A 57,671-nucleotide genomic window follows, 5' to 3' on the forward strand; every position below is an offset into this window, starting at 1 on the left:
TATGTTTATAATGAATATAACCAGCTTGCCTTTGTTATTCCGCCTTTGGCTTCAATTGCTTCACTTGACGAAACCACACTTAATAATCTTTGCTATCAATATCGTTACGACGGCAGAAACCGTCTGGTGGAAAAGAAGCTTCCGGGAAAAGGCTGGGAATATATGGTGTATGATAAGGCTGATCGATTAATTCTGACTCAGGATGCCAATATGAGACCTTCAGGAGATTGGCTGCTAACAAGATATGACAAATTTTCACGCGTTATTTATACGGCAATAGCAGGTATCGGAAACACATACATCAGAAAAGATATTCAGGATGCAGCCGATTATCATGGCGGTGTTGGAACACCTCTTACGGAAGAAAGAAGCTCTATAGGTTTTAGTAAAAACGGTATTCAGATCTATTACGGAAATAATGCATATCCTACCGCCATCAATCATGTTCTGTCTGTCAATTATTATGACACCTATCCGGCAGGAACACCAGGTTTTACCCCAACACTTCCAGGCAATGCAGCAATCACGGATAATTTTACGCAAAACGTAAATACCAAAAGTTTACCTGTAGCTTCTTATGTAAAAAACATAGAAGACGATAACTGGACGAAGAACTACACCTGGTACGACAATAAAGGAAGAGCCATTGCAACCCATTCGATCAATCATTTGGGAGGTTACACGAAGACAGAATCCCAGCTTGACTTTTCGGGAACTCCGAAACAGGTTGTAACAAGGCATAAGAGGCTTGATACCGATGTTGAACGTTTGATTACAGAAAATTTCACGTATGATCATCAAAACAGGGTGTTAGAACACACGCATCAGGTTGACGGTAATGCTGTGGAATATTTAGCCCAAAACGAATACAATGAACTTTCACAGCTGAAAAGTAAGAAAGTTGGAGGTACAAGCGCAGGAAACGGACTTCAAACAGTAGATTATAAGTACAACATCCGAGGATGGATGACTGGGATTAATGATCCGAATGATTTAAGTGGAGGTGATTTGTTCGGATATAAAATAAAATATAACCAGGTCGAAGGTCAACAAATGCCGAATAATGATTTCTCGGGACTTTTGGTACAGCCAAAATATAACGGAAATATTGCAGAAGTAGACTGGCGAACCAATACGACTGTAGGCGATAATTTAAGAAGATATAGTTATGTTTATGATGGCTTAAACAGATTGAGAGCAGGATTTTATCAGCGTGATGATAATCCCACAGCAAAAGAATATTTTGAGAAGATTGATTATGATCTGAATGGAAATATTACCAATTTAAAAAGATCAGCCTCAAAAGACGGAAATGCTTTCGCTTCGACGATTGATAATCTTAGCTATGTGTATGAAAACAACAACCAAAGCAACAGATTAATCACCGTTACAGATAGTTCCCAAGACTACAGAGGCTATCCTGATACTTCAGGAATTGCAATTACATATGACCTGAACGGAAATATGAAAAAGCATGAAGACAGAGGGATCTTGCAGATCGATTATAACTTTTTGAATCTTCCGAATTATACCATGTTTAATGAAGGATTGTCCCTAAGATCGGGAGTTATTAGAAACAATCTCAATTATTTATACCGGGCGGATGGAGTAAAATTAAAAAAGACATACAAATATGCTCCTTATGATCCTTGGGGGACAGCAACACAGCTAGAAACCAAAACTACTGAATACCTAGATGGTTTTCAATATGAAGGGCAAGGTTTAAGCTTGGGAGGACCAAAAGGTGGAAGTGCAGGATTGATTACATCATTACAGTTTGTACCTACCTCAGAAGGCTACTATGATTTTGTGAAAAATAAGTATATTTACAACTATGCAGACCATTTGGGAAATACAAGATTGAGTTATTTTCACAATGGCAGCGGCGTAGAAGTTCTTGAAGAAAACAACTATTATCCTTTTGGATTGAAGCATGAAGGGTATAATGCACTGGCAGGAAACCCGGGTTACCAGTATAAGTATCAAGGACAAGAGTTACAGGAGACTGGTTTTTACTCGTTTAAATATCGAGAGTATATGCCCGATGTGGGAAGATTTATTCAGTTAGACCCATTATCAGAAAAGTTTCCATATAATAGCACTTATGCCATCCAAGAAAATAAAATGGGAATGGGCATTGAATTGGAAGGATTAGAATTGTTACCGCATCATTCTGGTTATTTTGCAATTAAAGGAAATCAAATGACCGTTAAACAAGCTCCTATCACACAAAGAGATTCCTTTGGAAGGCCATCTTTCAGAGCAGGAGATATTGGATTAACGACAAGTGGATACAATCCTAATGGTGCAAGAATTACAGATGGTACAACCGGGCTAAAGCTTAACTCTTATCGATACAACGGGGCAACTGGTTCTGATGCAAAAATGGAAAGCGTTAGAGGAGATGATCGACCGACTAATATTTGGACAAAAATATATGATAAAGGTATTGATAAGGTAACTAAAGGATTTAGTGGCATAAAAGAAGTAGTCAAAAATGTAAAAATGGGTTTGGATATTCCCGAAGCAATAAAAAGTACAAATGATTATGTAAATGCTGTAAAAGATATAAACTCTATTGAAAAGCAAGCTACAACGATGGATAAAGCGATTGATTTAGTAAATTCTAGTGGAATAAATATGAACACCCAAACCAGAAATGATGTAACTAATTTTGTTTTTGATGGAACCTTACCTCCAGGAACAGATACTCAGAATGGGCTTATCATTCAAAATGGAACATCAATATTAAATTCTAATAACATAAAGATTCGTCCAACACAAGAGCAAATTAAACAAACAGAAATAAATAATAGGTAAAAAATATTCAGCAACAATGAAGGTAATTAAATGTATATTAATACTGCTCATTTTTTTCAGCATCAGTTGTTGTGTAAATCAACAAAAGAAAGATGAAGAGCAAATAAAAGAAACTGTCGTAAAATATTGGAAATTTGTAAAAGAAAAAGATTTTGAATCATATCTAAAATTAATGGGAGATTTTGATAACGCAGGTTTTGATGCAGTTTATTCGTATGATTTAGCGTTTTTAAATAGAAACTATAGAAAATTAGAAACTAATCAAACTTTATCAAAAATAACAGTAAAAGATACGGTAGTAATGGGGAGTAATCAAAAATATGTTAAATATATTGTTTATAATCATAGTTCAAAACCACCATTAGAAATCACATTGTTTTTCTACAAACAGGCAGGATATGACAAAATATTTAATGTTCAAATTTTAGGAAATATGCCAGAATGGGAAAAGGAGTAATAATTGAATTACATTAAGTAAAATGAAACATATAAAAGTTTATTTAACAGTAAGTTTAATTTTAACATTTTTATCTTTTTTCTTAATAATTAGATGGGGTCATATTATATTTTGGATTTTATTTTATATAATAGTCACAGTTTTTATAATGCTTTTAATAAGACAATTGGAAATTTTAAATTATATAAAAAAATATCCTTTTAGAAATTATGACGAATCAGACACATACTTTTCAGATGATGGAATTTTTAAATTTGAAAACGATGGCTTTTATGTTAAAAATCTAAAAACACAAGATTTTATAAAATGGAAGGATATAAATTTTATAATTGCTTACAATGTTTTGCTTTTTGACACCAGTACTATGTTCTTAGAAATCCATACAAATGAAGGTGCTTTCAAATTTAACGAGGAAACGGCAGGATGGTACCAATTAATTAATAATATTAGATTAAACCTTTCCAGTATTAATAATCAGTGGAGAATGATATTATTCAACACTCCTAATAAGGAAGATAGAATTATCGTATATAATCGAAATGATACCACTCTACATTTATAATACTGAATGCAAAATGGCAACGCCCTCCCGCTCCCGCACGATTTTATCGTGTGGGAGATAAATAAAAACCCTCGCAACTTGCGAGGGCTTTGTGTTTTATATTTTTAAGTTTAGAAGCTATAATAAAAGCATCGATAGTAGCAAATATGCAAACATTCAACTCTTTTATTTTTTTTAAGTATCAATTCAAAATTCTACTCCGAAAGTTTAAAAACAAACTCATTTCGAGGATCTTTCTTATAAGCATCTTTTTGAGTAACAGGCGAGATACCGAAAAGAGGAGAATAGGTTTTTACTTTTACACCTCGCTCCCGCACGATTGCATCGTGTGGCAAATAAAAAAAATAGGCTGTCTCACTACCGAGACAGTCTTTTTTTATTCAACAAAATGCTAAAATCAAAAAACATTGTTTTTCCTCTTTTTTATATTTGGTCTTATAACTACTTTTGTTACAAAACCTTATAAAATTAAAAAAATGAAAACTCCAATTATGTTTAAGAATTTAAGTTCGTTTATGAATGTGCTTTTGTTGGCTGCTCTTTCTTTGGTTGCTATTCGCTGTACACCTCCGCCACCGGAACCTCCGATAAGTGATGCTTATAAAAGTAAACTGATTACAAAAGAAGAAGCACGTGTTCTTTTTGATGAATATTCCAGAACCAACAACATGATCCTTACCCAAGCCAGAAACGGGAATCCCGATTCGCGTTGGTATTGGTTTTCTCTGGAAGAGATGGAAAGCTACATTCAGTATGTAAAAGCAAATGCTGATAAACAGAACCTGAAAGATGTGGGAATACGAATTTATTTGGGTAAATATCCTGAAAATCATCCCCAAAACAGAATGGCAAAACCGGAATTTGCGGGGTATCAGACTGTTTTTTTAATGCCTACATCAAAAATGACTCAGGATTCTATTAGCAGTCGACAAAGAAGAGGTGTTATCACGGATGAGAATCAGGATGTAGAAAATATTCAGCCGATGAATATGACCAATCTTTCGCCACCACCGAATTCACTTACAAATACAATGAATTAAATAACAGTTATGACCTGGAATGTAGAAATAGGGAAGCAGATCTCAATGGTGATTTTGGTCATCATGATGATTTTAATTATCATAAAATACAGAAAGATAGAAAAAGTGAATTTCTTTTTCTTCGCCGGATATATTTTATTATCATTAACTGATTTCTTTTTCTATTACTACCATAAGCTAACGAGCTTGAGCACAGAAAGATTTTACACAATTTGTATCACGATCGTGTTTTTCCTTTATCTGTTATACTATATGAAGCTTCTTTCTGCTCAAGTGCTAAAAAAAATACAGTTTTTTATTCTCGTTTGCTTTGTTCTCAGTATTTTGGCAATGTCTTATGTAGATAAAAGCTTATTTGAGCATTTTTCGTTCAATATGCTGTATATAAATATTCTTTTATTAACATTTTCCATCCTATTATTTTTGTATCAGACCTTTAATTCAGACAAAATATTTGAAATTAAAAACTATCTGCCGTTCTGGATTTCGGTAGGTCTTCTGATTTTTTATATTGGTATTATCCCGATTTTCTATTTCAGGACTTCTGTTTCACAGGATATATATTTTTTTATTCTATTTTTATTAAACCTTATCAGCAATATAATTATTGCAATAGGACTCTTTTGGACAAAACAGGATAAAATTAAACAAGTCAGATTTTAAAGCATGGAAGAAAACAATATGGTCATTGTTTTTACGATAACATTGTTTATCATTGTTTTAACGATGATTTTCGTTTATGTGATTTTCATTCAGAAAAAAACGACATTGCTGATCAGGCAAAAAGAAAAAGACATGCGTTTTGAAAAGGAACTGGCTACTTCGCAAATCGAAATGAAAGAGCAGACGTTGAATTACATCGGTCAGGAATTACACGATGACTTAGGGCAAAAACTTTCTGTCGTTCGTTTAAGACAAAACCAACTGATCGCCAAAATGAAGGATTCAGAAAAGGAAGAGTTGATCGAATTAAACGAATTATTAGGCGAATGCATTCAGGATATTCGTGATCTGTCTAAAACTTTAATTACAGAGCAGGTTATTCATTTCGGATTAATTGAATCTTTAGAACGAGAAATAAATAAAATCCGCAAGCTGAGGTTGCTTAAAATAGAACTGATTACCCAAAAACATGATATCGATATTTCGCCAAAACACGGTCTCATTTTGTTCAGGATTATTCAGGAGAGCATTAACAATATTCTTAAACATTCCAGAGCTAAAAATGTTTCTATAGAACTAGAAGACGGTCAACAAATGCTAAGCATTAAGATTAATGACAACGGGAAAGGGTTTGACACCCAAACCGTGAAAGACGGATCCGGACTTAAAAATATGGAACTGAGAGCGAAAATCATACACGCAGAATTTTCCATCCGTTCCGAGATTGATAAAGGTACACAGACATCCATTATTTATTACAAAAATCAGCCATGAAAACAATCCCTATCGCAATAGTTGACGATCATACACTAATGTCAAAAGCATTGGAAAATATGATCGCCGAAAACCCACAATACAAAGTCGTGATGAATCATCCCAATGGTGAAGATTTTATCGAAGCATTAGAAAAGACGGCCGATTTGCCTGCTGTCGTTTTAATGGACATCAATATGCCTTTTAAAAACGGAATAGAAACCACAGAATGGCTTTCTGAAAATCATCCCGACATCAAAGTAATTGCATTGACAATGGAAGATGACGAAAAAGTTTTGATAAAAATGCTAAAAGCCGGTGCAAAAGGATATTTACTGAAAGATATGCAGCCATCAATATTATTTCAGGCAATCGATACGGTCTTTGAAAAAGGAAGTTTTTATACCGATTTTGTTGCCCAGAAACTTCTCAAAGTGAAGACAGAAGATTTAAAAAACCAGTCTCTTCTTTCTGAGCTTAAAGAACGGGAAATAGAATTTATAAAGTTTGCCTGCAGTGAACTTACCTATAAAGAAATTGCCGATAAAATGTTTCTCAGCCCAAAAACAATTGACGGCTACAGAGATTCGGTTTTTATTAAACTCGATATCAAAAACAGGGTTGGCTTGGTTCTTTTTGCCATGAAACACAACCTTTGCTGATTCAAATAAAAAAGAGTTTCATGGATTTGAAACTCTTTTTTATTATTTTCTGAACATTTCTGTGTGCGGAATATTGTCTTCCAGATATTTTTTTCCGGTATCTTGAAAACCAAAATAAGAATAAAATTTCAACAGATAATCCTGGGCAGAAATTCTTACTTCTGAAGTTTTAAATCTGTTTTCTATCGTTTCAACGGCATATTGAATTAATTGTTTGCCTAAATTTTTTCCTCTTCCTTTTTCCGAAGTTAAAACTCTTCCGATAGAAGTTTCATTATATTTAATTCCTTTATCAAAAATTCTGCAGTATGCTAAAATGCGATTGTCCTGTTCTGCCCAAAGGTGAATCGCTTTTTCATCGTAACCATCCAGATCGGGATAAGGGCAATCTTGTTCCACTACAAAAACATCAATTCTCGCTTTGATGATTTCGTGAAATTCAGGAACGGTTAATTCATCAAAACTTTTTATTTTCCAGATTATATTACTCATCAAAACTTACACTGTTATTTTCTAAAAACTCGTTGGTGGTCTGAATAAAATTTAAAATTTCTTCACATCCTTCTTTCTTTTCTGCTGAAGTTAAATAAGTTTCAGGAAGATCTTCCCAGGTTTTTAAAAGTTCATTTTTATAGGCTTCTACATTTTGAATGGCAACATTGGGTTTCAGTTTATCTGCTTTTGTGAAGACAATAGAAAAGGGAACACCGCTCTCGCCGCACCATTGGATAAATTCCAGATCGATCTTTTGCGGACTGTGACGAGAATCTATCAAAACAAAAAGATTCACAAGATTTCTTCTGTTGAGAATATAATTAGTAATTAGCTTTTCAAAATCCTTTCGCTGAACTTTAGAAACTTTTGCATATCCGTAACCCGGTAAATCGGTGAGATACCAGTTTTCATTTACTAAAAAATGATTGATAAGCTGCGTTTTTCCCGGTGTACCCGAAGTTTTTGCTAAATCTTTATGATTCATCATCGCATTGATCAGTGAAGATTTTCCTACGTTTGATCTTCCGATGAATGCATATTCCGGCATATTCGGTTCGGGGCATTCCTGCCATTTTCCGCTGCTTTTTACAAACGTTGCTGTTTTTATAACCATTTTATTGATTTTTATTTAGAAAAACAAACCATTAAGAATCTCTTAATGGTTTATCTATTATACTTTATCTTTTACCCAGTTGTAAAGAATTTCGTTGAATTCATCTGGCTTTTCCATCATTGCAGCATGTCCGCATTTATCGATCCAGAACAAATCTGAGTTTGGTATAAACTTGTGCATGTCTTCTGCAACTTCAGGTGGTGTTACATTATCCTGTTTTCCCCAGATCAGACAGGTTGGTCTTGAGATTTTAGGAAGATCATTCAGCATGTTGTGTTTGATGGCACTTCTTGCCAACATTACCGTTTTAATTCCTTTCATACGGTCATTTACAACACTGAAAACTTCATCTACTAAATCTTCGGTTGCTACTGAAGGATCATAAAAAACCTCTTCTGCTTTTTTTCTGATATAGGAACGGTCGTTTTTTCTCGGAAAACTGTCACCAAAAGCTCTTTCGTATAAACCGGAGCTTCCGGTAAGAACAAGATTCTGAACCAGATCAGGTCTTGCCAAAGTTAATATTAAACCAACATGACCACCCATAGAGTTTCCTACAATGGTAACCGGTTTGCCAATATTGGTTTCTATAAATTTAATTACATACTTCGCTATAGTGGTGAGATTGGTATTGAGTACGGGCAAATCGTAGATCGGCAATTGAGGCACATATACCTTAAAACCTTTTTCTGAAAAAAAATTCACCATTTTATCAAAATTACTCAATCCACCCATTAACCCGTGCAAAAGCACAAGCGGGTGGCCTTCTCCAGCTTCTATAAAGTTGTATTTCTTTTCTTTTTTTGTACTAAATCTCATAAGTGCCTGTATAAGCCTTGCAAAAATACAAATTAAACACCAAAAATATTTTGATATATCTAATTTAAACTAAAAATAATATAATAAAACCATTGTGGTGTAAAATTTTAAAAATCTTTTTGCTATGCGATGAATAAATAGATCTTCTTCTTATTTTATCTCAAAGATTTATGTCATTGATTATCAGTTGTAATCAAAACTTATTAACATTAAGTCAAAAAGTGGGAAAAAGTGGGAAGTTTTGGAAAAATATTTCTAATTTTGTCCCAAATGAGAAATTTCATTGGAACATATGAGTGCAAAATAGACGACAAGGGTCGCCTTAAAGTGCCTTCATCGCTGATTAAGCAGATGGAGGATTTTGAGGATAAAACCTTTGTGGTAAAGCGTTCTGTGTTTCAACCGTGTCTTGAAGTTTACCCGATGAAAGCATGGGATAAACTGATGGGTAAGATTAACAAACTAAACAGATTCATCAAGAAAAATGCTGATTTTATAAGAATGTTTACAGCCGGAGTGAAAACCGTGGAGCTGGATGGAGCAGGAAGACTGCAGATTTCAAAAGACCTTACCCATTTTGCCAACTTACATAAAGATATTGTGGTGACAAGTGCAGGAGAACTTTTTGAAATTTGGGATAAAGAAGCATACGAAAAAGTAATAGCAACCAACGAAAACGATTTTGCAAGTCTTGCAGAAGATGTAATGGGAGCTTTTGATGAAGAATAATTAAAATAAGCACAAATAGCATGTATCACAACCCCGTTTTATTGAAGCAAAGTGTGGATGATTTGGTGACGAATCCGGACGGAATCTATGTGGACTGCACATTTGGCGGCGGCGGACATTCACGTGAAATCGTAAGCAGACTTTCCGAAAACGGAAAGCTATTCGCATTTGATCAGGATTTGGATGCGCTCGAAAATAAACTGGATGATCCTAAGTTTACTTTAATCAATCAAAATTTCAGATTTCTTGAAAACTCTTTACTGATGTATGGCGTTTCTCAGGTTGACGGAATTTTAGCTGATCTTGGCGTTTCTTCTCATCAGTTCGATGAAGCAGATAGAGGTTTTTCTACAAGAAGCAATGCGCCGCTTGATATGAGAATGAATGTCATGCAAAGTCTTGATGCTAAAAAAGTCATCAATGAATATGACGAAGAAGCTTTAGCAGATATCTTTTATTATTACGGTGAATTGAGAGAAGCAAGAAAATTGGCTCGTGACATCGTTCACCACAGAAAAACCAAAACGATAGAAACAACAGAAGATTTAAAAAAACTCTTCAGTTATCTTCCGCCACATAAAGTAAATAAATTTTATGCACAGTTGTTTCAGGCAATAAGAATAGAAGTCAATCAGGAGCTGGAGGTTTTGAAAGAAATGCTGGTTCAGTCTTATAATATCTTAAAACCGGGAGGAAGATTGGTGGTCATTTCTTATCACTCTCTTGAAGATCGTCTGGTAAAAAGATTTTTGAAAAACGGAATGTTTGAAGGGGAACCCGAAAGAGACATTTACGGAAATTATAAAAAAGCATTTGAACTTGTAAAGAGCAAAGCAATTATTCCTGATAATAAGGAGATTGAAGAAAACTCAAGAGCGAGAAGCGCAAAAATGAGAACAGGAATAAAAGTGTGATAAAATCACAGCTTGTAAAATTCCCCTCCAAAGGAGGGGTGGCAAAAATTCGAAAGAATTTTTGACGGGGTGGTCAATAACAATATTTAAAAAATAAATCAGACAAAGTCTGTGGCAAAAAGAACAACATACAAACCTCAGAAGAAACTCACTTTTATAGATATTATAAAAGGGAACTTCCTTAACAGGGATGAGATCAAGTTGTATTACAAATACTTCCTGCTGTTGTTTGTTTTGATGATGGCCATGATTTACAGCAATCATTTAGTCAACAAAAAAATAAAAATTGTCAATGCCTTAAAAGAAGAAACGGAAGAATACAAATCAAGAAACGCTTACGCACAAAGTAAGCTGATCAAAGTAAAAATGGAATCTGAACTCGGAAAAGAAGTTGCCTCAGATTCACTCATGACTTTAGAGAGTCACCCGCACAAATTGTTAATAAAATTGGACAGTACCGATGCAAAAACAAAATGATTACGATAACAAAAGAAAGAAAACATTGCGATGGGGATACCTTTTCGCAACAGTTGCTTTATGCGTATTTGTGATGTTTTTGGCAAGAATTGTTATACTTCAGAATACCAATGTACAGGAGATCAAAGATGATTATATCAATAATAATTACCGTACAGCCACTCTGAAAGCAGCCCGTGGAAACTTATTCGCTTCAGACGGATCGATTTTGGCAACAACGGTGATGCGTTATGACATTTATCTTGATTTTAAAACGATAAAAGATACGGTTTACAGCAATAACATCGGTGCACTTACCGATTCTTTGAGCAAAATGTTCGGAAAATCAAGAGCAGATTTCAGAAAAAGATTTGATGAGCAGAAAAAGAATAAAAACCAATACTATTCTTTGGTAAAAGGACTTGATTTTGATCAGTACGACAGAATCAGAAAGTTCCCGATTTTTAAAAGAGGTAAAAATAAAGGCGGATTTATCGTTGACAGAAACTACAAACGTGAATTGGCAACCTCAGAAATCGGTTCCGGAACCATAGGAATCGACAATGGTGTCGCTAAAGCAGGACTTGAAGGGGCATTTTCAAAATATTTAACTGGAATTGACGGGAGCAGACTGGAGCAAAGAGTAAACTCTTCCCAATGGAAGCCGATCGACTATTGGAAAGTAAGCGAGCCGGTTGACGGACAGGATGTTTACACGACTTTAGATCTTAGAATTCAGGATATTGCACATTCGGCATTACAAAAGCAGCTGATCAATTTCGAAGCGAAGCATGGAACAGTGATCGTGATGGAGGTAGAAACCGGGAAAGTTCGTGCTATGGTTAATCTTAGAAGAGATGACGAAGGAAATTATGTTGATGCCTACAATTATGCAATAAAAGATAATATCGAGCCGGGATCAACATTCAAAGTTGTTTCACTTTTAGCCGCAATGGATGATGGTTTTATTGATGAAAATACAACAGTAGATGTAGGAAACGGAATTTGGGTGTATGCAAAACAGAGAATTACAGACGGTCACGGAGGCGGAACTTATGATATTTCTGATGTTTTAGCAAAATCAAGTAACGTTGGTACGGCTAAATTGATTACAAAATATTATGCCGACAAACCTGAAATTTTCTTAGATCATCTAAGAAGATGGAAATTATTCGATAAAATGGATATTGAACTTCCGGGAATTACTAAGCCGAAAGTTTTAACTCCAAAACATAAAAGATGGAACGCCGCAACTTTAGCATCAATCGGTTACGGATATTCTACCAATATTAATCTGCTTCAGTTAGCCACTTTTTATAATGGTGTTGCCAACAAAGGTAAAATGGTGAAGCCTCTTTTCATTGATAAGATCATGCAAAACGGGAAAGTTACTTTTGAAGCCCAGACTCAGGTCATGGTTAAAAAAATGGCTTCCGAAAAAGCTTTGAAAATGATGACCGATGCCTTAACGAAAGCAGTTGAAAAAGGAACCGGAAGAAGTATTTTCACACCCAATTTAAAAATGGCAGGAAAAACAGGGACCGCAAGATTTGAATATTGGTTGCCTGGTCCGATGAAATACAGATCTTCATTTGCAGGATTTTATCCGGCTGATAATCCGAAATATACTTGTTATGTAATGATCAGTGAGCCCAATACGGCGAAAGGATTCTACGGAGGAACGGTTTCAGCGCCGGTGTTTAAAGAAATTGCAGGTAAAACTTTCTTGAAAACACCTCAAAATATTGAGAAAGAAATGCTTGTTGACAAAAAGGTCAATCTTAATAAAATGGTTGAACCAAACGTAAAAGTTACTGTTAACAACAAGCAAATGCCAAGTGTTGTGGGATTAATCGGTAAAAACGTGATTCCACAATTAGAGAATTTAGGTTATCGGGTTGATTATAAAGGAGTGGGAAGAATTAAAGAACAGTTCCCTCTCGAAGGCACAACAATAAGTAAAAATCAGAGGATTTATTTATCTCTGCAGAATTAAAAAATAGTCCTGAAAGGACGGCTTAATAAAGAATAGGATGAAATCCTATTATAAAAAAAATAATAAAATATAAAGCATCAGAAAATGCAATTAAATGATTTATTAAACAGAATTCCGGTTTTAGAAAGTCATGGTGAAAACAACCGTGAGGTTTCTGCATTGGTTTTCGACAGCAGAAAAGTTTCAGAAAATTCATTGTATATCGCAGTGAAAGGAACAGTTGCAGACGGACATTCATTTATTGCATCATCGATTGAGAAAGGAGCAAAAACAATTGTTTGTGAAGATTTACCGGAGAATTTGGATGAAAACATTACCTACATCAAAGTAAAAGATTCATCAAAAGCTTTGGCACATCTGGCGTCCAATTTTTACGGAAATCCTTCTGAAAAACTAAAATTAATCGGCGTTACAGGAACAAATGGTAAGACTTCTGTTTCTACTTTACTGTTTGATGTTTTTAAAAATTTAGGCTATAATTCGGCGCTGCTTTCTACAGTAGAAATCAGAATCGGAGAAGAAATAATTCCTGCGACACATACTACGCCGGATGTGATTACGATTAATCAGATTTTGGCTAAAGCGGTTGAATCAGGATGTGAGTTTGCTTTCATGGAAGTAAGTTCACACGGAATTTCCCAAAACAGAATCGAAGGTTTACATTTCAAAATAGCTGGGTTTACCAATCTTACCCACGATCATTTAGATTATCATAAAACGTTTGATGATTATTTAAAAACAAAAAAAAGATTTTTTGATGAATTAAATGATGAAGCTGTTGCCATTACCAATGTTGATGACAAAAACGGAAACGTGATGCTTCAGAATACCAAAGCAAAGAAAAAATCTTATGCTTTGAAAACGATGGCAGATTACCACGGAAGGCTTTTGGAAGTTGATTTCAACGGAATGCTTTTAAACTTTAACGGGAAAGAATTCTGGACAACTTTAACGGGTAAATTCAATGTTTACAATTTGCTATTGGTGTTTGGAATTGCTGCTGAATTAGGTTTTGAAGAGGACGAAATTCTTCAGGCAATCAGCAGATTGAAAAGAGTTTCCGGAAGATTTGAAACCTTCAAATCCGATGGCGGAATTTTCTTCATCGTCGATTATGCCCACACTCCAGATGCGCTGGAAAATGTTTTAGACAGCATCAACGACATCAGAACGAAAAACGAAAGACTGATTACCGTTTTCGGTTGTGGTGGAGACAGAGATCACGCAAAAAGACCTGAAATGGGAAATATTGCTACAAAGAAATCAACTTTAGCAATTATCACTTCAGACAATCCTCGAACGGAAGATCCGGCTGCAATTATCAAGGAAATTGAAGCGGGCGTTGAACCTCAGAACTTCAGCAAATACACTTCGATTCCCGACAGAAGAGAAGCGATAAAAATGGCCATAAAGTTTGCCGAGCCCAAAGACATTGTTCTCGTAGCCGGAAAAGGCCATGAAAATTATCAAGAAATCAATGGTGTAAAACATCATTTTGACGATAAAGAAGTAATAAATGAGCTTTGGAAGCTTATGAGTAAATAAGTAAAAATGAAGGCATTAAAAATAACTTTAACTATTTTATTCTTTTTGGTTTTTGGAATAGTAATGCTTTTTATTTTCACAAATGATTTTGAGAGAAAAATTAAGATTTTGGATTGTGAGGGAGTTTATTATTCAAAAGTTTTAAAAAAACCAGATTTTTATTATTTAAATAATGCTGTGGTAGATGTGGGAAATTGTCTTTGTGAAAAATATATGACTAAAAAAGATACTGTCTACGAAAAAGAGATTTTGAAACTATTCTTAACGCATAGACCTATAATGACCCCAGATCATATAGCAAATGCTAAAGTGATTAAAGTTGATTCAATTTGTAAATATAGGAGCGATATATTTATCAAAATGTACGATATGTAACGAACCAAAACAAGAGCTAAAAATGTTATACTATTTATATGAATATCTAACGAGTCAAGGCATCCACATTCCGGGAATGGGAATGTTGAGGTATATTTCGTTCCGTGCAGGAATGGCGGTTTTGCTATCATTAACGATTGCTTTGGTTTACGGTAAAACAATCATCAATTATCTCAGAGGAAAGCAAATGGGCGAATTGGTGCGTGATTTAGGACTAGACGGACAAAAACAAAAAGAAGGAACTCCTACAATGGGGGGGCTTATCATTATTTTGGCGACCATTATTCCGGTTGTATTATTTACGAGAATTACCAATATTTACATTGTTCTTCTTATCGTTACGGTGATTTGGATGGGAGCCATTGGTTTCCTGGATGATTATTTAAAGAAGATTAAAAAAAATAAAGACGGACTTAGCGGAAAATTCAAAATTGTAGGTCAGGTTGGTTTAGGGCTAATTGTCGGAGTGACAATGTATTTCCATCCTGATATTACAGTTAAAAGAAAGTATGCTGATGCAAAAGTAGTCAACAGAAATAATGTTGAACAAAACTTTATGCCGACCGAAAAGATTACGGTTTCTACAGTTCCGTTTACTAAAAACAATGAGTTTGACTACAGTGGAATGTTGTTTTGGATGGATGATGCAGAAGCTCACGAATGGGCGTGGATTGTTTTCATTCCCATTGTAATCTTTATTGTGACAGCGGTTTCTAACGGAGCCAATATTACCGACGGAATCGATGGTTTAGCAGCAGGAACAAGTACAATTATTCTCTTGGCTCTTGCATTTTTCGCCTACGTTTCCGGAAACATCATTTTTGCTGATTATCTGAACATTATGTTCCTGCCAAATATGGGAGAAACCACCATTTTTGCGGTCGCCATGGTCGGTGCAGTCATTGGATTCTTTTGGTATAATACCTATCCGGCTCAGGTTTTTATGGGCGATACGGGAAGTTTAATGTTAGGTGGTGTGATTGCTGTTTTGGCCATTATTTTACGAAAAGAACTGATGATTCCTGTGCTTTGCGGAATTTTCTTGATTGAAAATGTTTCGGTAATGCTTCAGGTGGTTGTCTTTAAATACAGGAAAAGAAAATTCGGGTTGGAATATGCCCAAAATAATAGATTGTTTAAAATGTCTCCGCTTCATCATCATTATCAGAAAGAAGGATTTCACGAAAGTAAAATCGTTAACAGGATGATTATCATCGGAGTTATGTTAGCAATTGTGTGTCTCATTACATTGAAGATGAGATAAGAATTAGCAGATAGTTGTAAGCGAAAGCGATCAGCAAAAAGCAAAAAGCAAGTTTATGAAAATAGTTGTTTTAGGAGGTGGCGAAAGCGGTTGTGGTGCTGCTTATTTGGCTAAAAAGAAAGGTTTGGAAGTGTTTCTTTCAGACAAAGGAGCCATTAAAGATCACTACAAACAATTTTTGACGGAAAATGAGATTGAATTTGAAGAGGAAAATCACGATGAAGAAAGAATTCTCAATGCCGACTGGATTGTAAAAAGTCCCGGAATTCCGAAAAAAGCGGAGATGATTAACAAAATTCACGAGAAAGGAATCAGACTTTCTTCTGAAATTGAGTTTGCTTCAGAGTTTACCGATGCAAAAATCATCGCCATCACAGGAAGTAATGGGAAAACAACGACAACGTCTCTGATCTATTATATCCTGAAAAATGACGGATTGAAAGTTGGTTTAGGCGGAAACATCGGTTACAGTTTTGCAAAGCAGGTTGCTGATGAAAACCATGAATATTATGTTTTGGAGGTAAGTTCTTTCCAGTTGGATGATATTCAGAATTTCCGACCGTACATTTCTTTGTTGCTGAATTTGTCTAAAGATCATTTAGATCAGTACAACTACAACTACGAAGAGTATGCATTGGCAAAATTCAGAATCACTGAAAATCAGGAGAATGACAATTTTTTCATCTACAATAAAGATGACGAAATGAGTAAAAACATTCTTGAGAAACTTGAAATCAAAGCAAAGATGATTCCTTTTTCAACACACGAAAAATTATCTGAGGGAGGGTTTGTAGACGGAGAAAATATTGAAGTAAACCTTAAAGATAAATTCTCTATGAAAATTGACGAATTGTCTTTATTGGGAAATCATAATGTTGCAAACAGCCTGGCCGCTTCAATTGCCGGTAAAATATTGGAAATCAATAATGAAAGTATCAGAAACTCATTAATGACTTTTCAGGCAGTTGAGCACAGACTGGAATTTGTAACTGAAATTGATGGAGTAAAATTCATCAACGACAGTAAAGCAACGAATGTAAATGCAGCATATTACGCTTTAGAAAGCATGAAAAACCCAACGGTTTGGATTGTTGGAGGCGTAGATAAAGGAAATGATTATACCGAAGTAGAAGATTTGGTTAAAAGAAAAGTAAAAGCAATAGTTTGCTTAGGAATTGATAATCAGAAGATCATCGATTTCTTCAAAGATAAAAAAGAACTGATTTACAGCACCTCAAGTATGGAAGAAGCCGTAAAAACTTCAAAATCATTAGCCAAAAACGGAGATACGGTTTTATTGTCTCCTTGTTGTGCAAGTTTTGATCTTTTCAAAAGCTATGAAGACAGAGGTCGTCAGTTTAAAGAACAGGTATTAAAAGCCAATGGCAATTAGCCAAAAGCCAATAGCGGAAACTATGAACGAACAGAATTTAGAAGAAAGCAGATTCGAATTTCTAAAGGGCGATAAAGTGCTTTGGATGGTCATTCTTGTGATCTCCATTTTCTCTATTTTCCCGGTTTATTCTGCAAGTTCAAACCTTGAATATATTGTAAACAACGGAACCACTACCGGTCACGTGATGAAGCATATGTTTTTTGTGGTTTTAGGTTTGGCGATCATGAGAATTGTAGGAACAGTGAAGTATGAATATATGGGTAAACTCAGCAGTATCATGTTGGGTTTAATGATTATTCTGCTGATTGTCACGATGTTTACCGGACAAACGATTGACGGAGCGAGTGCTTCAAGATGGTTGAAAATTCCGGGAACACCGATTTCGTTTCAGCCTTCGTCTTTTGCTTTTTTAATGCTGATTATTTATCTGTGCAGATACTTAACTAAGAAAATAACAAGAGAAAGACTTCCAATAGAAAATGTCATGTACATTTTCGGTCCAATCTTACTGGTTTTCGTGTTGGTGGCAAAAGATAACGGTTCAACTGCTTTAATGATTTTAATGGTTTCAGTAATTGTCCTGATTATCGGGCAGCTTCACTGGAAATACATTGCAGGATTTATTTCTGCATCATTTGTTGCGATTGTTTTGTTTTTAATCATTGCTTTAAATACAAATTTAATCGGCGGAAACCGTGTGCATACATGGATGAGCCGTATTGAAACCTTTACGTCAAGCAAAGCAAAAACGGCTGATGTTGATGATGAAAGTGTAAAAGCGAAAAATTATCAGGTCATGCAGGCAAAAGCCGCCATCGTTCACGGAGGAATTACCGGAATGGGACCAGGAAAATCAGCTTTAAAACAAATGCTTCCGCAATCTGCATCCGATTTTATTTTTGCAGTAATTGTAGAAGAATACGGATTAATAGGTGCAGGATTTCTCATCAGTATGTATCTGATTATGATTGTCCGGATTGTCATGATTGCAAGTAAAATGCCCGCATTTTTCGGCTCGCTGCTCGTTCTCAGTCTCGGGGTGATGATATTCATACAATTGGCGGTAAATATTGCCGTTGCAGTGAATCTGATCCCGGTGACAGGACAACCGTTGCCGCTGATCAGCTATGGAGGAACATCGATGCTGGTGACCTACATCCAGCTTGGAATTATTTTAAACATCAGCTCAAGAATCCAGATCTACGATGAAGAAGGAATGGGCAAAAAACAAAGTATTGTTGAGATAAACGACATTGCATAAAGACCAAACAAAATGGAAATAAGAAAAATAACATTTATTGACAGCAAAAACTCAGAAAATCCTGTGGTTATTGAAAAAACAGAAGATATAACGAATTTTCTGGAAACATTCAGATTGGAAATGAATGACGTTATAGAGCTTAATGATGCAATGTACACGGTAAAATCTATATCAGAAAAAGATGAGGATGGTAAAAATGAAATTATTGTCGGCGTAGAATTTATTGATTTAATTGAAAATCAGCCAACAGCTTAAAATCGATAAGATGGACAAAAAAATAAAAGTACTATTAAGCGGAGGCGGAACAGGAGGACATATCTTCCCGGCTATTGCTATTGCAGACGAAATCAAGAAAAGATTTCCTGATGCAGAATTTTTGTTCATCGGAGCTAATGGCAAAATGGAAATGGAAAAAGTTCCGCAAGCTGGCTACAAAATCGAAGGATTAAACATTGCAGGTTTCGACAGAGGGAATTTGCTTAAAAACATAGGCTTACCATTCAAACTTATTTCGAGTTTGATGAAGGCTAAAAAAATTATAAAAAACTTTAAACCAGATTTTGCTGTTGGAACGGGTGGTTTTGCAAGCGGACCGGCTTTGTTTATGGCTGCAAAGATGGGAATTCCGACTTTTATTCAGGAGCAGAATTCCTTACCTGGAAAAACCAACACTGCAAACGGAAAGAAAGCAAAAGCAGTATTTGTGGCTTATCCGGATATGGAGAAATTCTTTCCCCATTCGAAAGTATTTTTCCTAGGAAATCCGATTCGTGAGAATATTGTTTCAGGAATGCAGGAAACTTCTTCCGCTAAAGAGAAATTGGGTTTAGATAAAAATCAACTTATCATTTTATCGGTTGGTGGATCTTTAGGTTCAAGAACGTTAAACAACGGTTGGAAAGACAACCTTGAAAACCTGAAAGAAAAAGGTTATCAATTAATCTGGCAAACCGGAAAATTGGATTACAAAGAATTGAGCAGCGAATCTCGAATTTCGAATCTCGAATCTCAAATCCAGTTAAAGGAATTCATCAAAGATATGGAAACAGCATATTCTGCAGCAGATGTTATTGTTTCAAGAGCGGGAGCCATTGCAATTTCAGAATTATCAGTGGCGCAAAAACCTGTTATCTTGGTGCCTTTCCCATTTGCGGCAGAAGATCATCAAACGAAAAATGCGATGAATCTGGTTGAAAAGAATGCGGCAAGAATGGTAAAAGATTCAGAAATGAAGGAAAAATTCTGGACAACTTTATCAGGAATCTGCGAAAATGAAAATGTAAGAAAAGAAATGTCTGAAAATCTGAAATATTTTGCCAAACCAAATGCGGCGAAAGGGATTGTAGATGAGATTTTTAAAATAATTAAGTAAGTGCAGGTTGTCATTCTGAATGTAGCATAGCGAAATGAAGAATCTAAATTGAGATTCCTCGTTCCTCGGAATGACAAAAATATGTTTAAGATAATAAATAGAGATAAAATATAATTGAGAGGATATTGAATTTCAAATCTCAAACTTCAAATCTCAAATAAATAAAATGAACAATTTAGAAACATATCAAAATTTTTACTTCGTCGGAATCGGAGGTATCGGAATGAGTGCTTTGGCGCGCTATTTCCATGCTTCGGGCAAGAAAGTTTCAGGCTACGATAAAACCAACACCAAATTGACGACGGCTTTGATGAGTGAAGGAATTGATATTGTTTTTGAAGATGTCATTGATGAAAAAATAACTTCGCTTCAGAAAGAAAAGACATTAATAATCTATACTCCAGCCATCAAAAAACTGGGGATTTTGGATTATTTTAATAACAATCAGTTTGAAGTTTTAAAAAGAGCAAAAGTTCTAGGATTAATTACAGAAAATACAGACTGCATTGCAGTTGCGGGAACTCACGGAAAAACAACGACTTCCACTTTGGTTTCGCACTTGTGTAAAGAAGCAGATTTTCCTTTCTCATGTTTTTTAGGTGGAATTTCTGAGAATTTCAAATCAAATTTCCTGTATAATGGTTCGCAATATTCTGTAGTTGAAGCTGATGAATACGACAGAAGTTTTTTAAACCTTTCTCCGGATTGGGCAGTAATCACTTCTACCGATGCCGATCATTTGGATATTTATGGAGATAAAAATACGATTGAAGAAGGTTTCAGACAGTTTGCAGCTTTAGTTCCTGAAGATAAACAGCTTTTTGTAAGAAAAGGAATCGAAATCGGGAGGGCTCATAAAACTTATGCAGTCAACGAAGAAGCAGATTATTATTCAGATAACCTTCGTATGGATTATGATAAAATCTATTTTGATTTTCACACTCCAACTGAAACGATAAAAGATTTTGTGTGGGAAATTCCGGGAATTCACAATGTAGAAAATGCAACGGTTGCGATTGCAATTTTGCACAATCTGGGAGTTGATTTTGAAACGTTAAAGAAAGCAATTGCCAATTTTAAAGGGATTAAAAGAAGATACACAAAGCATATTTATCCGAGCGGTAAAATTTATATTGACGATTATGCGCATCATCCAACAGAAATCAATGCTGTAGTTGGTTCGATAAAAACGTTTTATCCGGATAAAAAACTGTTGGTGGTTTTTCAGCCGCATTTGTTCAGCAGAACTAGAGATTTTGCCGATGGATTTGCAGAAAGCTTAAATAATTCTGAAGAATTGATTTTGCTCGATATTTATCCGGCACGAGAGCTTCAGGAGAATTTTGAAGGAATCACTTCAGACTGGCTTTTGGAAAAAGTGATTTTAGATAAAAAAGAAGTTTCATCACTGAATGAAGCTTTTAATAAAATAAAAGAAAAAGACTTTGATATTCTTCTCACAGTAGGAGCAGGAAATATAGATACGCTGTATGATCCTATTTGTGAGTGGCTTGGAAAAATTTAGCTAAATAAATTTAACGCAACGAACGCAATGAAAATTTACAAACACAATGTATATTTTTTGGTCGCAAGGGCGTTTCACTCAGCAAATGATAGCTGAAAATATTATTGTAAATAAAAACACAAATGACAGAAAATGAAATTTCAAATATGGTTTTTGATGCAGGAATGAAAGTGCATCGTAAACTTGGAATTGGACTCTATGAAAATGTTTATGAGCAATGCTTAATTTACGAATTGAAGAACTGTGGTTTGAAGGTTGAAAGCCAGAAAGACATTAGCATTAATTATGAAGGTTTAATAATTGAAAAGGCATTTAGAGTAGATTTATTGATTGAGAATAAAGTAATTATAGAAATAAAAGCTGTTCCGGAAGTTAATAAATATCATTTTTTTCAGCTTCTTAATTATTTAAGAGTTACAGAAATAAAATTGGGGATGATTTTGAATTTTCATTCCACCTTATTTAAAGACGGAGTAAAAAGAGCAGTAAATAAATTATAAAATAAAAACTTGTAAAAATATTTTCAGTTATCATTTGCTGAGTGAAACGCCCTTGCGAACAGAAAACAATAGATAATGATCTATAAATCCTTGCGAACATTGCGTTAAAAAATGAAAAAACAAAAATGAAAAATAAATACAGAATATTAAAAATTGCCATCACAGTAATCATTCTTGGTTTCCTGTTGAGTTTCTCTTTGAAGAAATTCAGCGGTCAGAAGATTACGGACAATAAAATTTCTGTAAAAATGAATGAAAAAACGCCGGTGTATTTTATTGATGAAAAAGACATCCGTGAGATTGTGAATAAAGAAAATCCTTCCCGAAAAGTAGGAGATCTGAATATTCCTGAACTGGAAAAGAAAATCAATGCGCTTCCGGCTGTAGACAGCGCAAATGTTTATTTAAATTTAAACGGAAAATTAAATTTAGACATCAAACAAAGAGTTCCGGTTTTCCGATTGAATAAGGATGGAAAAGATTTCTATGTAGACGAAAAAGGAACAGAATTTCCGATTTCCAGAACGTATTCTCATCCCTGTATGTTGGTGACGGGAGATGTCAAAAAGGATGAATATGAAAAGTTGGCTGAACTTGTTGAAAAAATCGACAAAGATGATTTCAGCAAAAAATATTTCATCGGAATTTCAAAATATAAAGACAATTACAGTCTTCTGACAAGTGAAGGAAATTACCGAGTTGAGATTGGAGATTTAGACAATATTGATTTTAAAGTAAAAGGTTTTAAAACTTTTGTTGAAAAATATCTTGTCTATCAGGATCCGCAGAAATACAAAATGATTTCGGTAAAATATCAGAATCAGATTGTAACAACGCTGAATCCGTATTTTAAGGAAAACGACAGTATTTTAAAGGCAAGTCATAAAGATTTGGTAAAAGCTCCGGTTGCAGCGGCTCCTGTTAAAAAAACAGAAGTAAATCCTAAACCTGAAGTGAAAAAAGCAAGTTCTGCTTCTTTAAAACCAAAAGAAAACACAAAACCAAAAGCAGTCGTCAAACCCAAGGAAACTAAGAAACCTGCAGCAAAACCAAAAAGCAAGGCAAAGGTTAAAATAGAATAAAGAAAGAGTCCCGAAGGGACGACTCACTGAAGAATAGGATAAAATCCTATCAAATAAAATAAGAATTAAATCAAATCGATATAAAACAATGGAAAATCAAGAGTATTCAGTAGGTCTGGACATTGGGACGACCAAGATCGTTGCCATTGTCGGAAGGAGGAATGCACATGGGAAAATAGAAATTCTCGGTGTTGGGAAAGCCAAAAGTCTTGGAGTTCATAAAGGGATTGTGAATAATATTTCGCAGACCATCAACTCAATCAAAGCTGCTGTGTCTGAAGCACAGTCGAGCGCAGGAGTTCCTATCCATAAAGTAACGGTAGGAATTGCAGGAAAGCACATTCGTTCACTGCAACACTCCGATTATATTATGCGTGAACATCCGGACAAATTTATTACAGATGACGACATTGAAGCGTTAAAAGATCAGGTGAAAAAACTGGTCATGCTTCCTGGCGAAGAAATCATCCACGTACTTCCGCAGGAATATAAGGTTGATTCTGAAGGAGAAATTCAGGAGCCTGTCGGGATGCACGGAAAACGTCTGGAAGCCAATTTCCATGTGGTTGTCGGGCAAATGGGAAGCATCAGAAACATCGCAAGATGTGTAAGAGAAGCCGGATTGGAGATGGAGGCGCTTACTTTAGAGCCTTTGGCATCTTCAGAAGCCGTTCTTACCAAGGAAGAGAAAGAAGCAGGAGTTGCCATCGTAGACATCGGTGGTGGAACTACGGATATTGCTATTTTTAAAGATAATATCATCCGTCATACTTGCGTCATTCCATACGGGGGCGGAATTATTACGGAAGACATCAAAGAAGGCTGTTCAATTATTGAAAAGCACGCCGAGCAATTAAAGGTTAAGTTCGGTTCTGCAGTTCCTGAATTGGAAAAAGACAGCACATTTGTGACCATTCCCGGACTTCACGGAAGACCGGATAAAGAAATTTCTCTGAAAACTTTAGCGCAGATTATCAATGCGAGAGTAGAGGAGATTCTTGAAATGGTAAATACGGAATTAAAGGCTTACGGAGCTTTTGAACAAAAGAAAAAACTGATTGCAGGAATTGTTCTGACAGGTGGTGGTTCAAACTTGAAACATCTTCGTCAGTTGGCAAATTACACAACAGGTTTCGATAGCAGAATTGGTTTTGCGAATGAATACATTGCGAACGACAAAAATCAGTATCTTAAAGGACCGGAATTTGCTACTTCTATCGGTTTATTGATGGAAAGTTTAAAAATCAGAGACAAAAAAACAACTGCGGTAGAAGAAGAAAATGAAATTGAGGTTGAAACTAAAGTTGAACAGAAAGAACAACAGATAGTTACAAATAATGAAACTCAAACTGTTGTTGCTCACCAATCGGTTCAGGAAACAGAAATTGCTCCGGAATCTGAAACAAACAAAAAGGTGAGATTAACTTTTGGGCAGTCTTTGATGGAAAAAGTAAAAAAATTCTTTGAAGAAGTAGAGTAAAAAAATATAGATGATGAATGATAAGCGATGAATGATTTTCTCATCAACTATCATAGTCGGTTATCAATTATATAAAAAAATAGATATGGAAAATATAGGTACACAAGGATTTTCATTTGATTTGCCAAAAGGAAATTCATCGATCATTAAAGTAATCGGTGTTGGTGGCGGCGGAAACAACGCACTGAAGCACATGTACGAGAAAGGAATTCACGGGGTAGATTTCGTGATTTGTAATACTGATGCGCAGACTTTAGATAATAACCCGGTTTCAAACAAAGTACAGTTGGGAACAACCATTACTGAAGGTCTTGGAGCGGGAGCAGATCCTGAAGTTGGAGAAAAATCTGCTATTGAAAGTATTGAAGACATCAAAGCTGCAATGGGACAAAATACCAAAATGGTATTTATCACTGCCGGAATGGGTGGTGGTACAGGAACCGGAGCTGCTCCCGTGATTGCTAAAGTGGCAAAAGATATGGGAATTCTTACAGTCGGTATCGTAACCGTTCCTTTTAGTTTTGAAGGAAAAAGAAGATTGGAACAGGCTGAAAGCGGTCTTGAAAAATTAAGAAATAATGTTGATTCTTTAATCGTTATTAATAATGATAAATTAAGACAACAATTCGGAAACCTTGGTTTCAAACAGGGATTTTCAAAAGCCGATGAAGTTTTAACCAATGCTGCAAAAGGTATGGCAGAAGTTATTACCGGTTATTTCGATGTAAACATTGACTTTAGAGATGCTAAATCTGTGCTTCAGAATTCTGGAACGGCTTTAATGTCTACAGGAACTGCTTCAGGTGAAAATAAGGCGGAAGAAGCAGTTAAAAAAGCATTAGACTCTCCATTATTGAATGATAACAAAATTACAGGCGCAAGAAATGTACTGTTATTAATCAGAAGTGGTGCGGAAGAAGCTACCATGGACGAAATCGGTATCATCATGGATTATATCCAGAAAGAAGCAGGTCATACAGCTGATATCATTTTCGGAGTTGGTGCTGATGAAGAATTGGGTGATGCAGTGAGTGTATTGGTTATTGCTACCGGTTTTTCTAATGACAACAAAAAATTTGCAGGACCTACTGAGAAAATCAGAATTGGTTTGAATGATGCTTTAGATACGCCAAAAACTTCACCTTTTAAAACAAAAGAAGAAAGAGAAATTCCTGAACAAGGATACGATTTCGGAGGTAAAAACCTTTTCAGATTGGATGATGAAGATCAGGATGCTTCAAGCTTCAAGATGTCATCTGTTGAAAAAAAAATGACTATCGAGGATGAGGAGGTAAAAACTGAAATAAAATTCTCTGATAGAGAGCAAGATACGTTGGAAAGCCCGATTCAGAGCTGGAGAAATGAAGAAGAAGCTCAGGATGAAGCCTATAGTTTATTCTCATTTGATGATGATAATGACACTAATGATTTAGAGATTCAATCGTTCTCATTTGATTTTGAAAATAAAAAAGAAGAGCCTAAAAACGATTCTTTCACTTCAAATTTTGCAGAAGAAAAACCGGTTGAATTCAGCTTTACGGTAAATGAGCCAATCAATGAGCCAAAAGTAGATTTCTCTCAGCCAAAAAACGAATTTGAAACTTCTACACAAACTGTAAGTCAGGTTACTGAAGAAGCTGCGCCGAAGATTGAGAATTTTTATCAGGCTAAAGAAGAAATAAAATCGGAAGAGCCAACTTATGAAAACAGAACAGAAGTTGAAACTCCAAAACAAGCAGAAAGTGAATTCACATTTGTTACAAAACCTGCTGATCAGGAAAGAGTAATGGAAAGAAGAAACAAACTGAAAGAATTCAATTCCCGTTATCAGAATTTCGATAATGTGAACGAGTTTGAATCTGTTCCTGCTTTTAAGAGAAAAAATATTTCAATCGACGGAAGCAATGCATCAGACCAGAATATCAACAGTTACCTGTCTGATAACAACGGAAATATGCAGATCAGAGAAAACAGATTTTTAAATAAAGATGTAGATTAAATTGCAATTGGCAATTGGCTTTTAGCAATTGGCTTTATCAAAGCCGAATCAAAAGCTAATAGCCAACTGCTAATAGCCAAAAGCAAAATTATGAGCTTAGAATTAACCATAAACGAAGCAATAAAAACAGCAATGAGAGCCAAAGACAAAGTGGCTTTAGATTCTCTTCGTGCTGTAAAATCTCAGATACAATTACTGAAAACAGAATCATTGGGAGCTGAAGTTTCTCCTGAGCAGGAAATTGCTATTCTTCAGAGAATGGTAAAACAGCGTAAAGATTCTTACGATCAGTTTGCTGCACAGGGAAGAAATGACTTGGCGGAGGTAGAAGAAGCTCAGATGAAAATAATCGAGCAGTTCTTACCAAAACAGCTATCTGCAGAAGAGCTTGAAGCGGAAATGAAACAAATTATCGCTGAAACCGGCGCTGAATCTATGAAAGATTTAGGAAAGGTAATGGGAGTGGCATCAAAAAACTTGGCCGGAAAATCTGACGGAAAAAGTATTTCCGAGATGGCAAAGAAGCTGCTTTCATAGAGTTTCGGGTTTCGGGTTTAAAGTTTCGAGTTAAATCTCACAAACATTATCTCGTACCGCGCATCTCGCAACACACTACGGATATTCAACCTTTGCATATCGATTTGATTAAAGAAGCCCGAAACTTTATGTTTCGGGCTTCATTTGTAATATGAATGTTAATGGTTATCTTCTAATGAAATGATGAGTAAAAGTTCCCGACTTATTCTCAATGGTTAAAATATATTTACCGGTATTATACTTACTTACATTGATTTTTTGAGATGTGCTTTCATCTGAATTGATGACATTGATTAATTTCCCGGAAATGTCAAAAATGCTGATCTTGCCTATTTTCTCTTTTGATTCGATCATTAAGACATCAGAAACAGGATTCGGATATATTTTGACACTTTCTTTAAACGTAAGATCCGATGTGCTCAAATTTGTTGTTACTGTAATAGCTGTTGCAGCACTTTGGCAACCGTTGATCGTTTGGGTAACATAATATGTAGTTCCATTTGTTACAGCAGTAGTAGAGGGGAGCTGTGTAGTCATTGCAGCGGAAGAATACCATGTTAGATTTTGTCCTGTTACGGTAAGATCCGCTAATGTTGCTCCGGCAGAAACAGTCTGTGCAGCAACTGCAGTAGGAGGAGTTGTTGCAGCACCTATAGTAACTACAGTTTCTACTTTTCCGCTTGCACAAGTTCCTAAGATTGGTAATACTTTCCAGTTGTAAAAGAAATAATAGACTCCACTGTTTGTATTGGCGCTATTTATTGTACCTCCGGTAATGGTACCCAAAGTTCCCAAACTATAAGGGAACGGGTTAGTCCCGGAATCTCTTCTCATTGAAGGTGAAGATCTTGCAACCAATTTGTATGAGTTTCCTCCTGTAACAGAAAAACCTACGGGAACAGTAAATTGTAATGGAGTACTTGTTGTGCCTCCTGCAGGTATGGTTACACTTTTTTGAGCAATTTTCACATAATTGGCATCCAAAAGTTCTAAGGCTAAAGTTCCTCCTGCAGAAGCAAACACATCTACCGATTCAATTATAAAACTACTATTTACGGTAAAAGCCAAACCCCATGGTGCAGTTCCGGCAACCACAGCAGTAGAGCTTGTAGCAGGAGTGGTTTTGCCTCCCGTTACTGGTGCGCCAAGTTCATAATTATAGGCTTCTGCCCAGTATGAAGTTGTACCGGTAATCGTAGGAGTGGTATAGGTGTTTCCTAACCATACAGGTGTAGTTGAAGTGGCTGAGTTATACCATTTTACTTCTGTTGCGGTTGTATTTGCGGTAATAGTTGCAGAAGTTTGACCGCAGGTTGAAACCGGTGGAACTGTAAGCTGAGGCGTTGTGCAATTCTGAGATAAACCTATTCCGCAAACAAAGGCAGATAAGATAAGGGTGTAGAGTTTTTTCATTATAAAAGGTTTTAAGATTATTTTCTTTTTTAATAATAAAGCCCGAATAATCTTCGGGCTTCATTTATTTGTAAACCTTTATCAGCATGCCTTTAAAATTCTAAAAACTCGTGAAAAAAATAAACAGCGATAAAAGTGAGGGAATTACATTGCCACTAGATCGTTTTCTAATGATGAAAAATCAAACTAATAAAGTTTTTTCATGGTAAACGTTTTTAGAATCATTTCAAAATTAATAAAAAAAAATTAATATCGGTGAATTAAATTTAAATATTTGATAAAAAATTTACAATATTCTTATATTGTCATTTTGATTCATTTGGTTTACCAAATCGTTTGATAGTTTTTATAAATTGTAAATTCACTGAGAAATATCGTAAATTTGTAAACACTTAAAAAAAATAAGAAATGTATCCAACAGATTTAGTAATGCCTATGAAGGCTGAACTTACAGATAAAGGTTTCGAAGATTTGGCAACTCCTGCTCAGGTAGAAGATGCTTTGAAGCAATCGGGAACTACACTTTTAGTAATCAATTCTGTATGTGGTTGTGCAGCAGGAGCGGCAAGACCGGGGGTTGTTTATTCTTTAACAGGAGATAAAAAACCGGATCACTTAACAACGGTTTTTGCTGGTTATGATAAAGAAGCTGTTGAAACAGCAAGACAACATTTGGCTCCATTTCCTCCGAGCTCACCTTGTGTAGCTCTTTTCAAAGATGGAGAATTGGTTCACATGCTTGAAAGACACCACATTGAAGGAAATCCTGCAGGTGCAATTGCAGCAAATTTACAGGCTGCTTACGACGAATACTGCTAATTAAAGTATTAAAAAATTGATATTAAAACCATTACAAATTTTGTGATGGTTTTTTGTTTTAAATCATTCGCTGAAAATTCAAATATTATTATATTTGTCTTAATGGCAACTAAGGCACTTTTCAATACCGTGGTCAATTGGTTTATCAAACAGAGGATAGACCAGATTCAGAATTTTATGTCCCATCCTGTAGAAACTCAAAATGGGATTCTCTTTTCGCAGTTATTTCATGCTGAAGATACAGAATATGGTAAGAAGTATGGGTTTAATTCGATCTCGAGTTATCAGGATTTTAAAAATAAAGTTCCGATTGTAACGTATGAAGACTTTGAACCTTATGTTGAAAGAGCAAGACAGGGGCACAAAGATGTAAGCTGGCCCGGTTATATTAAGCATTTTGCCAAATCTTCCGGAACGACCAATGCCAAAAGCAAGTTCATACCTATTTCGGCAGAAAGTCTGGAATACTGCCACATGAAGGCAGGTAAAGATATGGTGTCTATTTATGCAAATAATCACCCCGAAAATCAGCTTTTTACCAATAAAAATTTACGTCTCGGAGGCAGTTCCGAGCTTTATGCGGACTTCAACACAAAATTTGGAGATCTCTCGGCTATTTTAATTGATAACCTTCCTTTTTGGGTTGAAATTACCACTACCCCGAGTAAAAAAGTTTCTTTGATGGGAGAATGGGAAAGTAAGCTGAAAGCCATCGTTTCTGAGGTGAAAAATGAAGATGTCGGAAGTATTTTAGGAGTTCCGAGCTGGATGATGGTTCTTTTGCAAAGGGTTTTAAAAGAGACCGATGTAAAAAGTGTTTCAGAGCTTTGGCCAAACTTGGAAGTGTTCTTCCACGGTGGAATCAGCTTTAAACCTTACAGAGAACAATACAAGCCTATTATAGGAAAAGACATCAATTATTACGAAATTTATAACGCTTCGGAAGGCTTTTTCGGGATTCAGGATCGTTCTAATAGTGATGAAATGCTTCTGATGCTTGATTACGGAATTTTTTATGAATTTATTCCAATGGATCAGTTTCATCATTCAAATCCCAAAGTTGTAAGTTTAGAAAACGTTGAAGTTGGAAAGAACTATGCAATGGTCATTACGACCAACGGTGGTCTTTGGCGATATTTGATCGGTGATACAGTTGTTTTCACTTCAATTGACCCTTTCAGAATTAAAATTACGGGTCGTACGAAACACTATATCAATGCTTTTGGCGAAGAACTGATGATTACAAATGTAGAATCGGCATTGGCAAAAGCTTGTCAGGAAACCAATTCTTCAGTGAAAGATTTTACGGGCGCACCAATTTTCATGAAAGAAAACGAGAGTGGTGCACACGAATGGATTTTTGAGTTCAGTGAGGAGCCGGAGAATTTAGAGTATTTTACCGATATCTTTGATCGTCACTTGAAAACCATTAATTCTGACTACGAAGCCAAGAGATACAATAATATAACCCTGAAAAAACCGGTCGTGCATATTGCAAAGCCTAATCTTTTCTATTGCTGGCTCGAATCTAAAGGTAAATTGGGCGGACAAAACAAAGTCCCTCGACTGAGCAACGACAGAGAATACATTGATCCTTTGCTTGAACTTAATAAAGCATAAAAAAACCGCAATTAATTGCGGTTTTTTTATTATTTCTTTAAATCTTCTTTCAGCTTTTTTGCTGCATCTTCTACTTTTTGAGCTCCGGTTGCTGCGGTATTTTTAACATCTTTACTCACATCCTGCGCTCCTTCCTTGATGTCTTTACCGACCTCATGAATATCTGCTTTAGCTTTTTCAGCAGTTGATTCAATCTTGTCTCCGGCATTATCTACTTTGGTTTTAATATCGTTTTTGGCCTGGTCTACCTTGGCTGTATCCATTCCTAAACCTGTAGTTGTTTCTGTAGTAGTGGTTGTCGTTACCGAACCGTCAGGATTTTCTACCTGTTCTGTTTTTGTAGTGGATTTTGTACATGCTACGAAAATTGCAGATACTGCGATCGCAGCTAAGATTTGTTTTTTCATTTTGTATATTTTTTTAAGTTGAAATTGTTACTCTCTGGTTTCAGCTGCCTGATTTTGTGCTTCTTTTTCTTTTTTCTCAGCGTCAGCTTTCTTTTTGTTTTCTTTTTCTAATTCTTCTTTAATCCGTTTTTCTTCTTCCTGCAATTTTAAGGCCTCTTTCAAAGAATCCTGATATTTTTGGGAAGACATTCTTATCTGCCTCGCAATATCTACTGAAGTTGCTCCCGGTGAAAAAGAATCTATTGCCGTGGTATCATAATGTGCCTTCAGTTCCTGAATATTATTTTCAGGAGCAGCTTCTCTTTTTGAGCACGAAATAATTACAACGGATAAAACAATACCGACAAAAAACAGATTTTTCATGCGACTAATTTAAAAGAAATTCAGCAATTACAGGATAGTGATCAGATAATTTTACCGAGTAATCTACTTTATAGCTTTTAGGAATGATATTTTTTGAACTGAATATATAATCTATTCTCAATGGAAATTTGAAGTCGTGAAAACTTGTAGAGCTCCCATTTCCTGCTTTTACAAAAGCATCATCTAAGTTTTTGCCTAAATTATAATACTCCCATGAATTCGGAACCGAATTGAAATCACCCGCAAGAATAACCGGATATGGCGAATTGTCGACCACTTTTCTGATTTTTCTTACCTGCTCTTCATGAGTTCTGAATGTAGGAATAAGTTTAGAAAAGATTGTTTTAATTTTATTATTCTCTTTTTTATCGGAATTTTCATCTTCCATTCCGAGCATATTTTTATTAAGCCTGAAAGGTTCAAGATAAACATTGATTACCCTTACAATTCTACCATTAATATCTATATCGGCATAGAAAGAATTTCCCTTTGACCTGTCGTTGATTAAATCACACTGTCTTACGATTTTATGCTTTGTTTTTAAAATGACTGACGGATATTTTACCAGATCAGATCGTAATGCCTGATTGGTGTCTTTTTCCTGAACAAGAATGATGTCGGCATTCTGCTGCCTGATGTAATTTTTTACATTATCCCAGCCTGAACTTCCGTATTTTACATTATACGTTAAAACTTTTATATCCGTTTTGGATTGATTAATACTTTCATCTTGCGGTGAAAAATTGATCCATCTTCTGATCGGATTGTAAAAAATGAAGGTGGAGAGAACAAAAACAAAGGCTATTTTTTTCTTCTTAATTACCCAGATGAGTGTAAATAAAAGATGAAGCAAAATCAGATACGGGAAACCGAGAGAAAGCAGATTGAGTTTGCTGAAATAGGTCGGTGCGATCCATGCATTGGCGAACGTGCCGATTAAAAGTAATAAAATACCCAAATGTAAGAACAGAAAAATATGCAACCGCTTCATAAGAACTCAAATATGCATTTTGGCAACAAAAATTCTGCCAATCACTGTTTTAAATGCATAGAAATAAGCTTTTAATCGATTTTAAAAGTTGCGATCACCGGAAAATGATCCGAAAGTTTTTCGGAACGATCAACAGTGTAGCTTACTGGTTTGATAGATTCTGAAGTAAAAATATAATCGATTCGCAAAGGATATTTATAATCATGAAAAGTTGTTCCGCTGCCTTTTCCAACCTCATGGAAAGCATCTTTTAAACCTTTTGAAGTTTCATAATATTCGTAAGAATTGGGAACTGCATTAAAATCACCCGCAACAATTACCGGATAAGGAGAATTGTCAATGTTTTCTCGGATAATTCTGACTTGTTCCTGATGTGCTTTAAAAGTGGGAATTAATCTTTTAACTAAATCTTTTACCTTTTTCTCGTCTTCATCACCATTTCCGTTAAGCTTTACCATGCTTTTTACAAATCCGAAAGATTCTAAATGTACATTGAAAACACGGTAGATTTTTCCTTTGATTTCCAAATCTATTTGTTCACATTGTGCAGTTATATCGGTATCTTGAAGATTTTCAAAAAGGTTTTTGCGATTGATAACTTTATATTTGGAGTAAAAAGCAATTACAGGAAGCGAATATTCCCCTTTAAGATTATTCAGGTTAAAATCAGGTCCGGATTCTTGGAGAAAAACAATATCTGCATTTTGACGGTTAATGTATTTTTCAATTTTGTCAAGTCCCAGCTTGCCTCCTTTTATATTAAAGGTAACAATTTTTAGATTTGCAGTTTCTTTGCTTTCTGAAGAATAATTGATCCATCTTTTTACGGGATTTAGAAAAAATAATCCCAAAAACATAAAAATAAATGCTCTTTTTTTCCAGCTGAAAATCCAGAAAAATGTAAGCAAAACATATCCGATCGCCAAAAGCGGAAAGCCTAAAGACAATAAATTAAACCAAGGAAAAATTTTTGGTGGAATATAGGCGTTCAGCAAAACTCCTGTTAGCATAAACAGCAGTGCTAAATGCAATATAAAAACGATGATCCGGAAAATTTTCACGATAAATTAATTAAATCTATATAAATGTTTTTTCCAGATTTTGGCTAAAATAAACCCGACAATTGCTCCACCGACGTGAGCTAAATGTGCGATTCCGCCAACATTTCCTGTAACACCCAATCCTATAGAAACGATAATAACTACAGGCAATACATATTTTACTTTTACAGGAACAGGAATAAACATAATTCCGATTTTTGCTTCGGGATAAAGTGTTGCAAAAGCTGCAATAACACCAAATATAGCACCAGATGCACCAACCATTGGCACGGCAATTATATTTTTTAAACTTTCAACTAACCCTTGTTGAGCAAGTACAGCTTCTGAATTCCCTTTGAATTGAACTGAATCTCCTGCTAAATAACCATTAACATCAAATCCAAAGCCTTCCAAACTCGACTTTATCTGCTCAACTTCAATAAAGTTCCATACATTAAATAAGAAGAAAGCACCAAGTCCGCTCAAAAAGTAAAGAATTAAATATTTTTTATCACCCAAGCTCTGCTCTAGTATCGGGCCAAAGCTGAATAAAGTTAACATATTAAATAAAATATGCATAATGCTTCCATGCATAAACATATGAGTAATGATCTGCCACGAATGGAAAAATGGTGAAAACGGATAGAATCCTGCTAAATAGGCATCAACCTGATTATTATTAAGAATATTTACAACAATAAATACAATAACATTTATAATAATCAGATTTCGGGTAAGCGGCGGTATATTATTAAACATCTACTTAAAATTTATTTTTAAAATCATTAAACGGAACTTCATAAAAACATCTTTTTCCGTTAGGTAAAAATTCGGGGAAACCTAATGCAGTGAAGTCTTTAATCAATTGTTCTGCATCAGCTTTATAAATGAAATCAAAACGGGATTTCGACTGCATTTTGTTCCATTGGTTTTGATAGAAATGTAAAAACTCTTCTTCGGTTTTATATTCTAAAATTTCAAAAAGATTTTCCAGAAATTTCATAACCTGAGATTCTTTTAAGCCTTCCGGAACGGCATCAATTCTCAAAACATTTTCGTGAGCCACAGTCATTTCAAATCCTAATTCAGGAAGATATTTCTTGATAGACTTGTATTTCGATTTCTCAATCTCATTCATGTGATATTCCAGGGAAAATAACAGAGACTGGCTGTTTGTGCTTTTCTTCTGTTTATTGTTATTCTCCGAAACCAACAGGCGATGCATTCTGCCCAAATCGAGCATAAGCGTTGCATCACCTTTGTTGAACAACCAGTACCCGTTGGGAAGACGCATTAAATCTTCATCAAAATCTTCATCTTCAAAAAGATTGATTTTAGATGGTTCTGCAGAGATATTCTGATGATACATTTCTGCTAAATTCTGAATCTCTGCTTTAGAAGTAGTCTGCCTTTCTTCCAGAAAAGGATTGTAATCACGGTCTACAATAATTTCGGGCATTTTTATGCTTGCCGTATTGCTTTTGCTTGGGAAACTTTTCTGCATGATTTCGTCAAGCTGAGGATCTCTCTCAAAATCCAGACTTGGTGCGACATTATAAATTCCCAAAGAACGTTTAATGGTTGAACGAAGCAAAGCGAAAATAAGATGTTCATCTTCAAATTTCACTTCCGTTTTTTGCGGATGGATATTCACATCGATTTTTTCAGGATCTAATTCAAGAAAAAGAAAAAATGTCGGAATATATCCGGGTAAAAGCAATCCTTCAAATGCTTCTTGAACAGCTTTGTTAAAATACGGACTTTTAAAAAATCTTCCGTTGACGAAAAGAAACTGTTCGCCTCGCGTTTTTTTCGCACCTTCCGGCTTTGCAACAAAACCGTGAAGTTTACACCAAAGAATATCTTCTTTAATAGGAATCAACTGCGGATGAAGTTTTCTGCCGAAAATATCTACAATTCTCTGCATCTGAGTTCCTTTTCTCAGTTTGAAAACAGGATCGTCATCATGGAAAAGAGAAAATTCAAGATTTTCATGTGCCAAAGCAACACGCTGAAACTCATCGATCACATGACGGAATTCTATATTGTTGTTCTTCAGAAACTTTCTTCTTGCCGGAACGTTGTAGAAAAGATTTTTCACTAAAAAATTTGATCCTTCAGAAGTTTGTACCGGTTCCTGAAACTGGAAAACTCCGCCTTCTATATAAATATTGGTTCCTAAAGCGGCGTCTTTAAGTTTTGTCTTTAATTCAACCTGAGAAACAGCGGCGATAGAAGCCAAAGCTTCACCCCGGAAGCCTTTTGTGGCAATTTTAAATATATCTTCAGTTCCTCTGATTTTTGAAGTGGCATGTCTTTCAAAAGCCATTCTTGCATCGGTTTCAGACATTCCTTTTCCGTCATCAGCGACCTGAATCAGGTTTTTTCCTGCATCCCGTATAATCAGCTCTATCTTCGTAGCTCCCGCATCGATGGAGTTCTCCAAAAGTTCTTTTACAATGGATGCAGGTCGCTGCACCACTTCACCTGCTGCGATTTGGTTGGCTACATGATCGGGTAAAAGCTGAATAATATCTGACATAAATGAGTAATGAACTTACAAAAATAGGCAAAGCAAATAAGATTTAAAACAGTAAAACAATGATTTAAAATTAAGTTATCCCTAACTTTTGCACAATCCCATTAATAAAAAGCCCCTAATTGTATAACAACCAGGAGCCCCAAACTAAGTATATACAAATTTGTGCTGTCCAAAATTCATGAATGATGTTACATCATTTTTTCTTCTAAAACGAGTTTAGATTTTTCCGGTTTCTTTTGTTTGCCCGCCACTTCTGCGCTTCCATGGATTTTATCATAGATTACAGACAAAACATTAGGTTTCTGATAGATCTTGGTGTACCTGTAGTTGGTATAAAAATGTCTCAGGTGAATCTTGTAAAAATCATATCCGATCACCACTACCAAGCAAACGCTGATTACATAAAATACACTGAATTCCAGATAATAATAAGTTAATCCTGAAAATACAGCTCCCAAAACATATGCAAACATAATACTCAACAGAAGTTTACCTCTTGCCATCAATTCAGGGTTTTTTCTGTATTTTTTGTGCGTGAACATCGATGCCAGAATTCCTAAGTCGGTTGTTGTTCCGGTAAGATGAGTAGTTTTCACTAAGAAGTTAGAAATACTTGCCGTTAAACCATTCTGCAAACCTGTTGCAAATAACATTAATCCTACAAGAACTTCAGCTTCTTCCAAGGTTTTCTGATAGTAATGATGTCCGTAAAAGCCAACGGCCAACAAACATAAAATTTCTAAAACCAATGGCATGGCGTGTGCAAAATACTTGCTCTTCCGGTTGAAATTGATCACGAAAAAGTTGGCAGTAAAACTTCCGAAGAAGAAAAGGAAGATCCATGCGCCTACAACAGCAACCTGTCCCCAGTTTCCTTTACTGATTTCTGCTGCAAAAACAGCGTAATGTCCCGTTACGTTTGATGTAAAAGAGAGAAATATTAATAGAGATGCTATATTTATAGTTCCTGCGGTAAAAGCAGTCAGCGTCCCCAGTCTTATGTTGTCTCCCAACGTTCTGCTGTTACTATAATTTCTTAACATTTTTTTGAATTTTAAAAAGTTTATCTTGAATTTTAATTAAACTTCCACGAATACTTCAGCAAGTCTGCCTTTTTCGGGCATAAACTCCGGTGTTCCCAATACCACTTCGTACGATTCAAGATCTTTGCTTTTTTTGATGAATGGTGCAAGATCGAATCTGCCTTTGGAATTTTTATCTTTAAGAGAGGTAGAATAATAAGCTTCTGTGATGTCTTCGGCTTTTACATAATTATTGAAAGCTCTCTGGAAACTTCCCGAGAAAATGTCGCAAACGATTTTGTCTACCAAATGCGGATATTTGTTAATGATAATTCCGTACGCGTCACAGAATTCTTTGGTTCTGATCTTGTTGAATATGGTAGATTTCGTCGTAAAAAGAAGATCTCTGATAGAATCTCCCATGTCATAGCCCGATACAAGTAAGATTCTGTACTGCGTGTCATTTTCTTCTGCGTTTTTCTCTTTTAAAACTCTTTTTAAAATGTTCAGAGACTCAAGAGAATAATCTGTTGCTATTAAAATGGTTTTGATCATATCTTTAGATTTAGTTGTGTAACATATTTTGATGATACAAAACTATATCGGTAAGATTAGAGGATCTTTGGAACGGAATTAAAATGTAATTAAAGAGATTAAAATGAGATTAGAATTTCATTTTAAAAATGCTTCGTTTTGAAGCTAAGATTGGATTTCTTCTCTCTGAGTACCGTAAATAGTAGGAAAACGCATCTGAACAGTCGTGCCCTGATTTTCATGAGAACTCACCAGAAGTTCGCCGTTGTGCATTCTCACAATATTTCTTGCCAGAGGAAGACCTATGCCATAACCTTCATAATTTCGGGTATTGGAAGCACGGAAAAACGGATCGTAGATTTTGTTCATTTCAGATTCCGGAATACCGATTCCGTTGTCTTTTATGATGATGTAAAGATCAGTATCTGTTGCTCCGATCGAAACTTTTACCTGTTGATGATTAGAATATTTGCAGCCGTTGTTGATGATATTCGCAACCGCCAAGTGAAGAAGCTGCTCATTTCCCTGAACTTTCAGTTTTTTCGGATTATCGGGAAGCATACTGATGTCGAGATAGATATTGTTTCTTGAATCGATTCTTCTTAGAGTTTCAATCACATCCCATAAAAGCTGGTCGACTCTTACTTTATCAATTTTCGTGATTTTTCCGTCAAAACCTGTTTGTGCAATGAGAAGAAGTGCTTTTATTTTTTTATCGAGCTTTTCGGCTTCATCAAGAATAATCTCGAGTGTTTCTTTATATTCTTCTGCAGTTCGGTTGATCGAAAGGGCAACATCGGCTTCTCCCATAATCGATGTAAGCGGAGTGCGGAGCTCATGAGAAACATTTCCGATCAAATGATTCTGGGTTTCGAAAGAGGTTTCGATTCTTGTCAACATGGTGTTGAAGGTTTCCACCAGTTCGTTCAGTTCTTTATTATCCGGTTGAGGTTCAAGTCTTAAATGGAGGTTTTCAGAACTGATTTCCTTTACTTTTCCTGTAATTTTCAGAATCGGTTTAAACAAAGTTTTAGACAAATAAAAAGAGAAAATCATACTGAAGAAGATCGAGAGGATCATACAGGTAATCAGAGTTCTTTTTAAAAATCCGAGATAATGAACAACGTAATGGTTTTTTGCCGAAGCAATCGCAATGTAATCTTTGTTTTGATATTTAAAAGATTGCCCGATATAATAAAACTCAGAATCGTTGTAGTTGGCTTCACCGGTTCTGATAATATTTTTAAAAAAAGAATCGGGGATATGAACTTCGTGCGAAATTTTTTTGAAATTTGAATCTTCCGGAACCGCAAAAACATAATCTCTTTCCATCGGAAGCTCCTCATCATTTCTGCTGTTGAGGATGTAATTTTCTGGAAGATCGAGGTGCTCTTTACCTTTTTCGATCTGTACAATCGTTGTTGTACGGATTTTCAGCAATTCATAAAAACGCTGATGCGAAAAATTTACAATAGAAAAATAGACCGATGCCCCAAAAATCAGGATAACGGTTGTGAAAACAACCATCAGAAGCACCATCGTTTTGGTCTGATTGGTAATAACTCTATTGAACATTTTCTAAGGTTTTTTTAAAACATAGCCCATTCCTATTACAGTATGAATGAGTTTGTTATCTTCCTGATTATCTATTTTTTTTCTTAAATAATTTACGTAAACATCCACCACATTGGTTCCCAGCTCGTAATTCACGCCCCAGACTGCATCCAGAATTTCTGCTCGGGAAATTACTTTTTCGGGATTGTTAAGGAAATACATCAGAAGTTTGTATTCGGTGGAGGTCAACGAAACTTCTTCTCCTGCACGAATTACCTTTTTGGTATAATCGTTCACCATTAAATCTGAAAATTTAAACACATACTCATTATCTTCTTCATTTTCATTGGTTTCGGGAGCTGTGATCGGATTGCTTCTTCTTAAAAGAGATTTTATTCTTGCAACCAGTTCGATAAATTTGAAAGGTTTTACGAGATAATCGTCGCCGCCATTTTCAAGACCTAGAACAATATTTTCTGAAGTTCCCAAGGCTGTTAAAAATAAAATGGGAACACTTTTGTTGGTTTTGCGAATTTCTTTGCAGACATCAAGTCCGTTCATTTCAGGCAGCATAATATCCAGGATAACGAGATCGAAATCATTTTCCTGTACCAGATTTACCCCGGTACGTCCGTCGAAAGCAACAGAAATTTCATATCCTTTTTCCTGCAGTCCTTTTTTAATAAAAGAAACAACGCTGGTTTCATCCTCAATCAGAACAATTTTTTTCATAAAACGTAGTGAACTTCACAAAAATAGGAAAAAGATCGGAAACACAAGATGTGTATCCCAAAAGCAAAAAGACGAATACAAGATTCGCCCTTTCGTTATATGTGGAGTGTTTTTAGTTTTTATTTGAAAGAACTTTCAGAATAATGGGTTCAATGTTTGAAGGAAGATCTGCAGATTTGATCTGGTAATTTTTGATTTTCATTTCTTTAAACCAGTTTTCCCAGTATTCTTTGATGACATCAGCTTCAAAGGGATTTCCTTTGACAGGATTTATGCCTAAGACAATAACTTCAAGGTTCTCCAAATCATCATTTGCTTTTACGAAGCCTAAATTTTTATCCTGAATTTTAGCTTTAAAATCTGATGAGCTCAATTTTAGTGACTTTACGAGTTCAGGAGTGAGGTAAGATGTTTTTTGACCTTCTGAAAATTTAGAATCCTTATGATAAATATATCCGTCGGTTAAAATAAAAAGTACATTTCTATGATCATCTTTTATACAATAGTCTTTCACTTTATTTTTAAAAAACTCCCAAATATCAGAACCGACATACTTTTTATCTTTTATAGCAGACTGATAAATCTGTAAAGGTAAATCTGAGTATTTTTTTTCGACTAGACTGATGTTTTCTTTTGTCGTATTCTTGTCAAACGAAACTTTTAGTTCTTTGGTAAGTTCGTTCATTTTGGGATCTGATGGTTCGGGGTTAAAGAAAACCTGCATCTGATCGTTCAGCTGAATAACCTTTTTACTTTTAATATGATCTAAAAACCCTTTTTCAATGGCTTTGATATATTCTGTATCTCTTTGAAAATATTCCATGGTGGGATTCGGATTTTTCTCAGGATCAATTCGGTCTGAAAGATCGATCAGAATACTTATGTTCAGGTTTTTTGCTGAATTATTAGTAGGGACAGAATTTTCTGCTTTGGGTTTTTCCGGGTTTCCACACTGTATAAATAATGCGGAAATTAGCAATAGATAAAATATTTTTTTCATAATAAGATTTTATAAAACTGACATATAAACAGAGTTCTGACTATCGGAATTGGCTCCCACTTTATTCAGATTGTAATTGTATTGTTTCTTGCACTCTTCGATCATATCCTGCTTTACAGAATGTGAAACGGCGAGTTTTTCACTGATGAACGTAATCCAACCCTGCATATATTCTGAAGCGTAAAGTTTGTAATCTTTAGTCGGAATAATCACTCCGTCAATAATATTCTGAAGTTCTTCGATTCTTCCTTTTGCTTTGGCAATAAGTTCTTTTATGCTTCCGATAGCGTTTCTTACTTCTTCTTTTTGCTTTTCGAAATCCAGAATTCTTTCCTGATGAACAAGAATGTCTTTCTGTCTTCTCACCTGTTCGTTTTTAATTTTATCTTTTTCTTTATGTTCTTTCATCACAAAATCAAATACAAGCCCCCAAATAATATAGACAATAAATCCGGCGAAAATAATTCCCCAAAACTGATTTTTTGTAAATGCAACAGAAAGGTCGAAAGGAGGTGAGTTGAAAGTTTTGTTTAATTCATAAAGTTTAGATTCTATTTCGTACGCTAAAATGGCGTCAAAAACAAAAGTGATAATGAAAAGTAAAGCAACTTTAGCATAATTGACAAAATTCTTGTTCTCTCCAAACATATGAATCAAATATCCCAAACCTAAAAACACAAAAGGAATTAATGTAACGAAAGCTCCTTCTAATGGTCCTTCGCTCCATGCTTTATTGAACGCCTGTGCATCTAAAACACTTTGGATAATATTTCCGTTCGCATCAAAACTTTTGAAGAAAGCCGAATAGGAAGTAGAAATATAGAAGGTAAAAAGGTATAAGCTGATCGGCAGGAGAAGAAACAATCCGATCCAGAATTTCGTTGAAGCTCCTTTTGTTGCCTTTACATTATAGGCTTCTGGATTTCTTGGCAGATCATTAATTTCAAATTTCAGATTTTCGATTTTGTCCTGCACAGATTTTATGTCTTCACCGATAATGGTAAGCTGGTCTTCTTTGTTGTCTAAAGAAACAGTTAAACCTTTGATTTCTGTTTCCTTATTCTTCTGTTCGTTTAAATAAGGTTCTTTCAGTTTATTTTGCTTATCAACAAGCTCTTTTTCTTCGTTCTGGAATTTAGAATAAATGGCATCGAGGCAAATAGAAAGCGCAGTATGGTTTCCGCTGTTTCTTGAGCTGTCCCGATAGCCGGATTCGTGATAGGTACGCTTTCTGTTTTCTTCATTCGATTCTCCGCTCAAAACTTCATTTTTTGGAAGCTGAGGTTGAATTTCTTCATTGGGAACGGTTTTTAATCTGAATAAATTTTTAATATTGGAAGTTACGGCATTCATATGTTTAATTATTTAGGTCATTAAGAATATCCTTTTTTGTTTTTCCCTGCTTTACAGCTTCGATGAAATAATCGACAATTTCTTTCACGTTTTCCTCCAAAAATCCGAACATGGCAACATATTTTTCTAATGCTGAATACTCATTTGGAGTGACAATTCCATCTGCCCAGATCATTACCGTAAGATCATAGAGGTATTCTACTTTTTCTTCAATGCTTTCAGGAATTAAAGATTTTGAATTGATGGGATTTAAAAGAATTTCATCCAAATTTTTTGCTGAAATTCCCCTTTCTTCGGCAGATTTGTACAACATTTTCAATTCGAGCGGACTAAAGTCTTCGTCGCAAATTGCCATTTGATATAATCTTAAAAAATGAGCTTTAAGATTTTCTGATATTTGTATTGTTTCCATAGTTTTTATTTAATTATTCTGTCTCTTGTTCGAGGTTTTTTTTGAGGTTCAACATCAATGGTTTCAGATTCTTTTGGCGTTTTCTTCGGAATTAAACTGTAGAAATAATAGATCAATAAAAGCCCGACCAAACAATCAATGAAAATCCAATAAGGCTTCAAATAAAAATAAATCTGGAAAATCGGATTGAAAAGAATAAAAACCAAAACAAAAGTGATGAACCAGAATCTTCTGGTTTTAAATTCATTCACAATAATTATTAATGACATGAATGAAACGATAATCCGAAGAAATGTATAATAGCCAATCGGTAAATCGACAATGCCGATAAAACAGCATAGTGCGGCGATAATGATGAGGTATTTCATGGTATAGTTTTTAGTCGGGCTTATGAAATTTAATTACAGCTTGAACAGTACGATCTGTCTACATATTCTCTGCTGTTTCCAGCCATATAATAACAACCACCTCTTTTTCCAATGTATAAAGTATGACCGTTATAAGTACATACTTTGTTTCTGGATGCAGTAGTAGATCTTTTCTTTTTACTTTTTTTACTTTTCTTTTTAGGCTTTGTTGTTGAAAGTTCTGTTTTAGCTGCTGCTGAATTTTCTTTTGCCAAAAAGTTTGCAGGTAATAATAGGCCTAATCCTAAAAGGATTGTAAATAGTAGTTTTTTCATGGTTTTAATGTTTAATTATTTATATGAATACTTCATTCATAGATTTTTCGTTCATCGCTTGTATTTTTAATGAATCATAGGAATCTCTGTATTGCCTGATAGAACTTAATAATCCAAGTGACATTATTTCTGCTTCGTTAAGGTTTAATCGCAAGAAATAGCTTTTGTTTTGAACAATAAATTCTATACTTCCTCCACGTATATCATGAGAGATCAATTTTAAAAAAGGAATCTGAAAACTTTTTCCTCCAGCATTAAAGACAATCCTTAAATTTGTAAGAAATAGAGTCCCTGGATGTATCTGTGTTACGTTTTCCTTTATTGGGCGAGATCTTCCGCCACCAACTCTTGCATTTACCCCTTTCATAACTCTAAAAGAAACACCGGTACTTGTAGTGGAGTAACCCCTGTGAACGATCTTGTTCTCAACTAAATTAGCATGAATGTTTAAGTAACATTGCTCGCCTTTGCTTAAATTTATAGGAGGATTATATACAACAGGAAAAATACCATGATCTAAATTCCATAATAATTTGGCATGTTGTAAGTTTTTAATCTTTCGCTCGGAAATGAAATTTTTAATATTTTGATTATCAATTTTCAGATTTCTTGTTATCTGTTTAAGTTCAGTTTCCTTAACAGGAGAAAGACGATTGTCAGATATTTTTTCTTCAAGAATTTTATTAAATATTGAAAAAGCAATTTTATTTTTGATTATTTCAGTTTGGTCTAATGGGAATTGAAGAAAAGTTGAGATGTATGTAATTTGTTGATTTTCAGAATCGGTTAATGTTTGGTCAGCATAACACTTATCAATCAAACCCTTAACAGTTCTTTCTGAAATTCTATTTTTTTCAAGAAAGATCTGTTGATCCGATAAATTGAAATATATTTTAATATCATTCAGTTTAGATATTTCATTATCATTGAGAATAAAATCTGAAATTGATGTACATAGAGTATTATAGTATATTTTTCTTCCAAGTTTTATTTTTTGCTTATCGCTGATTGTTTTTTTGTGATTTTGTATATTTTGCTGATAGATTGGCAGAATATTATCGAGATCGGAATAGTTAATTGTTTGCAAAATTTTATTGGTTCCATCAAAATCGATTTTTATTATTTTCTGAAAAATAAAATCACCTGTTAACGGAATTAAAAATGTTGTTAATACAATCATTACTATTGATGCTGTAAAACTCTGTTCTATTAATAGTCCTAATGAAATAAAAAGAAAAAGAACACCGAAAATCCATCGTAAAATTTTAATAATAAGTAAAAAATTTTTCATGGCTAATAATTTTAAGAATAGTTTTCTAATGTTTTAAGAAGTTCCTTTTTGTAATTATAAATCTCATCCAGATCATTTAATAAAACCTTTTCTCCTGCATCTTTTCCGTTGTGGAAAGTTTCAAGATATTTATTGGCTGTATTAAAATGCAGTCTGCAAAGAGGCTTTCTGTTGTTGTCATCCAGTAAAATCCCAAAATAGGATAGGGTGTCTCTATAAGCAATTCTTGAAGAAGGAACTTTTTCTCTTAAAATGGCTTTCACGATTTGATAACCTTCCAGCTCTTCTTCAGTAGTTACAATTTTAGAATCATTATTCTCGTCTATGGAAGCGGAGTTTGTTATTTTTTCTTCCTGCTTTTCAATCTGTTCATTTATGCTGAGAGCAGATTTTAATCTGAAACTGATAGACTCGTTTATTGAAGTTGTTAAAGCTTTCCTCGTATATTCTTTAAAAGCAATCATTCTGTTTGCTGTTAAAGGCTTTTCAAAAAAACGCCCTACCAAAAGGCGAACAATCTCATCAGAAGGATTTTCTATTTCTTTTTCAAATTCTTTTCTGATGGCTTTAATGTATTTCAGGGCTTCGGCAGAATCTAAAATACTTTCGAGATTGTATCCTTTTTTTGTAAAGCTTTCGAGGATTTTTATGGAGCTATCTTTAATGTCCTCAATATTGATGGTGAAGAATGGCTTTTCATCCATAATATTGGGCTTTTCCAAATCAGTATAAAAATTATATACGATTCCGTTGGTAAGTACACCAAATCTTGATTTAGAAACATGATAATATCGATGAAGCTGAGAATTATGAGCATCTGCACTTTCTTTCCAGTGTTTACATTCGATAATAAGAATCGGCTCATCATCTTTTCGGATAACATAATCTATTTTTTCACCTTTCTTTGTACCGATGTCACAAATGTGTTCCGGAATTACTTCTGTAGGGTTAAAAATATCATATCCCAAAATCTGAATAAAAGGCATAACAAAAGCATTCTTTGTAGCTTCTTCTGTCCCGATCTGATCTTTTAAGCCTACCACTTTTTGGTGGAGTTGCTCCAGTTTAATCTTTAAATCCATAGTTTCTAATTTTATATGGTTTCGTCAATTATTTCTGCTTCAGGAGCATTGCTTTTTACAGATTCAATCCCGTTATCTCTTGCCGTAGAGGTTGTGTACATTTCGCTTGTTCCGATAATTTCGCCATTACCAGCTTTTAAATTGAAATAATATTGACTATTTGATGATGTCATCCTTTCATAACGACTATCAAAAGGCGAATTTGTCTTAACAGATTCAATTCCGTTTTTACATCCTGACTTTGTGGCGTAACCTTGGCTTGTAAGAATTACTTGTCCATTACCAGCTTTCAGGTTGAACTGATAGTCATTATTTTTTCTTTTGGTAATAATAAATTTTCCCATGATTAATTTTGTTTAACTCTCCAAAAGTATAACCCTTTGAAATGCAATCATTACGGAAAACCGTAAAAACAGAAAACCTTTCAAAATTTTTGAAAGGTTGTGTAATTAATAGGAGTATAGAATTTAGATAATTCCGAGATCTTTGCAGATAACGACCAGCTCAATGTTATTTTTGGCATTAAAAATTTCGCGAAGCTCATTCAGCCTTTTTTCGATGGAACTTTTGCTGTTGGGAGTGATATTATTCTGTTTAAAATGATCTTCAATTTCGCTTTGCGTAAAACCTTTTGCCAGTAGAGTTAATAGTAATTCGTCGTTTTCGGTAATTTCAAGCGGAGCATTTCTGATGGAGTTTAAAATTTCCTGTGGAATGACTTTTTCACCCTTAAAAATTTTTTTTATGGTATTTCTCAACTCTTTTCCATCATGTCTCCCTTTACTTACAAAACCGTCAATGGATAAAATTTTAAAAAGGTCATCGATGACTTTCGGCTTGTTTTCTATTGAGAAAGCGATGATCTTAAGCTTGGGATCAATGTTTTTCACCTCTCGAATCAACTCCTGACCCGACTTTAAATTTTGTTGGAAATGATCCTTGTCAAAGGACAGATCTGTAATGAGCAAATCGTAAGGTTCCTTTTCTGCTTCTGCGGTTTTTATTCTTTTTAAAGCATCGTCACAGTAACTCACAAAGTCAAAATGATCGATCTGAAGTTCTGTAAGCGCGTTTACAACACCCAGATTTCTCACCTCATGATCTTCGGCAATAAGAATTTTTTTAAACATATTTTGAATGTATTGGAATAGTTATTTTAATAATTAGACCTCCGTTAGGATTTTCTTCAAAAATAATGTCTCCTCCGATTGTATCAATACGGTTTTCCGTATTCCGTATCCCGGAACCTCTTTGAGTAGCTAAATTTTTAATTCCTTTTCCGTTATCGGTATAAGTGATATAAAAGATGTTGTCATCTTTTTCAAATTTTAAAACAACCATTTTGGCTTCACTGTGCTTTTTCATATTTACCAAAAATTCTCTTACCACATAAAACAGTTCAGACTGTGTATTTTGAGGGATATTTTCCCATATATTTTCTGCATATTTTGTAAGGATAACTTTTTGCTCTGCTGTTGAATAGGAATTAATCATTTTGCCGAATCGCTCATGGAAATCAATCTCGGTTAATTTATCATGAGAAATGTCTCTTGATTCTTCATACATTTTTTCCATATCATTTAATATTTTCACTTTATTGATGTCAGGATTGTTATCAATATCGATCATCAGATGATAAAGTCCGTTGGCTACAACATCGTGAACTTTTTTGGAGTATTTCAGTTCAGTATTTTTTACTTCGAGTTGTTTTTCCTGTTGCAATCTTTTTTTTCTTTTTTTGTAATAGAATACCCCGCCGATTAATGTTAATACTAATGCCGCTATCCCAACATTTTTCTGTAAACCTTCAAAATCTTTTTCGGCATTGTCTGCTTTAAGTTTTTCTACATCAAATCTTATAAGTGCAAATTGATTTCTTGCTTTGTTCCTATTTATTTGAAGGTCACTATTAATAGATGTATATCTCCGAAAATTAGATAAATAGTTTTGTGGCTCTAATTCAATAATCTTCTTTAAAGCAATTAACTGATCATTTGGAATTTTAATTCTATCAGCTATTTCCAACATTTTCTTAGCATAAAATAAGGCACTGTCTCTATTTTTTTTGTTAAAATATTCAGAAAATGTTTCATAGCTTGAGTTTAAACCTTCCAGATCATCTTTATGAATTCGAATTTTTAAGCTCTCATGTAATTGAGGAAGGGGATTATATGTTTTATTATCAAGATATTTTGCTTTTGCAAGATTATTCAAAGCCTTTGCCTGATTGATACTATCTTTACTTAAAATGGCTTTCTGCAAAAATCTTTCTGCCAATCTAAATTTTTTCTGCGTTATTAATACATCTGCAATATTATTGTAACATAAATATCTTGATTCATCATTGTCAACATATTCTAAAGTTTTAGAATAAAACTCGAAGGATTTCTCGGGATTTTTCAAAAAATTGAAAGATATTGCAATATTGTTATAGTTAGTAGCTAATGTACTTCTCGTTGTGCTGTCTTTTACCTTTCTAAGATATTTATTTGCTTCTAACGATGACTCTATTCCTCCTAAATAATCTCCACTTTTCGTCTGTAATAATGCCATATTAACTAAAGACTTTCCTGTTTCTAAGGAATCTCTATTTTTTATGTAATAATTTTTAGCAATATTATAATAATAAAAAGCAGAGTCAGTTTTATTTAATTCTCTGAATTTTTTAGCTTTTTGATAATTGAGTTCTCCGGCTTCAGAAATTGTTTTGTTTTTATTACAAGAGATAAAAAATATAATAATAAGGATTGCAGCAAAAAAGGATTTCATGATAATTAGTTTAATGCAAAATAACAAAAAAGGACAGAATATCAAATCTGCCCTTGCTTTACTTTGTTACTAATTTAACTATGGTCTTGGAGGTGGAGGTAGTTGTCCTGAATTTCCTGTTACAGGTTCGCCATCTTCTCCTGTTCCCGTTCCCGGATCAAAGCCTGTTCCGCTTCCATTTTGGGTTGTTACAGTATTTCCGTTATTATCACAATTTGTTGTATTTGCATTATTATTTCCGAATGCTAAACCTAGTAGCATTAATAGTAATTGGATCATTGTTCAAAAAATTTATTGTTAAAGCATTCGTGTTCTTCCCTGCGAAACAGATCGCAAGCAGTGTTACACGATTAAAAAAATTGAAGCGCTTCTAAATTTTTTGGGAAGTGAACCATCAAAAACGGAAGAGAAACATCTGCTTCCCAACCCGGAGTTTTCTTCCGCTTTATCAGGTGATTTTAGAAATCAGTTTTTAGTAATTGTTTTTTTGTTTCTGATTTCTTTTACAAATATCTGTTAGAAATAACCGAATCTACGGACAGCCGATAGACAGGAAAATGGATTGTAAATGCTTGATTTTTATGGAAAACCGTAATTTAGTTGACAGGATTTTGTCTAACTTGGACAACAATAACTAATAACCTAAATTATAATGTACAGTAAGAAGAAACTTTTAGTGGAAACGGTCTTTGAAACTGCAAAAAAGGAGCTTCCACGAGCAAGTATAAATTCCCTCTCAAACTATTTAAGTAGCCTTTTTGATGAGAGGTATGATTTTTCTAGAGACGAGAGATCGTTTACGAGGTATTATAAAAGCTTAATACAAGACGGAGAAGACTATAATATAGATGATATCACATTACTTTATTTAAGTAAATATATTGGTTACAAGGATTTTGAGGATTTTTGTAGTAAAATAAATATTGAAGGTGGAGATGGTTCAACAACTTTTAAATTAGGCTTTAGTGCTATATTATCTGAACAAACCCCTCAAGTTAGTATTACCGTTAATCCAACATTCAAAATGCCCGAATTCATGAAGAAAAACGGAATGGGATTTATGGAAATTGCTCTTTTGGTAAGTCTTACGACCGGGAGTATTGCTTTTTCAAAGAAACCGAATACACAAGCTCAGGGTTTTGCGGGAATTTTACAACCTGGACCGAAATGTATGTATTGGGATAAAAGTGAATACAAGCCTGCAGATTGTGATGATAAAAACCCAGTCTATAGTGAAAGAGTTCCTTTTGACTACGAAAAGTTTACTTACTTTAAAAGAATTGAAAGAAAAGATACCTTAACGGCTGAAAATGCTTTCGGAAAGGTTTGGTATTCAAAATATAATGGGGAAGTAGAGTTCTTTACGGATGATGGTACTGATCCGAATAACGGAAGAGAATTAAGAAAAGCTACCGAATATATCATCGAAAAATATGGCGGAGTTGCAGAAGAGGAATAAAAAAAGCGAAGAAAAATCTCCGCTTCTATTTTTACTGTGAATCTGTTTCCAGCATTCCTAATTCTCCGAAATATTTTTTAAACTTTTGAATTTTTGGTCCTACAACAGCACTACAATACGGCTGCGTGGGATTTTCGTTATAATAACCTTGATGATATTGTTCAGCCGGCCAGAATTTTTCGAACTGCGTTAATTCCGTTACGTATTCGCCGTTCCATCTGCCGGATTCTTTAGATTTTTGAATAGCTTCTTCCGCTTTTGCTTTTTCCATCTGATCTTTATAATAAATTACAGAGCGATATTGGGTTCCAATGTCATTTCCCTGTCTGTTTAATTGGGTAGGATCGTGTAGAAAGAAAAATACATCCATCAGTTGTTCATATGAAATAATTGAAGAATCATAAGTGATCTGAACAACTTCTGCATGACCCGTTTCTCCGGTGCATACTTCTTCATATGTAGGATTATCCTTATGACCTCCGGAATAACCTGAAATGGCAGATTCTACCCCTTTCAACATATTAAAACAGCTTTCCACACACCAAAAGCATCCGCCACCAAAAGTGATCTGCTGTACATTATTTTTATCCATTTTTTAAATTGATTTTTTGTTTAAATAGTTTTCCCTTTATAGCCATTGAAGGTCATGAAAAAACTTATCAAAAATAAGAAAAAATGCATCAAATTTGTCTTAAATAAAACATCTAAACACAAATTGCACTAATAGATTTCACAAATAATCACGAAATAAATTAATCTAAATGGTTTTGAAAAATCAAAATAAAAAAGCATCCTTAAATTAAAAGAATGCTCAATATTTTAGTAAAAACGTTCAATTATTTTTCCCAAACCAAAGCACTTGCGCCAAGAATTGCTGCATCCGCTTCATCCAGTTCGCTGAAAACCAATCGTACTTTATTTCTGAAAATAGGAAGAAGATTTCTTTCCATGTGAAGTTTTGCAGGTTTCAAAATAAAATCTCCGGCTTTGATTACTCCTCCGAATAATAAAATAGCTTCAGGAGATGAGAACATCACAAAGTTTGCCAATGCCTCTCCTAATTTCTGACCGGTATATCGGAATACTTCAATGGCTACAGGATCTTCTTTTAAGGCACATTCATGAACGGTTTTAGAGTTAATGGCATCTTCAGGAAACTGATTAAGCATAGAATCCGGAAATTCAGCTCTCATTTTTTTTGCCGTAATGGCAATTCCTGTAGCAGAAGCATAAGCTTCAAGGCTTCCTTCTGAGCCTGTACTCCAATGTTTTCTTCCACCTGGTTTTACAATGGTATGACCTAATTCTCCGGCAAAACCATCATGCCCGTAAATTAAATGACCTCCGGAAACAATTCCGCTTCCAACACCAGTTCCTAAGGTAATCATGATGAAATCTTTCATGCCTCTTGCTGCACCATACATCATTTCGCCCAAAGCAGCGGCATTTGCATCATTCGTCATTTTGCAAGGACTTTCAAATTTTGCTTTCATTAAGTCGGCAAAGTTGATCACTCCTTTCCATGGAAGGTTGGGAGCCAGCTCAATCGTTCCTCTGTAGTAATTTGCGTTGGGTGCTCCTACACCGATACCTTCAATTCCTCCTTCAGAATACTTATCGATCATAGGCTGTATCTGCTGATAAAGAGCATCAACAAATGCTTCAGGTGTGCTGTATTGGTCTGTTGGTAATGAACCTTTGGTTAAAATTTCTCCTCTGTGATTCACGAGACCAAACTTCGTATTGGTTCCACCGATATCGATACCTAATGCAACCTGTTTTGACAAATCTACTACTGACATTTTATTATTGTATAATTTCGAGGCAATAAATTTATAAAAAAGATTGTATTAATAATCAGCAAACCCGATTTATTTGAAAAATCAGATTGCTTTTTTAGCCTTTTTTCTTCTTCCCCACCAGATTAAAAAGCCGGTAACAGGAAGCGAAGCACAAATTAAACTGACTATAAAAGCAATAATTTTTGTAGGCAATCCTAAAATTGATCCTACGTGAATGTCGTAATTGGCTCCTACCGTTTTTTCACCAAAGTTTTTATCTTTCATATCGTGAGTATGCAAAAGCTCACCCGAGTTTTCATCAAAAATAAGACTGCTGCTTTTGTGATAAGAATAAGATAAATGCTTTACATACACTTCGAAATTGGGATGCTCGTGATCGTCCATATGCGGATGTCCCAAATCGACAGAAAACCCATAAGAATCAGGATATTTTGCCTGAACAGTTGCAATTACTTTATCTAAAGTAGAGTCTGTTCTCATTTCTATCGGAGCTTTTGTTGTAATGTGTGAAAAATCAGGATATGCCGTGCTTCCACCTGAAAAGACGAAATAAATCATCGCCTGAACGACAAAAAAGGCATAAAAAAGCCCTGTAATTGAGAATATTAAAGCAAATATGGATGCGTAAAACCCTAAGACATTGTGAAGGTCGTAGTTTTTTCTTTTCCAGCTTTTTACATTCTCCCATTTGAAAGAGAAACGTTGCTTTCTGGCTGCTTTATTTTTCGGCCACCAAAGAATAATACCGGAAATCAGCATGATGATAAAGATGATTACGGGGATTCCCACCACATATTTACCCCAATCCTGCTTTAGCAAAAAGCTCCAGTGAATAGATTTTACAATGTTGAAAAAGCCGTTTTTTTCGTCATAAACTTTCAGAACTTTTCCGTTGTAAGGATTTACATAGGCGAGTTTATAAATAGGAAATTCATCGAAATAATTCCAGGTTTCTGTATTGTGTTCGTACCAGTAAAACTGATAAGACATCTTTTTATCAATAGGTACATTCACCCAATGGATTTTGAACTTTTCTTTCACCTGCTCATCTACCATTTTTTCTAATGTACGAATAGGAAGAACCTGCTTCTGCGTAATATTCTGCTCGTTATGATAGATTACTTCTTTTCTGGTGAAATTTTCTACTTCGTCTTTAAATACAAACAGCGTTCCCGTAATAGAAACAATAAAAATAATCAGACCGACCGATAATCCTAACCATAAATGCAGCTTTCCTGTCCATTTTTTAAAAGGGCTGATTTTCTTTTTATGATGATGCTTTTTCTTCATTCTTTTCTAAACTTCGGCAAAGATAGTATTTTAAAATTTATTTAGAATACTTATAAATTATTGTCTTTTGAGACTTTTTAAACATTAAGAATTTAAAAAATTCTACTGTATAAAAGAAGATTAAGAAATTTGACAGTCAAATTATTTAAGAACTGTACTCAATAAACATCTTTGATGTTTTTCTTAATCAATCTTAACGATTTCAATTTCTTAATGTTAAATATAAAAAAGGTTAATAAATCAAAATTTATATTCAACCATAAAAGTTCCTCTCATTCCCAAAGAATTGGTAAAATCGGCGTCTCTTGCGGCCCACCATGCAATTGCAGGCTGATACATTTTGTTGAAAACGTTTTCAATACCTAAAGAAACCTTCCAGTTGTTGTTGACTTCGTAACTTGATTTAAAGTTGAAAACCGTGTATTCCGGAACTTCACCTTCACCATAAACATACAATCCTGTTTTAACATTCGGATCGAATCTGTCTTGTCCAAAAGCATGAAGCATATCTAACCCAACAGATAATTTTTCAATTGGTTTTACCTGTACATATGCCAAAACTTTTGGTGCAGAAATTCTGCTGTTGTTGATTTTTGTTGAATAATCGCCATCATCTTTTGGTGAAGTGATTCCTTCTATCCAGCTGTAGCTTCCTCCGAAATTGATCCATTTTGTAGGATTAAAATGTAGAAAACCTTCCACACCATACACGACTTCCGGAGCTCTCTGGATTGTCAAGGCTCTGTCCGGACTCTGGATAAAAGTTGCTCCCAATTTTGAAGTGCTTACGTAAGAAGTTACTTCATAATTGATCCATTTTGCAATCTGCCCTGTTGCTCCCAATTCATAATTGTTGACAATAATTGGTTTTGTTTCAAGATTTGTAATGGTATCTGAAGTGGAAGTTCTCAGAATTCTTCCCAGCTCGTTGATCGAATATGCCTGTGAAAAGCTTCCGAAAAGGTTGATGGTCGGGTTGATATTATAACGAACACCAATGTTTCCTACCAATGCATTATATTCAAGGTCTCCACCTTTTACAAAGATACTTTGGGTAAATGTTCCGTCGTTTTTAATGCTTGAAAGGGTGTTGAAATCACCGACATTCACTTTCATGTTTTCGTAGCGCAGACCTCCTTTGATGGTAATTTTCTTTAATAAATCTATTTTAACCAACATAAAAGGAGCAATATTCGTCATATCCATATCGGGAGTCCAGTAACGGCCGTCTTCCAGTTTCTGAACCGTCTCATCATTTAAAACATCAACCCCATAAATAATTTCTGCCTGAGAGTTTTTAGCGCTCCAAAGCTGAGTGTCAAAGTTGGCTCTGGCTCCGTATTTTTTAGAAATTACATTAGATTGTCCTCCTCCAAAGAATGTATCGCTATAGCCGTAAACTGTTCTGAAATCCTGCATGTAAAGGTTTACATTTAATGAAGTTCCTTTCCAGATGTTTTTATTGTCGTAGCTTACTTTAATATTATGGTTTCGTGGAGTTCCTTGTGGTGTGGTTTCAAGATTTTTTCCTTCACCTTCACCTATTGTCGGAGAGATACCGTATTTTCCTGTTCTTAAACCTAAATTAAGATCAGATCTTGAAGCATAACCAATATAAGAGGCTTCAATTCGTTGGTTTTCATTAAAATTATAACCTAACTTCAACATTCCGTTGTAGTTATCCATTTTTGCCGGACTGTATGTCGGACTTAAATATACACCATCCGCATCTTTCATATAACCAGTTCTTTCGTAGGCTAATGAAGCAACATAGTCAAACTTTTTGGTAATTTGCCCTGAAAACAACTGGCTTGCTCTGAAGCCTAATGTTCCGCCATACGGCTGACCTGTAATTCCAACCTGCGAAATCCCTGAAATTTTCTTGTCTGAATTGCTTTTTCGGGTAATGTAATTAATGATCCCTCCATCTGCGCCATTTCCATAAATAGATGAAGCTCCTTTAATAACCTCGATTCTTTCAATAACTGAAGGGTCGATTGATCTTAAATCTCTGGCTCCGTTTCGCAATGGTGTTGATTGCGGAATGCCGTCAATTAAAACTAAAACCTGACGTCCTCTCAATGTTTGTCCGGTATTGGACGTCTGTCCTGAACTTGTCGCCAAACTCGGAACGGTATATTGTAAAATGCTTGTAATATCTGAATTCACCGTTAATTGCGACTGAACCTGTTTTTCACCAACAATCGTCACAGAGCTCGGAATTTCTTTTATGCTTTCTTTTTTTCTGGAAGCCGTAAGTACAACTTCATCTACATTTTTTATTTTTAAACTGTCTTTTTCCTGTGCAAAAGCAGTAACGGTTGCGAGACAAGCTACTGATAGAAGAACCTTTTTCATTATATTTTCTTTCCTTGTTTTTTCTTTTTCCCCCACCACACTAAAAATCCGGTAACCGGCAGTGAGGTACAGATCAATCCTGCGATAAACCAGATGATTTTTCCGACCAGCCCGAAATAAGAACCGGTATGAACATCATAATTGGCATTGGCATATTTTTCTGCGTTATTGAGTTGCTGATGAGGTTTGTTTGATAAAAGTTTACCCGAATATTTGTCGAAAACAATCTGGTTTCTGATGGCAAATTTTCCGTCTTCACCATAGACTGTGACAGGAATGTTTTTTAGTTCTTTCCCTTTTTTATTTTTACCGTTGAGTGGAATTCTAAAGCTTGAAGATTCAGGATATAAATTTTTTGTTTCCTGAGCTGAAAGGTCAAAAACAGAATTGTTTTTTGCTAAAAGTGAATCAGGTGATTTGATTTCTTTTTCTTTCGGAAGTTCAGAAGATCCGGATAATGTAAGATTGAATGTATTTTTCACCCACGGATAAGCGAAGTATATTCCTGATAAACTTAATAATAAAGCAATAAAAGATGCGTAAAATCCTAAAATATTGTGGAGATCATAGTTTTTACGTTTCCAGTTTTTTACATTTTTCCATTTAAACCAAAAACGACCCTTTGCTGCACTCTTATTTTTGGGCCACCAAAGAATAATGCCGGTAATTAGCATCATTATAAACAAAACAACAGGAATCCCTACCACATATTTTCCCCAATCAGCTTTTAATAATAAGCTCCAGTGTATTGATTTTAAAATAGGGAAGAGGTCGTATTTTTCGTTATAAATTCCTAAAATTTGCCCATTATATTGATTGACATAGACCAGCTTGTTGATCTTTACTTCATCAAAATAATTCCAACCCTTTTTATCTTTTTCGTAATACAGAAATTCGTATGATTTATTTTTGTCTAAAGGAATCTCAACTGAACTGATCGGAAACTTTTCATTGATTTCCAGCGAAACTTTTTCCTTTAAAATTTCAATTGAAAGAGGATTTTGTGTAATTGTTTGAGCTTTTACATAAATCACATCCTTTCTCAGCTGACTCTGAATTTCATCCTTAAAAACATACATCGTCCCCGTCAAAGAAACAACAAACACAATAAGCCCAACAGACAAACCAAACCACAAATGCAGCTTGGCAGACCATTTTTTTGTAAAAGAAAGTTTCTTTTTGTGGTGATGTTTTTTTCGCATACAAATTTATTATAAGCTTAAATTTTATTTAAAGCATATCTGCCAAACTACATAGCAGTTTGGCAGATGATTTATTTAATCTAATAATTAGAATTTGTAATTAAGACTTAATGATAAAGTTCTTAATCTTTGTGGAGTTACTGTTGACCAACCAGAGAAATATTTTTTATTCCCAATGTTATCTAATTTAAGAATGATGCTGTATCTTTCTTCATTATAAGATAGTGCAGTATTGAAAACTGCATAACTTGGAATTGTAAATGTACCTATTCCGGCTCTGTTTAATGTATAAAGATTGCTTGCAGAATTGGCTCCAAATCCTACTCCTACATTCTTTAATGCTCCGTTCTGGATTTTGTAGTTCGCCCAAAAGTTAAATATATTTCTAGGACCAGCTTCTTCAGGACGGTAACCAACATATGTAGGATCACCAACTGTTACTTCACTAATGTTTTGACTGAATCCTGCAATTACATTTAATCCTTCTATCGGACTACCAACAACACTAATTTCGAATCCTTTACTTTCAACTTCTCCTCCCTGAATACTGCTTAAAGGATTTGTCGGATCTGGCATTACTTTATCTTTTACTAATAAGTTATAGTAACTTGCTGTAATA

The 57,671-nt window shown here is 34.8% G+C and carries 58 protein-coding genes (1 of these 58 running past the window's edge); 27 read left to right on the forward strand and 31 right to left on the reverse strand.

What is annotated here, in order from left to right:
• The 7 genes from BM371_RS18205 to BM371_RS18235 form a co-directional block, all read left to right on the forward strand.
• Positions 1-2,820 (forward strand): RHS repeat domain-containing protein (locus tag BM371_RS18205; protein WP_317040916.1); only part of this gene is annotated, 2,820 nt, incomplete at its 5' end.
• 16 nt (positions 2,821-2,836) lie between these two features.
• Complete coding sequence (locus tag BM371_RS18210; protein WP_034677508.1) at positions 2,837-3,277, forward strand: hypothetical protein; 441 nt, start codon at positions 2,837-2,839, stop codon at positions 3,275-3,277.
• Between the two features lie 22 nt (positions 3,278-3,299).
• Complete coding sequence (locus tag BM371_RS18215) at positions 3,300-3,839, forward strand: hypothetical protein (protein WP_034677510.1); 540 nt, start codon at positions 3,300-3,302, stop codon at positions 3,837-3,839.
• 476 nt (positions 3,840-4,315) lie between these two features.
• Complete coding sequence (locus BM371_RS18220) at positions 4,316-4,879, forward strand: hypothetical protein (protein WP_051882853.1); 564 nt, start codon at positions 4,316-4,318, stop codon at positions 4,877-4,879.
• 9 nt (positions 4,880-4,888) lie between these two features.
• Entirely contained in the window at positions 4,889-5,542 is a 654-nt protein-coding gene (locus BM371_RS18225; RefSeq protein ID WP_065721315.1) for a hypothetical protein, read from the forward strand.
• 3 nt (positions 5,543-5,545) lie between these two features.
• On the forward strand, positions 5,546-6,316 hold the full coding sequence (locus BM371_RS18230) for a sensor histidine kinase (RefSeq protein WP_034677515.1): 771 nt from the start codon (positions 5,546-5,548) through the stop codon (positions 6,314-6,316).
• A complete protein-coding gene (locus BM371_RS18235; protein ID WP_034677517.1) occupies positions 6,313-6,957 on the forward strand; it encodes a response regulator transcription factor in 645 nt (214 codons plus the stop codon). Before BM371_RS18230 ends, BM371_RS18235 begins: the two co-directional genes overlap by 4 nt.
• A gap of 42 nt (positions 6,958-6,999) precedes the next feature.
• On the opposite strand, the gene BM371_RS18240 is transcribed toward BM371_RS18235, so the two are convergent.
• Genes BM371_RS18240 through BM371_RS18250 form a run of 3 tightly spaced genes read right to left on the reverse strand, consistent with a single transcriptional unit; the run spans position 7,000 to position 8,884 of the window.
• Entirely contained in the window at positions 7,000-7,449 is a 450-nt protein-coding gene (locus BM371_RS18240) for a GNAT family N-acetyltransferase (RefSeq protein ID WP_034677519.1), read from the reverse strand.
• The gene (gene yihA / locus BM371_RS18245; RefSeq protein ID WP_034677521.1) at positions 7,442-8,065 is read right to left on the reverse strand and encodes a ribosome biogenesis GTP-binding protein YihA/YsxC; all 624 of its coding nucleotides are present in this window, start codon (positions 8,063-8,065) and stop codon (positions 7,442-7,444) included. Before yihA ends, BM371_RS18240 begins: the two co-directional genes overlap by 8 nt.
• A 57-nt stretch (positions 8,066-8,122) precedes the next feature.
• Positions 8,123-8,884: an alpha/beta fold hydrolase gene (locus BM371_RS18250; protein ID WP_034677523.1), complete on the reverse strand. Its 762-nt coding sequence runs from the start codon at positions 8,882-8,884 to the stop codon at positions 8,123-8,125.
• A 270-nt stretch (positions 8,885-9,154) separates the two neighbouring features.
• Between BM371_RS18250 and mraZ the strand changes: the two genes are divergently transcribed.
• From mraZ to BM371_RS18335, 17 genes are all read left to right on the forward strand, one after another.
• Positions 9,155-9,613: a division/cell wall cluster transcriptional repressor MraZ gene (gene mraZ / locus BM371_RS18255; RefSeq protein ID WP_034677525.1), complete on the forward strand. Its 459-nt coding sequence runs from the start codon at positions 9,155-9,157 to the stop codon at positions 9,611-9,613.
• A 20-nt stretch (positions 9,614-9,633) separates the two neighbouring features.
• A complete protein-coding gene (rsmH, locus tag BM371_RS18260) occupies positions 9,634-10,527 on the forward strand; it encodes a 16S rRNA (cytosine(1402)-N(4))-methyltransferase RsmH (protein WP_034677527.1) in 894 nt (297 codons plus the stop codon).
• A gap of 111 nt (positions 10,528-10,638) precedes the next feature.
• The gene (locus BM371_RS18265; RefSeq protein ID WP_034677529.1) at positions 10,639-11,004 is read left to right on the forward strand and encodes an FtsL-like putative cell division protein; all 366 of its coding nucleotides are present in this window, start codon (positions 10,639-10,641) and stop codon (positions 11,002-11,004) included.
• Entirely contained in the window at positions 10,988-12,979 is a 1,992-nt protein-coding gene (locus tag BM371_RS18270) for a penicillin-binding transpeptidase domain-containing protein (RefSeq protein WP_034677531.1), read from the forward strand. Before BM371_RS18265 ends, BM371_RS18270 begins: the two co-directional genes overlap by 17 nt.
• Positions 12,980-13,063: 84 nt before the next feature.
• Positions 13,064-14,524 carry a UDP-N-acetylmuramoyl-L-alanyl-D-glutamate--2,6-diaminopimelate ligase gene (locus tag BM371_RS18275; protein WP_034677532.1) on the forward strand — a complete coding sequence of 487 codons (1,461 nt, stop codon included), beginning with the start codon at positions 13,064-13,066 and terminating at the stop codon, positions 14,522-14,524.
• A gap of 6 nt (positions 14,525-14,530) precedes the next feature.
• Positions 14,531-14,899 (forward strand): hypothetical protein, encoded by a 369-nt coding sequence (locus BM371_RS18280; RefSeq protein WP_034677533.1) that lies wholly within the window; start codon positions 14,531-14,533, stop codon positions 14,897-14,899.
• 22 nt (positions 14,900-14,921) lie between these two features.
• Complete coding sequence (mraY, locus tag BM371_RS18285; RefSeq protein ID WP_034677534.1) at positions 14,922-16,163, forward strand: phospho-N-acetylmuramoyl-pentapeptide-transferase; 1,242 nt, start codon at positions 14,922-14,924, stop codon at positions 16,161-16,163.
• 55 nt (positions 16,164-16,218) lie between these two features.
• Entirely contained in the window at positions 16,219-17,556 is a 1,338-nt protein-coding gene (gene murD, locus BM371_RS18290; RefSeq protein WP_034677535.1) for a UDP-N-acetylmuramoyl-L-alanine--D-glutamate ligase, read from the forward strand.
• A 22-nt stretch (positions 17,557-17,578) separates the two neighbouring features.
• Positions 17,579-18,820 carry an FtsW/RodA/SpoVE family cell cycle protein gene (locus BM371_RS18295; protein ID WP_034678260.1) on the forward strand — a complete coding sequence of 414 codons (1,242 nt, stop codon included), beginning with the start codon at positions 17,579-17,581 and terminating at the stop codon, positions 18,818-18,820.
• Between the two features lie 12 nt (positions 18,821-18,832).
• Positions 18,833-19,075, forward strand: a complete 243-nt coding sequence (locus BM371_RS18300; protein ID WP_034677536.1) for a hypothetical protein — start codon at positions 18,833-18,835, stop codon at positions 19,073-19,075.
• A gap of 10 nt (positions 19,076-19,085) precedes the next feature.
• Positions 19,086-20,192: an undecaprenyldiphospho-muramoylpentapeptide beta-N-acetylglucosaminyltransferase gene (gene murG / locus BM371_RS18305; protein WP_034677537.1), complete on the forward strand. Its 1,107-nt coding sequence runs from the start codon at positions 19,086-19,088 to the stop codon at positions 20,190-20,192.
• A gap of 166 nt (positions 20,193-20,358) precedes the next feature.
• Positions 20,359-21,717, forward strand: coding sequence for a UDP-N-acetylmuramate--L-alanine ligase (gene murC / locus BM371_RS18310; RefSeq protein ID WP_034677538.1), 1,359 nt, complete (start codon positions 20,359-20,361; stop codon positions 21,715-21,717).
• Between the two features lie 122 nt (positions 21,718-21,839).
• Positions 21,840-22,217, forward strand: a complete 378-nt coding sequence (locus BM371_RS18315) for a GxxExxY protein (RefSeq protein WP_034677539.1) — start codon at positions 21,840-21,842, stop codon at positions 22,215-22,217.
• A 125-nt stretch (positions 22,218-22,342) separates the two neighbouring features.
• A complete protein-coding gene (locus BM371_RS18320; RefSeq protein ID WP_034677540.1) occupies positions 22,343-23,299 on the forward strand; it encodes a cell division protein FtsQ/DivIB in 957 nt (318 codons plus the stop codon).
• A gap of 88 nt (positions 23,300-23,387) precedes the next feature.
• Positions 23,388-24,779 (forward strand): cell division protein FtsA, encoded by a 1,392-nt coding sequence (gene ftsA, locus BM371_RS18325; RefSeq protein ID WP_034677541.1) that lies wholly within the window; start codon positions 23,388-23,390, stop codon positions 24,777-24,779.
• An 85-nt stretch (positions 24,780-24,864) separates the two neighbouring features.
• Entirely contained in the window at positions 24,865-26,778 is a 1,914-nt protein-coding gene (gene ftsZ / locus BM371_RS18330; RefSeq protein WP_034677542.1) for a cell division protein FtsZ, read from the forward strand.
• 90 nt (positions 26,779-26,868) lie between these two features.
• Positions 26,869-27,315 (forward strand): GatB/YqeY domain-containing protein, encoded by a 447-nt coding sequence (locus BM371_RS18335; protein WP_034677543.1) that lies wholly within the window; start codon positions 26,869-26,871, stop codon positions 27,313-27,315.
• Positions 27,316-27,480: 165 nt separating this feature from the next.
• On the opposite strand, the gene BM371_RS18340 is transcribed toward BM371_RS18335, so the two are convergent.
• Positions 27,481-28,728 (reverse strand): T9SS type A sorting domain-containing protein, encoded by a 1,248-nt coding sequence (locus BM371_RS18340; RefSeq protein ID WP_034677544.1) that lies wholly within the window; start codon positions 28,726-28,728, stop codon positions 27,481-27,483.
• A gap of 408 nt (positions 28,729-29,136) precedes the next feature.
• On the opposite strand from BM371_RS18340, the gene BM371_RS18345 reads away from it, so the two are divergent.
• Both BM371_RS18345 and BM371_RS18350 read left to right on the forward strand, forming a co-directional pair.
• Positions 29,137-29,547: a BrxA/BrxB family bacilliredoxin gene (locus BM371_RS18345; protein WP_034677545.1), complete on the forward strand. Its 411-nt coding sequence runs from the start codon at positions 29,137-29,139 to the stop codon at positions 29,545-29,547.
• Between the two features lie 102 nt (positions 29,548-29,649).
• Entirely contained in the window at positions 29,650-31,167 is a 1,518-nt protein-coding gene (locus BM371_RS18350; protein WP_034677546.1) for a GH3 auxin-responsive promoter family protein, read from the forward strand.
• A gap of 29 nt (positions 31,168-31,196) precedes the next feature.
• Here the strand turns inward: BM371_RS18350 and BM371_RS18355 are convergent, their stop codons facing one another.
• From BM371_RS18355 to BM371_RS18455, 21 genes are all read right to left on the reverse strand, one after another.
• Positions 31,197-31,574 (reverse strand): hypothetical protein, encoded by a 378-nt coding sequence (locus BM371_RS18355; protein WP_034677548.1) that lies wholly within the window; start codon positions 31,572-31,574, stop codon positions 31,197-31,199.
• A 27-nt stretch (positions 31,575-31,601) separates the two neighbouring features.
• Positions 31,602-31,937, reverse strand: coding sequence for a hypothetical protein (locus tag BM371_RS18360; protein ID WP_034677549.1), 336 nt, complete (start codon positions 31,935-31,937; stop codon positions 31,602-31,604).
• 4 nt (positions 31,938-31,941) lie between these two features.
• A complete protein-coding gene (locus BM371_RS18365) occupies positions 31,942-32,895 on the reverse strand; it encodes an endonuclease/exonuclease/phosphatase family protein (RefSeq protein WP_228376772.1) in 954 nt (317 codons plus the stop codon).
• Between the two features lie 104 nt (positions 32,896-32,999).
• Positions 33,000-33,938, reverse strand: a complete 939-nt coding sequence (locus BM371_RS18370; RefSeq protein ID WP_228376773.1) for an endonuclease/exonuclease/phosphatase family protein — start codon at positions 33,936-33,938, stop codon at positions 33,000-33,002.
• A gap of 57 nt (positions 33,939-33,995) precedes the next feature.
• Positions 33,996-34,727 (reverse strand): rhomboid family intramembrane serine protease, encoded by a 732-nt coding sequence (locus tag BM371_RS18375; RefSeq protein ID WP_034677554.1) that lies wholly within the window; start codon positions 34,725-34,727, stop codon positions 33,996-33,998.
• A gap of 4 nt (positions 34,728-34,731) precedes the next feature.
• Complete coding sequence (gene mutL, locus BM371_RS18380; RefSeq protein ID WP_034677555.1) at positions 34,732-36,510, reverse strand: DNA mismatch repair endonuclease MutL; 1,779 nt, start codon at positions 36,508-36,510, stop codon at positions 34,732-34,734.
• Between the two features lie 188 nt (positions 36,511-36,698).
• The gene (locus BM371_RS18385; RefSeq protein ID WP_034677556.1) at positions 36,699-37,553 is read right to left on the reverse strand and encodes a YoaK family protein; all 855 of its coding nucleotides are present in this window, start codon (positions 37,551-37,553) and stop codon (positions 36,699-36,701) included.
• A 36-nt stretch (positions 37,554-37,589) separates the two neighbouring features.
• Positions 37,590-38,087 carry a hypothetical protein gene (locus BM371_RS18390; RefSeq protein ID WP_034677557.1) on the reverse strand — a complete coding sequence of 166 codons (498 nt, stop codon included), beginning with the start codon at positions 38,085-38,087 and terminating at the stop codon, positions 37,590-37,592.
• A gap of 144 nt (positions 38,088-38,231) precedes the next feature.
• Complete coding sequence (locus BM371_RS18395; RefSeq protein ID WP_034677558.1) at positions 38,232-39,641, reverse strand: sensor histidine kinase; 1,410 nt, start codon at positions 39,639-39,641, stop codon at positions 38,232-38,234.
• Between the two features lie 3 nt (positions 39,642-39,644).
• Complete coding sequence (locus BM371_RS18400) at positions 39,645-40,352, reverse strand: response regulator transcription factor (protein ID WP_034677559.1); 708 nt, start codon at positions 40,350-40,352, stop codon at positions 39,645-39,647.
• A 112-nt stretch (positions 40,353-40,464) separates the two neighbouring features.
• Positions 40,465-41,352, reverse strand: coding sequence for a hypothetical protein (locus BM371_RS18405; RefSeq protein ID WP_034677560.1), 888 nt, complete (start codon positions 41,350-41,352; stop codon positions 40,465-40,467).
• Between the two features lie 9 nt (positions 41,353-41,361).
• Entirely contained in the window at positions 41,362-42,705 is a 1,344-nt protein-coding gene (locus BM371_RS18410; protein ID WP_034677561.1) for a hypothetical protein, read from the reverse strand.
• Between the two features lie 4 nt (positions 42,706-42,709).
• Positions 42,710-43,117, reverse strand: coding sequence for a hypothetical protein (locus BM371_RS18415; RefSeq protein ID WP_034677562.1), 408 nt, complete (start codon positions 43,115-43,117; stop codon positions 42,710-42,712).
• A 5-nt stretch (positions 43,118-43,122) separates the two neighbouring features.
• Entirely contained in the window at positions 43,123-43,485 is a 363-nt protein-coding gene (locus tag BM371_RS18420) for a DUF6804 family protein (RefSeq protein WP_034677563.1), read from the reverse strand.
• 29 nt (positions 43,486-43,514) lie between these two features.
• Positions 43,515-43,799 (reverse strand): hypothetical protein, encoded by a 285-nt coding sequence (locus BM371_RS18425; RefSeq protein ID WP_131430964.1) that lies wholly within the window; start codon positions 43,797-43,799, stop codon positions 43,515-43,517.
• A gap of 19 nt (positions 43,800-43,818) precedes the next feature.
• Entirely contained in the window at positions 43,819-45,090 is a 1,272-nt protein-coding gene (locus BM371_RS18430) for a PH domain-containing protein (protein WP_034677566.1), read from the reverse strand.
• An 11-nt stretch (positions 45,091-45,101) separates the two neighbouring features.
• The gene (locus BM371_RS18435; RefSeq protein ID WP_034677567.1) at positions 45,102-46,172 is read right to left on the reverse strand and encodes a type I restriction endonuclease; all 1,071 of its coding nucleotides are present in this window, start codon (positions 46,170-46,172) and stop codon (positions 45,102-45,104) included.
• Positions 46,173-46,183: 11 nt separating this feature from the next.
• Positions 46,184-46,516 (reverse strand): YegP family protein, encoded by a 333-nt coding sequence (locus BM371_RS18440; RefSeq protein ID WP_034677568.1) that lies wholly within the window; start codon positions 46,514-46,516, stop codon positions 46,184-46,186.
• A gap of 123 nt (positions 46,517-46,639) precedes the next feature.
• Positions 46,640-47,302 carry a DNA-binding response regulator gene (locus BM371_RS18445; protein ID WP_034677569.1) on the reverse strand — a complete coding sequence of 221 codons (663 nt, stop codon included), beginning with the start codon at positions 47,300-47,302 and terminating at the stop codon, positions 46,640-46,642.
• A complete protein-coding gene (locus tag BM371_RS18450) occupies positions 47,295-48,941 on the reverse strand; it encodes an ATP-binding protein (protein WP_034677570.1) in 1,647 nt (548 codons plus the stop codon). Before BM371_RS18450 ends, BM371_RS18445 begins: the two co-directional genes overlap by 8 nt.
• A gap of 78 nt (positions 48,942-49,019) precedes the next feature.
• Positions 49,020-49,202 carry a hypothetical protein gene (locus tag BM371_RS18455; RefSeq protein WP_034677571.1) on the reverse strand — a complete coding sequence of 61 codons (183 nt, stop codon included), beginning with the start codon at positions 49,200-49,202 and terminating at the stop codon, positions 49,020-49,022.
• Positions 49,203-49,593: 391 nt separating this feature from the next.
• Here BM371_RS18455 and BM371_RS20455 point away from each other — a divergent pair, with 391 nt between their 5' ends.
• Positions 49,594-50,400 carry a hypothetical protein gene (locus tag BM371_RS20455; protein WP_034677572.1) on the forward strand — a complete coding sequence of 269 codons (807 nt, stop codon included), beginning with the start codon at positions 49,594-49,596 and terminating at the stop codon, positions 50,398-50,400.
• A 31-nt stretch (positions 50,401-50,431) separates the two neighbouring features.
• Here the strand turns inward: BM371_RS20455 and msrA are convergent, their stop codons facing one another.
• From msrA to BM371_RS18490, 6 genes are all read right to left on the reverse strand, one after another.
• Complete coding sequence (gene msrA / locus BM371_RS18465) at positions 50,432-50,992, reverse strand: peptide-methionine (S)-S-oxide reductase MsrA (RefSeq protein ID WP_034677573.1); 561 nt, start codon at positions 50,990-50,992, stop codon at positions 50,432-50,434.
• Between the two features lie 244 nt (positions 50,993-51,236).
• Entirely contained in the window at positions 51,237-52,202 is a 966-nt protein-coding gene (locus tag BM371_RS18470) for an ROK family protein (RefSeq protein ID WP_034677574.1), read from the reverse strand.
• Positions 52,203-52,283: 81 nt separating this feature from the next.
• On the reverse strand, positions 52,284-53,492 hold the full coding sequence (locus BM371_RS18475) for a PepSY-associated TM helix domain-containing protein (RefSeq protein ID WP_034677575.1): 1,209 nt from the start codon (positions 53,490-53,492) through the stop codon (positions 52,284-52,286).
• A gap of 240 nt (positions 53,493-53,732) precedes the next feature.
• Complete coding sequence (locus BM371_RS18480; RefSeq protein WP_034678261.1) at positions 53,733-55,850, reverse strand: TonB-dependent receptor; 2,118 nt, start codon at positions 55,848-55,850, stop codon at positions 53,733-53,735.
• A complete protein-coding gene (locus BM371_RS18485) occupies positions 55,850-57,052 on the reverse strand; it encodes a PepSY-associated TM helix domain-containing protein (RefSeq protein ID WP_034677576.1) in 1,203 nt (400 codons plus the stop codon). The genes BM371_RS18480 and BM371_RS18485 overlap by 1 nt, the downstream gene beginning before the upstream one ends.
• A gap of 87 nt (positions 57,053-57,139) precedes the next feature.
• A protein-coding gene (locus tag BM371_RS18490; RefSeq protein WP_034677578.1) for a TonB-dependent siderophore receptor crosses the window boundary here: on the reverse strand, positions 57,140-57,671 show its 3' portion. The gene runs 1,598 nt beyond the window's last position; 532 of the gene's 2,130 nt are visible here — the last part of the coding sequence; its start codon lies off the right edge, out of view; its stop codon occupies positions 57,140-57,142.

The organism is Chryseobacterium formosense, assembly GCF_900116415.1.
Taxonomy (GTDB): Bacteria; Bacteroidota; Bacteroidia; order Flavobacteriales; family Weeksellaceae; genus Chryseobacterium; species Chryseobacterium formosense.

What these genes read in the sequence shown, in the direction of transcription:
- BM371_RS18405 (WP_034677560.1), bottom strand. Translation starts at nt 41,352, where the DNA reads ATGAAAAAAATATTTTATCTATTGCTAATTTCCGCATTATTTATACAG.
- BM371_RS18445 (WP_034677569.1), bottom strand. Translation starts at nt 47,302, where the DNA reads ATGTTTAAAAAAATTCTTATTGCCGAAGATCATGAGGTGAGAAATCTG.
- BM371_RS18425 (WP_131430964.1), bottom strand. Translation starts at nt 43,799, where the DNA reads ATGAAAAAACTACTATTTACAATCCTTTTAGGATTAGGCCTATTATTA.
- BM371_RS20455 (WP_034677572.1), top strand. Translation starts at nt 49,594, where the DNA reads ATGTACAGTAAGAAGAAACTTTTAGTGGAAACGGTCTTTGAAACTGCA.
- BM371_RS18430 (WP_034677566.1), bottom strand. Translation starts at nt 45,090, where the DNA reads ATGAAAAATTTTTTACTTATTATTAAAATTTTACGATGGATTTTCGGT.
- BM371_RS18215 (WP_034677510.1), top strand. Translation starts at nt 3,300, where the DNA reads ATGAAACATATAAAAGTTTATTTAACAGTAAGTTTAATTTTAACATTT.
- BM371_RS18455 (WP_034677571.1), bottom strand. Translation starts at nt 49,202, where the DNA reads ATGCTACTAGGTTTAGCATTCGGAAATAATAATGCAAATACAACAAAT.
- BM371_RS18395 (WP_034677558.1), bottom strand. Translation starts at nt 39,641, where the DNA reads ATGTTCAATAGAGTTATTACCAATCAGACCAAAACGATGGTGCTTCTG.
- BM371_RS18355 (WP_034677548.1), bottom strand. Translation starts at nt 31,574, where the DNA reads ATGAAAAAACAAATCTTAGCTGCGATCGCAGTATCTGCAATTTTCGTA.
- BM371_RS18415 (WP_034677562.1), bottom strand. Translation starts at nt 43,117, where the DNA reads ATGGAAACAATACAAATATCAGAAAATCTTAAAGCTCATTTTTTAAGA.
- BM371_RS18335 (WP_034677543.1), top strand. Translation starts at nt 26,869, where the DNA reads ATGAGCTTAGAATTAACCATAAACGAAGCAATAAAAACAGCAATGAGA.
- mraZ (WP_034677525.1), top strand. Translation starts at nt 9,155, where the DNA reads ATGAGAAATTTCATTGGAACATATGAGTGCAAAATAGACGACAAGGGT.
- rsmH (WP_034677527.1), top strand. Translation starts at nt 9,634, where the DNA reads ATGTATCACAACCCCGTTTTATTGAAGCAAAGTGTGGATGATTTGGTG.
- BM371_RS18275 (WP_034677532.1), top strand. Translation starts at nt 13,064, where the DNA reads ATGCAATTAAATGATTTATTAAACAGAATTCCGGTTTTAGAAAGTCAT.
- BM371_RS18225 (WP_065721315.1), top strand. Translation starts at nt 4,889, where the DNA reads ATGACCTGGAATGTAGAAATAGGGAAGCAGATCTCAATGGTGATTTTG.
- ftsA (WP_034677541.1), top strand. Translation starts at nt 23,388, where the DNA reads ATGGAAAATCAAGAGTATTCAGTAGGTCTGGACATTGGGACGACCAAG.
- mraY (WP_034677534.1), top strand. Translation starts at nt 14,922, where the DNA reads ATGTTATACTATTTATATGAATATCTAACGAGTCAAGGCATCCACATT.
- ftsZ (WP_034677542.1), top strand. Translation starts at nt 24,865, where the DNA reads ATGGAAAATATAGGTACACAAGGATTTTCATTTGATTTGCCAAAAGGA.
- murD (WP_034677535.1), top strand. Translation starts at nt 16,219, where the DNA reads ATGAAAATAGTTGTTTTAGGAGGTGGCGAAAGCGGTTGTGGTGCTGCT.
- BM371_RS18375 (WP_034677554.1), bottom strand. Translation starts at nt 34,727, where the DNA reads ATGTTTAATAATATACCGCCGCTTACCCGAAATCTGATTATTATAAAT.
- BM371_RS18435 (WP_034677567.1), bottom strand. Translation starts at nt 46,172, where the DNA reads ATGGATTTAAAGATTAAACTGGAGCAACTCCACCAAAAAGTGGTAGGC.
- BM371_RS18350 (WP_034677546.1), top strand. Translation starts at nt 29,650, where the DNA reads ATGGCAACTAAGGCACTTTTCAATACCGTGGTCAATTGGTTTATCAAA.
- BM371_RS18340 (WP_034677544.1), bottom strand. Translation starts at nt 28,728, where the DNA reads ATGAAAAAACTCTACACCCTTATCTTATCTGCCTTTGTTTGCGGAATA.
- BM371_RS18400 (WP_034677559.1), bottom strand. Translation starts at nt 40,352, where the DNA reads ATGAAAAAAATTGTTCTGATTGAGGATGAAACCAGCGTTGTTTCTTTT.
- BM371_RS18320 (WP_034677540.1), top strand. Translation starts at nt 22,343, where the DNA reads ATGAAAAATAAATACAGAATATTAAAAATTGCCATCACAGTAATCATT.
- BM371_RS18235 (WP_034677517.1), top strand. Translation starts at nt 6,313, where the DNA reads ATGAAAACAATCCCTATCGCAATAGTTGACGATCATACACTAATGTCA.
- BM371_RS18410 (WP_034677561.1), bottom strand. Translation starts at nt 42,705, where the DNA reads ATGAATGCCGTAACTTCCAATATTAAAAATTTATTCAGATTAAAAACC.
- BM371_RS18475 (WP_034677575.1), bottom strand. Translation starts at nt 53,492, where the DNA reads ATGAAGAAAAAGCATCATCATAAAAAGAAAATCAGCCCTTTTAAAAAA.
- yihA (WP_034677521.1), bottom strand. Translation starts at nt 8,065, where the DNA reads ATGGTTATAAAAACAGCAACGTTTGTAAAAAGCAGCGGAAAATGGCAG.
- BM371_RS18385 (WP_034677556.1), bottom strand. Translation starts at nt 37,553, where the DNA reads ATGTTAAGAAATTATAGTAACAGCAGAACGTTGGGAGACAACATAAGA.
- BM371_RS18270 (WP_034677531.1), top strand. Translation starts at nt 10,988, where the DNA reads ATGCAAAAACAAAATGATTACGATAACAAAAGAAAGAAAACATTGCGA.
- BM371_RS18250 (WP_034677523.1), bottom strand. Translation starts at nt 8,884, where the DNA reads ATGAGATTTAGTACAAAAAAAGAAAAGAAATACAACTTTATAGAAGCT.
- BM371_RS18360 (WP_034677549.1), bottom strand. Translation starts at nt 31,937, where the DNA reads ATGAAAAATCTGTTTTTTGTCGGTATTGTTTTATCCGTTGTAATTATT.
- murG (WP_034677537.1), top strand. Translation starts at nt 19,086, where the DNA reads ATGGACAAAAAAATAAAAGTACTATTAAGCGGAGGCGGAACAGGAGGA.
- mutL (WP_034677555.1), bottom strand. Translation starts at nt 36,510, where the DNA reads ATGTCAGATATTATTCAGCTTTTACCCGATCATGTAGCCAACCAAATC.
- BM371_RS18345 (WP_034677545.1), top strand. Translation starts at nt 29,137, where the DNA reads ATGTATCCAACAGATTTAGTAATGCCTATGAAGGCTGAACTTACAGAT.
- BM371_RS18370 (WP_228376773.1), bottom strand. Translation starts at nt 33,938, where the DNA reads ATGCTAACAGGAGTTTTGCTGAACGCCTATATTCCACCAAAAATTTTT.
- BM371_RS18485 (WP_034677576.1), bottom strand. Translation starts at nt 57,052, where the DNA reads ATGCGAAAAAAACATCACCACAAAAAGAAACTTTCTTTTACAAAAAAA.
- BM371_RS18390 (WP_034677557.1), bottom strand. Translation starts at nt 38,087, where the DNA reads ATGATCAAAACCATTTTAATAGCAACAGATTATTCTCTTGAGTCTCTG.
- BM371_RS18420 (WP_034677563.1), bottom strand. Translation starts at nt 43,485, where the DNA reads ATGAAATACCTCATCATTATCGCCGCACTATGCTGTTTTATCGGCATT.
- BM371_RS18220 (WP_051882853.1), top strand. Translation starts at nt 4,316, where the DNA reads ATGAAAACTCCAATTATGTTTAAGAATTTAAGTTCGTTTATGAATGTG.
- BM371_RS18300 (WP_034677536.1), top strand. Translation starts at nt 18,833, where the DNA reads ATGGAAATAAGAAAAATAACATTTATTGACAGCAAAAACTCAGAAAAT.
- BM371_RS18450 (WP_034677570.1), bottom strand. Translation starts at nt 48,941, where the DNA reads ATGAAATCCTTTTTTGCTGCAATCCTTATTATTATATTTTTTATCTCT.
- msrA (WP_034677573.1), bottom strand. Translation starts at nt 50,992, where the DNA reads ATGGATAAAAATAATGTACAGCAGATCACTTTTGGTGGCGGATGCTTT.
- BM371_RS18470 (WP_034677574.1), bottom strand. Translation starts at nt 52,202, where the DNA reads ATGTCAGTAGTAGATTTGTCAAAACAGGTTGCATTAGGTATCGATATC.
- BM371_RS18210 (WP_034677508.1), top strand. Translation starts at nt 2,837, where the DNA reads ATGAAGGTAATTAAATGTATATTAATACTGCTCATTTTTTTCAGCATC.
- BM371_RS18440 (WP_034677568.1), bottom strand. Translation starts at nt 46,516, where the DNA reads ATGGGAAAATTTATTATTACCAAAAGAAAAAATAATGACTATCAGTTC.
- BM371_RS18280 (WP_034677533.1), top strand. Translation starts at nt 14,531, where the DNA reads ATGAAGGCATTAAAAATAACTTTAACTATTTTATTCTTTTTGGTTTTT.
- BM371_RS18295 (WP_034678260.1), top strand. Translation starts at nt 17,579, where the DNA reads ATGAACGAACAGAATTTAGAAGAAAGCAGATTCGAATTTCTAAAGGGC.
- BM371_RS18315 (WP_034677539.1), top strand. Translation starts at nt 21,840, where the DNA reads ATGACAGAAAATGAAATTTCAAATATGGTTTTTGATGCAGGAATGAAA.
- BM371_RS18240 (WP_034677519.1), bottom strand. Translation starts at nt 7,449, where the DNA reads ATGAGTAATATAATCTGGAAAATAAAAAGTTTTGATGAATTAACCGTT.
- murC (WP_034677538.1), top strand. Translation starts at nt 20,359, where the DNA reads ATGAACAATTTAGAAACATATCAAAATTTTTACTTCGTCGGAATCGGA.
- BM371_RS18480 (WP_034678261.1), bottom strand. Translation starts at nt 55,850, where the DNA reads ATGAAAAAGGTTCTTCTATCAGTAGCTTGTCTCGCAACCGTTACTGCT.
- BM371_RS18230 (WP_034677515.1), top strand. Translation starts at nt 5,546, where the DNA reads ATGGAAGAAAACAATATGGTCATTGTTTTTACGATAACATTGTTTATC.